This window comes from Nonlabens sp. YIK11 (assembly GCF_001413925.1).
Taxonomy (GTDB): domain Bacteria; phylum Bacteroidota; class Bacteroidia; order Flavobacteriales; family Flavobacteriaceae; genus Nonlabens.
Genome location: NZ_LBMJ01000001.1, coordinates 634,388 through 692,058, shown reverse-complemented (window position 1 = coordinate 692,058; position 57,671 = coordinate 634,388). Strand labels below are relative to the sequence as shown.

The window sequence follows — 57,671 nt, the reverse complement described above, 5'->3', positions numbered from 1 at the left end:
TCAAGAATTTGCGCGGTTCCTATGGTCTGGAATATTCACATCTAGATAGTTTTATACCAGCACCAGCGCAAGGTGCCATGATGGTAGCCGCGATGAAGGAAAACACAGATGTGGTAGATGCCGTGGCACAGCTCAACCATCTCGACACTCAAAAATGTGTGGATGTCGAGCGTTTCTTTTTGCGCCGTCTGGAAGGTGGTTGTACCGCGCCCATAGGTGCCTATGCGGTCATTAAACAAGGTAGATTGCATTTCACAGGCTGCTTGTTATCGCTGGATGGAAAACAACGCATTCAGACTACCGGTATCTCAGAAAGCCTGGACTGGCACGATCTGGAAGAGTTCGCTTTCGCGAAAGCGGAACACATCTTCAGCAATGGTGGTTTAAAATTGATGGCAGATATTAAGGAGAGTTTGAAGTAATATTCCTGTCACATTCTGCAACACTTGAAATAAGTAATTTTTGTTAAAGCTATTGTCACTTTTTAGCTTGTGAGAGCAAAATTCGCGGTAAAGTATTTTGAATATTAATCAATTATATACTTCACGATAAAACTAATCCGCTCATCTTCTATTCTTCTATTCTTCAGAACTACGATCAAGCTGGACAATAAATACGTTACCGCATGCCTAATACCTAATGCCTCATGCCTTTTATTATCTTAGCAATATGAATTGGTTAGACATTGCATTATTGATATTTCTATTGGTTGGATTCTGGAAAGGATACCTCAACGGCTTTTTTGTAGAATTGACTTCGCTTGTGGCTCTTGTAGCAGCCATTTACGGGTCCATTCACTTTTCTAATTATGCAGGCGACTGGCTCATGTCCCATACGGAATGGGATGATTCTACCATCACCATCGTGAGTTTTATCATCACGTTTGTGGTGATTATTCTGGTTGTGACCTATGTTGGTAAGCTTGTGACCAAGCTGGTCAAAACCGTCCAGCTCAGCTTTATAAATAAGATTGCTGGTGGCGCTTTTGGGTTGGTAAAACTAGCCTTTATCGCCAGTGTGATTTTGATGTTTGTCAACAGCGCTGCTGGTGAGATCCAAATCATCGACCGCGAGGTCAAGGAAGAAAGCTTGGTATATCCTTATGTTGAACCAGTGGCACCCTATTTACTTCCTAAAATTCTAGAACAAGCTGACGAACTGGATCGTAAGATAAGAGGAGAGACTGATGAAATCAAAGAGGATTCGTTAGTTATAGCCCAATTACTTTAAAATGAAAAAAGTGTATTTACTTACAGTTTTGGTTTATTCATTTGTCGTTACGTGTCAGGCTCAAGAAAGCAACCAAGGTAAGGTCGAAAAACTAAAGCCTCCTTTTGAAAATCAAGGTCAACAAGAAGATTATTGGGCACAAGAATTCTTCAACAAGCATTACATCAAAGTCGACTATAAGAAGTATCCCGATTCAATCAAAGTCTCAGATAATAATGTTTATGTATATGGTGAGAAGCAGTTTAAAGTGATAACATCAAATAATAACTTTAAATCTATTTTCATGCTTGGCTTGTTGTATCCACAATTAATTTATGGAAATATCAACAGCGCAATAAAGACAGCTTCTAAAATTGAAGCATTGACTGTCAACGAACAATTTTTTTACAAACTGAATAAGGGCGAAAACCTGACTATTTCGGAAATTGAAGAGCTTTCGTTTTTAAATCCAAATAATAACGTAAAGAGATTTCGATTTTGGCTATCTACTCAACACATGGCCAATCCTACAGTATACTTATTTGAATTAACTAATGAAAACGTAAAGGAACCGTCGAGTTTACAAGATTTTATTAGCGGTTCGAAACTGACATTTTTCAAAAGTGGCTGGTTGATCCTCTAGAAGTTACTGCAAATAAGGTAGTAAGAATATCAAACCTCATCAGGTCCAACCGTATCTGCAACGTTTTGCGACACCCAACCTACACATTCTTCATAGGTGTCAAATACATGATCATTGCTAATCAAATCTGGTATGATGTCAATGGCCTCCAGTCGGTAGCGTGGTTGTTCCTTCAAACCAGCAAGTAAAGGCGTAACACCTTGCTTGATCAATGCCTGTGAGACATCTTCAAACGCAAACAATCCTGATTGATCCATGAAAGGTACTTTTTCCATCCTTATGATCACGTGCGTGGCTTTGGGCGGAATGATTTGTGACATGGCCTGAAAGTCTTTGGTAGATCCAAAAAACAGTGGTCCATCCAGCTCTTTGATAAATACCTCTTCGCGTAGGTCCAATGGTACTAAGGAGTAATCCTCGTTGGTGTATTCATCCTTTCGCGAAAGCGTTTTTATTTTACTTTTTGCAGCATTTGCGTCTCCCATTTTTTTCATGAAAATCAAACTGGCAATGACCAGTCCTATTCCAACGGCATAAACCAGATCCCAAGTAACGGTCAAAATAAGCACGATAAACATGATGATGACATCGCTTTTAGGAATGGATCTCAGAGCTTTCAACCCTTTGTAATCCATAACGCCTATACCAACGGTAATCAATATTCCTGCTAGAACTGCATTGGGAATCTCGCTGGCAAAACTGCCTAAAGCGACCACAATAATGAGCAACAAAACTGCGGCAATCATTCCCGAGAGTTTTGTCCTACCACCAGAATTGATGTTCACAACGGTCCTGATCGTAGCACCAGCGCCTGGAATACCACCAAAAAGCGATGCGATACTGTTCCCTATTCCTTGACCTATCAATTCCTGGTTGGGGTTGTGTTGGGTTTTGGTCATATTGTCTGCAACAACGCTGGTAAGCAAAGAATCTATGGCGCCCAACAGGGAAAGCGTTAGTGCGGTGAAAATATAGGGTGAAACCTCTGCAAAACTGAAACCCGTGATGATCTCAAAATTGGGCATGGGAAAACCTGACGGAATCTCACCCAACTTCATCGCGTCCACATTCAAAAAGTACACGGCTCCAGAAACACCCAACAAGGCTATTAAAGTGGACGGAATGGCGGTAGTGATTTTCTTGAATCCAAAAATGATCACGATGGTAACGAGCGCAATGATTAACTCGGTCCAGTTGATATTTTGTATGGCTCGTGGTAAGGTTTTAATAGTACCTATGACGCCTTTACTGGAGCTTTGAGCTATGGATTTGGCTTCGGCAGCTATTTCCTCTTCGGTAATATTTTGGGCGCGTGCGATGGCCGATTGAAAGTCATCGATGACGAGTACGTCCTCATCGACCTCATCTGCTAGAATACCATTGAGAATGGATTCTTGAGCGACAGGCTCAAAGGTTCTCACGTATGCTTCATCTGCTCCTGCATTGTAACCTATAGCTGGCAGAATTTGGGTAATCAAAATGATCACACCTATTCCCGTCATAAATCCAGAAACTACTGGATATGGAATGTATTTGATGTATTTACCCAGCTTGAGCGCTCCCAAACTTACCTGGAAAATTCCTGCCATAAGAAAGACGGCAAGTATTGCTGGTAAGGCATTCTCAATACTGCCTTCGTTCACTTGCAGTATTCCCGCAATAACCACCATGCTTACGGCAGTCATGGGCGCTGTAGGCCCAGAAATCTGCGTGTTGGTGCCTCCAAAAAGTGATGCAAAAAAACCGATGAATATAGCACCATACAAACCGGCTACCGCACCCAATCCAGACTGAACACCAAAGGCAAGCGCCAGCGGCAAGGCAACGATTCCAGCGGTTAGACCTCCAAAAAGATCTCCTTTAATATGACTAAATAGCTTCATGAATTAAGAAGATTTAAAACAGGTTTGTGTGAATAGAATTAAGATATGTTCCTTTGATTATCAGTAAGATGCAGTTTCTCCTGCTCAAAGAACTGAAAGTAATTTTCAGGATCTTTTAAAGTACCGCGTTCAGAGACAAGAGTAATATTAATATTACGATTTATGGCTTTTTGCTTAAAGTCCTGTAATATTTCAATGATATCGTAGTCCATGTACGTGGTCTTTGTGATATTAAGCTCTAGCTGAGTTCCTTCTGGAAGTTCTTCGAGCTCTCTTTTAATAGCAGCTTTATTGAAGAATGTGACCTCTTCTGCTAGCGTCATTTTTAATCTGGGACCGCCTTGATCAGGATCTTCTTTGTGCAGGAAGTGGCTGTTCTTATAACTTTGATATAAGGTCATGACAATTCCCAGAGCTAACCCAACGCCTATTCCCCAAAGCAAATCCTTAAATACAATAATTATAACTGTAACTATAAAGGGTACGAATTGTTTTAAACCAGCATCCCACATAGCCTTGAATGTGGATGGCTTTGCAAGTTTATAACCCACAATAAATAAGATCGCAGCAAGAACTGATAGTGGTATCATATTCAACACCACAGGAATGAGTACTACACATATCAATAAAAGAAAACCGTGAATAATCGCACTCATTTTGGTCTTCCCTCCAGATTGTATATTGGCACTACTTCTCACAATTACCTGAGTAATGGGAATACCACCTATCAATCCAGATAGAATGTTTCCGGTGCCCTGCGCATACAATTCGCGGTTTGTAGGTGTGATTCTTTTTTCTGGATCTAATTTATCAGTTGCTTCTACACATAACAAGGTTTCTAGACTTGCTACGAGCGCAATGGTAAAACCAGTGATCCAGACTTCTGGCATGCCTATCACACTAAAGTCTGGAAAGGTAAATTGACCTATAAAAGAGTTAATACCATCAGGAATAGGAACATTTACTAAGTGTAAACTAGATATCTCTAACGATGTTCCGGTAGTCAACACGTAGAAGATGATTCCCAAAACTACCGCTACTAATGGTCCTTGAATCAACGTAAAAAATTTACCTTTTTTGGACAACACATTAGACCATAGGATCAAAGTCAACAATGCAATCACCGCTATCAAGGTGCTTCCCCAACCTATGCTGTCGGTTATATTGAAAATTTCAGTAATCGTGTTCTCACCATCAGGCTGATTGAATCTAAAATCGCCTTCTGGATCCTTGTCAACTCCAAAAAAGTGCGGAATTTGCTTCAGTATAATGATGATACCGATTCCCGTAAGCATTCCCTTGATTACTGAAGACGGAAAATAATACCCAATGACACCAGCGCGCGCGATACCAAAAACAATCTGAATCACACCACCCAATACCACGGCAACAAGAAACTTCTCATAGCCCAATGAGGCAATGGCAGCCAAAACAATGGCAGCAAGACCAGCAGCTGGTCCACTGACACCTACTTGCGAGCCGCTAATAGCTCCAACTACAATACCACCTATGATACCAGCAATCAATCCAGCAAATGGAGGCGCGTCACTCGCAACTGCAATACCTAAACAAAGCGGCAATGCCACAAAGAAAACGACGATACTGGCAGGAATATCCTTGGCAAGATGTTTAAACATAGAGGAAGCTTTAAGAAATAATAGTAATACTATTAGGCAATATCCTAAAATTTTTTAGGAATTCTTAAAGATCGGTTAAGAAAAGAAGAAAAACTTAAGAAGTGACTACAACTTTTTCAAGTCTGTAGACGGTAGCCAGGCTCGAGATCCATTGGCCACCTCGATGTGAGTCCAACCTTCATATTCCTCCAGCACTGTTACCTTAGTGCCTTCATGAATGGTAAAACTCGCCGTCGCGCTGTCTTTGGGCTCTGTTCTGGTGATGGTTTCTTGAGAATAGATAATGGCTTGCTCATTATCTTCCATCAAATTCTGTGAATAATTAGCCGCTACAATCGACAGCGTCATGAGGATTAATCCAATCAAGGCCAAGGTAAAAAACAAACGTTTCTTGCCTGTGGTCATCGCATAATGATAAAGTAGGAACATCAAAATCGTTACTAATGCGAGCATGATGCTTACATAAGCCCAATTGTCGACAGATAATGATCCCGCAAGATTATTGAGAAATTCCTGTACTGGATTCTTTGCTGCATCTTCCACTGCATCCACTCGCAATTGCTCTGCAAACTTCAAGTTATTCTTGAAATCCTTATTGGAGGGCTCCATCTGCAACGCCTTTTCATAATTGTAGATCGCAGGACCTACCTGATTGAGCTTATAATAGGAATTACCAAGGTTGAAATACACCTCTGCGCTGTGCTGGCCCGATTGCAATATGGATTCATAGGCATCGATGGCTTCTTGATAATTTTCTGCAGTGTAGGATGAGTTCGCTTTCGCGAAAGCGGAATCACCATCAACACCATTACTATTCTGTGCCATGGTCACCTGCATCAAACCCACAAAAAATATGTACATCCAGAATCTCATCGCCCTAATTTATTTGTTTGTCCAATTGATTGATCACCTTGCTCGCCTTGTCATAATCCTGCTGCATTCCTGTTGCGGTTGATGGCGCGTATCGTGCCATTTCTGCCGCAGAAAGCAACGAGATAAACTCTACCCGAACGTCGTCCTGTACGCGTCGCTGTTGTAGCAATTCGTCCACGCGCTGCTTGGTCATTTCGGCGGTGGTGATCTTGAGTTTTGACTTCAAGAAGTTGTGCAGCGCGCGTTCCAGACTTTCATAGAACAACTCTGCATTTCCTATATTTCTACGAGCCTCAGACAGGTATTTCTTGCTCAGCTTATTGGCCGTTTTAACTTTTCTTCCCTGTACGTCAGATTCCAATACCTCACGTCTTTTCTTAAACAACAGCACCACCGGAATAAGCAAAAACAGACCGCCCAACACCGCCCAATATACCGTTGTGCCGAAAAAGCGTTCCTGCTCGATCGATTCCAGCACCGTATTTGTTTTGATAAAAGCAAAGGTGTCGCCAGCACTTAAAACGTTAGTCCCACCAGTGCTATTTGCAGTCACCGCTGGACCGCTTACTTCAATACGGTTCTCGCCACTATTGATGGTTTTGTATCTACCAACCGCTGGATCAAAATAGCTGAACTCAACATCTGGCAAGGTGAACGTACCTCCAGATTGTGGCACGATCGTATAATTATCAGCGATGCTACCGCGTACGCCGCTGTATGTGGTTTGGGTTTTATCGACACGTTCTGGTTCATATACTTCCAGTTGTGCGGGAACGTCCAGTTTAGGCAACTGCATGAGTTGCAAATTACCAGTTCCTTTGACCTCAACACTAGCCACTAGGCTTTCACCAGACTCCAGCTGTGCGCGAGTCAAATTCACTCCAAAATCAAATTGCCCAACTGAACCTGTAAAACTCGCTGGTCGTCCTTCTTGCGGTAAGTCTTTGACATTGATGGCGCGTGCTCCAGCAGTCACACGCAACTTCTCGGTCGTCATAAAGGACCTTCCAAAGAAATCTCGCCTACCGGATGGCACCTGGACATTCACATCCAACACCAGCGGCTCGATGGTCAATCGTCCCGTTTTCTGCGGATATAAAATGGCTTCTCTCAAGACCAAATACCTATATTCCTGGCCCTGATACGTGCCGGTACGCACCTGCTGGTCACGATTATCAATATTCTGTGACCAAAAATCGGCATACTTGGGACTATCGGTTTCTGTCCAGCCGTTGATTCCAGAATTGTTGGACACGTATAGTTTATAGACCACTCTAATGGCTTCATTCAAGTAAGGTGATGCGTTGGAAACCTCAGCCACCAAATGGATGTTTTGTTCTGCTATTTCACGAACAGGCTCATTTCCTGTAGTTTCTCTGGGTTCTTCAATAGCCTTGGTAACGCTTACGGAAAACGGTGCGGTAGAAAATTCCTCACCTTTATAATTCATGGTAGCTGCACCTATGGTTTTGGTGCCTGTACTTTCTGGTGCGAGAATGTAGGTATAGGATTTTGTAAAGGTTCCTTTCCCATTGACGTAGCTTTGGGAAATTCCCTGGATAGGACCACTGGCCACTCTAAATCCAGCAAAGTTGGGTGGCGAGAAACTGTCGCCGTCCACGTTCATTTTAAATTCAACTCGCAACCTTTCATTTAACGCAATAGCATCTCGAGTCGCCGTTCCCGTAAAGGAAACCTGCGCTTGCACCGTAGCTGCTATCAACCATAATAATAGAAATGCTAGTCTTTTCATTTACCAGTCCTTCTCTGTTTTTTTCTTGGTTCCTTTTACTTTTTGAGCATTGATCTTGTCTTGGATCTTTTGCTCTTCATTATTCATGGCTTCAAGAATTTGGCGTATTTGCTGTGGCGTCATTTGACCTTCCACACGTTGCTGCGGCTGTTTGCCTTCTTGCTCCTTAGGCTTGCCGTCGCCGTCTTTTCCTTCTTGGTTCTCACCTTTGGGGTCGTCCTTGCCTTCTCCTTGATCGCCTTTATCCTTGTCGCCTTCTTTTTCTTTATCTCCTTCATTATCGCCACCAGACTTATCGTCTTGATCGCCGTCCTTGTTGTCGTTCTGGTCCTCGTTATCGCCTTTGTCCTTCTTGTCCTGATCATCGCCACCGCCGCCGCCACCTTGCTTTTCTTCTTCCTGTTTGGCAAGTGCTAGATTGTAGCGGGTCTCATCGTCTGTTGGGTCGTTTCTTAAGGCATTTTTATAGGCTTCTACCGCTTCTGAGAAGCGCTTGTTCTCCATAAAAGTGTTGCCCAGGTTGTGAAACGCCTTGTGTTTTTCGGCTTTGGTTTTGGCCGTTGTAGCCGCTGTGGTATAATTCTCTGCTGCGTTGTAACCTTTTTTGTTTTTGTAGTAAAGGTTGCCCAGATTATAGGAAGCCTCAGTACTTTCAGGTTGCAATGCTTTGGCCTTACGGTAGGATGCTTCTGCTTTTGAGAAATTATTGTCTGCGGCATAGTCAACACCTTGTGCCATCGCAGATTCATAAGCTGTGTTATCAGGTTGTTGTGATTGCGCTTTCGCGAAAGCGAAACACATCAAAAACATCCCTAATAAGCCAATATATTGTTTCACATTATTCATTGAATAAATTTAGTTTTTTGATCCAGCCCGTTTTGCGGTTGGTGTAGATCATCTCCAGCACCAAAAAGAACAAACCGATGCCTAAAAACCACTGGAATTGCGAGGCAAAATCTGCATATTGTTGGGACTCAAAAGCCACTTTATCAATACCCGAGAGCTCGTCCTGCAATGCCTCAATAGCATCTGCAGTAATCGTACCATCGATGTAAACGCCATTGCCGGCGTCTGCGATTTCTGACAAAGTTTCAGTATTGAGTTTTGTGATGACGGTGTTGCCATCGTTGTCCTTTTTGAAAGACTGCGTGACGCCGTTGCGCTTGATGGGAATGGTGCCTCCTTTTTCTGTACCAACACCTATGGTGATGATGCGCACGCCGTTGTCTGCAGCGTCCTCGGCCATACTAATCGCCTCGCCTTCATGGTCCTCACCATCGCTGATGATAACGAGCACTTTAGCGGCTTCACTGTTGTCGCCATAGTAGCTTTCTGCCAGCTGTATCGCCTCTGCAATGGCGGTTCCTTGACTGGAAATAAGGTCTGTGTTGAGTGCTTGCAGGAACATTTTGGCACTTCCATAATCGGTCGTGATGGGTAGTTGCGGTACGGCACTACCGGCATAAGCGATCAAACCAATTCTATCACTCGCCAGGCTATTTAAAATCTGGGTGACGAGTTGCTGGGATTTTTGCAAGCGGTTGGGTGCGATATCTTCGGCCAACATAGACTTAGAAACGTCCACGGCAAAAACGATGTCCACACCTTCACGATCGACGGTTTCTAGTTTGGTTCCAGCCTTAGGATTGACCAGTGCGATTGTGATGAACAAAATCGCCACACAAACAGTTACCAATTTCAAAATAGGCTTGAACCAAGATCGATCTGGAATCAAATGATCCAGCATCGCTTTCTCAGCAAACTTGCGCTGCGCTCGAACTTTCCAAAACGAAAGTCCCAAGAATAGCAGCACAATCACTGGGATTGCGAGGAGTAACCAGAGGTATATTTTTTGTTCTAGGATCATTTAGTCTATTCAATAACAAATTTCACATTCACATCAGATGAAAATTTGATTTTTTCAAAATCAATCATAATAGGCTCACTTGCACGACTACCGTAAATACTAGATGCGCCTCTTATTTGTATGCCTGATACTTTACCCTGTAATGCACTTGAAACAGAACTTGCATCTGAAATAAAAATTGCTTTTCCAACCTTTTGATTCAGAGGTTTGACCATACTTTCTGCATTCTGTTTTGCCTTCAAAATCGCTTTTGATTTTAAATCAAATAGTAACTCGTTTTCTTTAGAGTATGAAGTTTTAAAAATCGAAACATTGGAAATACCTTCTTGTTCCAGTCCTACGAGAACCTTTCCCGCAGTAACAGCGTCGGCGACTATCAAAGAATACATTTTAGTTTTTAGAACCTTCCTATCGCTCAAAAAATACTTTTTGAAATCGCTACTATAATCCAATAGTGATAAATTTTTCTCTGTATCAATATTTAAAGATTTCAAGACTCTTTGCAGTGTGTTTTCCAGTTCTTCTGTTGATTTTCGATTTCGATTATCATCCTCATCCAAAACTATGGATATATAAATCTCATCTGGAACAATCAAAGTATCGACTGTTGCTTGAGTTTCAATGTAAGGTTGATCGATAAAGTTTTTTGATTGCGCACTAAGCGAAATTGTCGTCGATAATAAAAGTAATGAGAGTAAGTATTTCATCCTATGCTTTTGTTTTAATTGAACTGTTCTCGACTATCGCTCGAACTGACATTTTCTTTTTTCTTGCTTCTCGTTTCTTGCCTACTTTTAAGCCGCTGTCCTAAACAACGTATACCTCAACAACAATTCCAGTCCCAATAATCCCAAGGCGATCAACACCAATGGCCTGAACATCTCCTGCACATTATAAAACTTGAATTCTTCAATCTCTGTTTTTTCCAGCTGGTCGATCTCTTCATAGATTTCTTCCAGTTTGCTGTTATTGGTCGCTCGATAGTATTTCCCGCCGGTATCTGCTGCGATTTGTTTCATAAGCGCCTCATCAATTTCTACAGGTGCCATGGCAAACCTAAAAGCACCTGTACGCTGGTCTTGACCTACTGGCGACATAGCGTTGCCGTTGGTTCCTATTCCTATGGTGTAGACTTTAATGCCAAATTCAATCGCGAGTTCTGTAGCGATTTTGGGGTCTATGAATCCGCTATTGTTGACACCATCGGTCATTAAAATGATCACTTTACTGTCACTGGTGCTTTCTTTCAATCGGTTGACCGATGTGGCGAGTCCCATTCCAATAGCAGTACCGTTTTCCAAAACATTACTGTACTCGATGCTTTCCACGGCGCGCAGCGTGATACTTTGGTCTGTGGTGATGGGTGTTTTGGTATAGCTTTCTGCAGCATACACTACAACGCCTATTCTATCGCTGGGTCGTCCTTCTATAAAATCCAGTGCTACTCGTTTTGTGGCTTCCAGTCGGTCGGGTTTGAAATCGCGAGCCAACATACTCGCACTTACATCGACCGCGAGGACGATATCGATACCTTCAGTAGAGCTTGTTTTTGTATTGACATCTGTGGTTTGTGGTCGTGCCAAGCCTACAATGATAAATGCCAAGGCCAACAGTCGCAACACCAGCAATAACGGTCGCAATCGCGCCAAAAACGAATCAGATCCTTCAAAACCTTTAAGTGATGAGATGCGCACATCTGCATTTTGCTTTTTGCCTTGCCAGATGTAATAGGCGATGATCAACGGCAACAGCAGCAACAGCCAGAAAAATTCTGGGTCCACAAACTCCATCTTATTCCACCATTGTATCATTCTTGATCTTTTTTAGCGGGTTGTGGTTTGTTCAATTGTATCGAGCTAATGATTTGCTCGCGCAGCAATCTGCCATATTCCTGTTCTGGAGATTTGGCTTCAAGATCTGCCGTGCTTATGATGATGGCTTGTACCGCATTGCCATTCAAGTAAATAAAGGCTTCATACTTGAATTCATCACCATCGCGATCATAGCTTCCTTCTACTTTAGTTCCCTTCACGCCATTGCGTTCGATCTCTTCATCCAGCGTGGTGATATTGGTGGCACCAACTTGCTCCAGTTCCTTCAATAATGGTGAAATCATGACGGATGCACCAACCTCAGCTCCTTTTTTAGCCGACTCTTCATCCAGCTGCAAGGTCGCGACCATGACATAAAAATCATCTTCCAAATCACCGGCAGTAAAGGCATTCAAGGCATTCGCAGATTCTGCCGGAATTAATTCACTGGCAAAATCAATGTCACGTTCCAAAATAACAGGCGTGGTAATCGTCACTTCTGGAATACCGTATTGGCTAGTGTAGCGTTCGCCTTCATAATATTCACGCAACTCATTCCCAAAAATCTGATCCTTGACGTTGTCGTACCCAACAATCACGATCCAGGCTGCGATCGCGATCGCCAGTCCTAGAACCACACCAGCCACATACATCAGTATTTTGCGTATTCTCGCCTTGCGTGCCTGTTCCTTGCGGTACTTGACATCCAGCAACAATTCTTCCTCGCTAGGTGGCGGCAACACTTGATGGATGTTATAGATAATATCGTTGATCGCCTCACGATCTTCTTTAGCACTGATGCCATCGCCAGACATTCCCGCAAACTTGATCAAATCTGCTTTTTGGAGGACCGCTTCCAGTCGTTGCTTGGTTTTATCGGTAATGGACACGCCTTTGGCAGCGGTTTCTCTTTCAATGTTTTGGATCAGCTCTGCCGTGGTGCTCTCCATGGCATGACCATAGACTTTGTTGTCAATATAGCGGCGTACGATGTAGGATAGCTCTGTGTAGTATGCTTTCCATGCACGATCTTCGACCAGATTGCTTTCGGCCAGCTTGTTCAAACGGTATTTTGACCACTCATAAGGTGGTAGCGTTTGCTCGTAAGTTTTTTGAGTTCGCTTTCGCGAAAGCCACCAAAACAAAATCCCCAATGGTATCCACAATAGCAATAATAGCAAGCCTTTCCAGTTGAATGGTCGCTCGTATTCATTCTCAATATCGGGTTTGATGTCATACATGCCTTGCACGGTCGTATCGGTTTGCACCTCGCGCACTTTGACCAAAAGGCTGTCTGTAAAACGCTCCTTGTTGTTGATGAACAACTTGAGACGCGGCACGTAGTAATCACCGCTGTCAAACTGCGTGATGCCGTACTGTTTGAACAATCTGTATGTATCATTCTCGCGAATCGTATCCACCGGATAATCCTCAATCACTTCCAGCGCGCCCATAGCTTTCTGGATAGGGAAAATGATCAGGTCCTGTGGCGTGGCGTCCACCGTGATCTGTAGCTTGATTTCTTCACCCATCATGATGGAATCACGATCCACTTTTGTGGTAACGCTATTGAAAGTTTGCGCTATTACTGGAATAGCGGCTAGAAAACATAAAATGTAGGATATCTGTCTGATCATCTTCTTTTAAAGTATCCCAATAATTTTGTGGTGTAATTATCTCTGGTTTCTAAATCGATGGCGCCGGCATCTGCCTTAGTAAAAGCGGTTTTGAAATAGGCGGCGTTTTCTTTGTGATAGGCCGCATATTTGGTACGTACCGCTCGCGAACTGGTGTTGATAATGCGTTGCTTGCCCGTTTCCTGATCCACAAAAGGCACCAACCCCATCGATGGAATTTCTTCTTCACGCTTGTCAAAAACGCGAATTCCCGTCACGTCGTGTTTGCGCCCAACAATCTGCAACGCCTTTTGATAGCCGGTGCTCATAAAATCTGACATCACAAACACAATGGCTTTTTTCTTTAAGACACCACCTAGATACTCCATGGCGGCACCTATGTCTGTGGTATTGTTTTGTGGTTTGTATTCCAGCAGCTCGCGTATGATTCTCAAGATGTGAAACTTCCCTTTTTTAGGCGGAATGAACAGTTCCACCTGATCAGAAAACAGAAGCAAACCTACTTTATCGTTGTTCTGCAAGGCGCTAAAGGCCAGTGTTGCGCTGATCTCGGTAATGATTTCACGCTTTAACTGTTCCTGCGTACCGAATAAGGTTGAGCCACTCACATCTGCCACCAGCATCAACGTGAGCTCACGCTCTTCTTCAAAAACCTTTACAAAAGGCTCTGAATATCTCGCCGTCACGTTCCAGTCGATGTTACGTACATCATCACCATACTGATATTGACGCACTTCACTAAAGGTCATCCCACGACCCTTGAAGGCGCTGTGGTATTCACCTCCAAAAACGGCATCGCTCAACCGCCGAGTCTTGATCTCGATCTTGCGTACTTTTTTAAGAAGTTCTTTAGTGTCCATTGCTCGCTGCGCTCGCAGTATTTAGTAATTTGTACTTAGTATTTAGACTCTTTTACTGCTCGCTTTGCTTCGCAGATTTTTTTGAATTGTCATTCCGTATTTATTGCGGAATCGCTTAATTCATTAAATAATGTTCGTTGAGAATTTCAGTTTGACGTTAAGCTTTTTTGTAAACCGCTTCTCGACTGTCGCTCGAAGTGTTTCAAAGCATTTTTGGAATTTGGGATATGACATTTGGAGCTTGGAATTTGAAAACTCTGAACCCATAACTCCGCACTCATAACTAGATTAAGGTACCTCAATCGTATTCACGATCTTGTTCACGATATCTTCTGTGGTGTAGTTCTCTGCTTCGGCCTCGTAGGTGATGCCTATACGGTGACGTAATACATCTAGAACAACAGCGCGTACGTCTTCTGGGATGACATAACCACGTCTTTTGATAAAGGCATAACATTTTGCCGACTTTGCCAAACTAATAGATCCACGTGGTGATGCACCAAAGCTGATCAACGGCTTCAAATCGGGTAGGTTGTATTTTTCAGGATAACGGGTTGCGAAGACAATATCAAGAATGTATTTCTCGATCTTCTCATCCATGTAAACCATTTCCACCGCTTCCTGAGCGCGTAAAATTTGCTCTGGCGTCACTACTGGATTAGGTTTTGGGAATTCTTTCTTGAGATTGGCCCGCATGATGAACTGCTCGTCTGCAATGGTTGGATAATCAATCACGGTCTTGAGCATGAAACGGTCCATTTGCGCTTCAGGTAATGGATAGGTTCCTTCTTGATCCACTGGGTTTTGCGTTGCCATTACCAGGAATGGTTTCTCTAACGGGAACGTCGTGTCGCCTATGGTGACCTGCTTTTCCTGCATCGCCTCTAGGAGTGCAGACTGTACTTTGGCCGGTGCACGGTTGATCTCATCTGCGAGAACAAAGTTGGCAAAAATGGGTCCTTTACGTATAGAGAAATCGGCGTCCTTCATGTTGTAGATCAAGGTTCCCACAACGTCTGCCGGCAACAGGTCTGGTGTGAACTGTATTCTTGAAAAACTGGCGCTCACGGCTTGAGATAGCGTGGTGATGGCCAGTGTTTTGGCAAGTCCTGGAACACCTTCCAGCAATATGTGACCACGTCCCAGCAACCCTATCAACAAACGGTCGATCATGTACTGCTGTCCCACGATTACCTTATTCATCTCTGCCACAAGCGGCGCTATAAATGCACTTTCTGCCTGGACTTTGTCATTGATACTGGCAATATCTACTGCCGTATTCTCTTGATTCATATGTTCCACTTTTATAATCGTTTCAACTCCTAAAAATACTTTTTCTTGTACGGTTGCTCCCTAAAATGGGCATAAAATTAAAAATCACTTACAGATCTAACAACCTATAAATGAAGTCCCTTTAAAGCAGCGACCAGCGGTGCGCGATATGTCCCATGCCATGTGGTTCATGGCATAGATGGCGCTGTTATGGATGTTCTCTTTTGCACTTCGACACTTTGACCAGCGCAGCGCAGGCGGCGCTCAGTGTGAACTGACTTTTGCTTATTCCGCTTTCGCGAAAGCGAACCCATTCACCATCTTCAAACCTTCACTCGTACGGCAGTTGGACAAAAAATCATGCCAAAAGTTTAAGCCGTCACCACTGCAATCGCATTCTTTTTACCTTTACAAAAAACGAGTCATGAAAACTGTATTGATTACTGGCGCCACGAGCGGTATAGGGCTGGCCACTGCCCAACTACTGGCCCAAAACAATTACCGACTGATCCTATGTGGTCGCAACGCTGAAAAATTGGCAGAGCTTGAAAAGGAACTGGGTGCTCAAACCAATGTCACCACGCTGGAATTTGACGTACGTGATAAAGAAGTTGTGGCAGAGAAGATCAAAAACCTGCCAGCAGATTTTGCCACGATCGATGTATTGATCAACAATGCGGGAAATGCCCATGGATTAGACCCTATTCATGAAGGCAGCATTGAAGATTGGGATGCGATGATGGATATTAATGTGAAGGGTTTGCTATACGTGAGCCATGCTGTGATTCCACAAATGAAGGAGCGCAAATCTGGCCAAGTGATCAATATTGGGTCCACGGCTGGTAAAGAAGTATATCCCAATGGTACGGTCTATTGCGGTAGTAAACACGCAGTAGATGCTATTACTACTGGAATGCGCATGGACCTAAATCCCTATTCCATACGCGTAGGCGCTGTGAATCCAGGATTGGTGCATACCAATTTTAGCGAAGTGCGATTCAAAGGAGATTCTGAGCGCGCCGAGAAGGTGTACCAAGGTTTCCAACCCTTGTTGCCTGAAGACATTGCAGATGTACTCCATTTTGCGATAAGCAGACCACCACACGTCAATATTGCCGATTTGACCGTGATGTGTACTGCACAGGCGAGCAGTAAGGTCTTGAACAAGGATTGATGTTTTGATGGGTTGATTTGATAACGTATTGATTAAGGTATGTGGCAACTCCAGCTAGAGTGGAATGAGAACAAAAAGCACGGCCAAGCATTGAAGTTTAACGTATGAAAAAGCTAGTCCTTTTCTTAAGCGTCATCCTGACGGTATCCTGCCAGCAGGAATTGGAACCCAATGTTGAGAACATCAATTCGATTTTTGACACTCAGGATTTTCAAATCAGGTTCACGTTAGCTAACGGCGATGAATACCGCATGGGGTTTTTGAATAATGAGATGGCGTTTTTTAGTCCTAAGGAAACCATAAGACGTGAGCTTTCTTATGAAGATGCGCGGTTGATCAATACCTTTGTGGCTTCGGCTACGCTCAGCTACCTTGAAACCGTAAAAAAAAGTAATGATAAAAACGCGACGGCTGAGCGGAGTCGAAGCCAAAGCAACCGGATCGAAATCTATAACGACAGTAAAAAAGTAGTTTTTGAAACACCCGACTATGACGCTGATTTTGAAGAACTACTCACACAATTAAAACTACCCTATGTATCCACTGAGAAGAAATAGAAGATTACGTACAAGTGAAGCCATCAGGTCGTTAGTGCGTGAGACCACCATCAAACCTAGTGACTTTATCGTGCCGTTGTTTGTCGTGGAAGGAAAAGGAATACAGGAAGAGATTGCGAGCATGCCTAACTATTATAGGTTCAGTCTGGATTTGCTGGCAGATGAAGTTCGCCTGCTGTGGAAGATGGGATTGAAAAGCGTCTTACTTTTTGTCAAAGTGCCAGATAACCTGAAAGACAACAAAGGCACCGAAGCCTTGAACAAAGATGGATTGATGCAACGCGCCATCAAAACCGTCAAAGATGCCGCTCCAGATATGTACGTGATGACTGATGTTGCACTGGATCCTTATTCCAGCTACGGTCATGACGGTATCGTGGAAAATGGCAAGATCATCAACGATGCCACGAGTGAAGTTCTAGCACAAATGAGCGTTTCCCACGCACAAGCTGGCGCAGACATGGTCGCACCCAGCGATATGATGGACGGCCGCATTCTTTATATTAGAGAAGCCCTAGAAGAAAACGGTTTTGTCGATACCGGCATCATGAGCTACAGTGCCAAATATGCCAGTGCATTTTATGGCCCATTTAGAGATGCGCTGGACAGCGCGCCAGGTTTTGGCGACAAGAAAACCTATCAAATGGATCCTGCCAATAGATCTGAAGCCATCAAAGAATCCCTAATGGACATCGATGAAGGTGCTGACATTCTTATGGTAAAACCTGGATTGTGTTACTTGGACATCGTTCGCGATCTTCGCAATGAGATTGAATTGCCTATCGCCGTGTATCAAGTAAGTGGCGAGTACGCCATGCTTAAAGCCGCTGCAGAAAAAGGCTGGCTGGACCACGATGCCGTCATGATGGAACAGGTCACCGCCATCAAACGCGCTGGCGCTGATTTGATCGCTAGTTATTTTGCTAAGGATGTGGTGGGGTTGATTTCCTAACAGAAAAAACAATCGATCTTCAATCATTATATTTCATCAATCCATCCAACTTCATACTTCATCACTCCGCTATCAGAAGCTTTCTCATAGAAGTACATCTTAAGGCTTGATATTTTTAAGCCTAGATGAATGATTCGTAGAATTCTAAAATGGAGATGCAGTTGTTATATTGTTTGGATTACCTCCATATACACTTTTAAATTTCAATTCATTTTCACTAACATTAACTAGCTCTATACAGGATTTTTCAGATATGAGATATTTCCCTCCTATTGAGCTACCTACATTATTTTCATTAAACCCATTTGGAGAGCAATCGTTTAAAGTAGTGGAGAAATAGTATTTTCGTTCACCTATGAGCTCACCATTAAGATGAACAATTATGGCGGTGTCCGTAAACTTAATTTTATAAACAGTTTCCGCTCCAAAACCATCAATCTTCCAATCGTTAGAAGTTAAAATCTCTTTAGCATTAAGTGGTACTGATTGTGCTGCACAACTAAAGCTGACCATTAAGACAAAGAATATATTTAATATTTGTTTTTTTTTCATAACCTATAATTGTTTTAATATTTTATTTTACTCCGGTAATCGTACCTCCATAACTATAATCATTAGGAAAGCTTGATGGTGGTGCTTCTCTAAGAGTTCCTGCTAAGGGATCCATAAATATATAATCTCCATTTGGATGATAACCCACGATAGTAACCATATGACCATCAATAGCAATACTACCATCAGCTCCTACAGTTCTAGATAATTCGATATTAGTTATATAAGGGTTTCCAGCATCAATAGCTTCTTTTACGCCAATAAACGGGCCAGTTGTTAAAAATTGAGAGACAAGTATAGATACTTTATCATAAGGCACTCCTTCTAAAGCTATGATTATTTTAAATGTATTTAAAAACCAATTATCAATCTCGTTTTGATTAGTATCTCCTCCTAATGCATTTGCAACATACTCTATTGTGGAACTCACACAGGTAGCACCAACTTGTTTAGACATAGTTATTGGTATATCAGGTAATACAAATACGTCATCATCATTCGGAACATAAGGATCACCTCCTGGGGTATTGTTTGCACTGCCGATAAAAATATCATTTCCATGATACTCAATTGGGTCTGGCAAATCGTCCCCAGCATTATAACAACTACCACTGCCGTCAGAAAAACTATGTGGATCACTCTCACAGGTTGGATTAGGCATAGGCCCAGTATTATTACCTGATACTGGGATTCCAGTTCCTAGTCCAACATCTGGCTCATTTGTTGGATTATCTTCACCGGAATTTGAAGAACTATCAGAGCCGTCTTGATTTGCACCGCCTCCAGGTTTAGGTAAGCCATCATCAAGAGTCAATGGATCATTAGTACAAACTGTCGCAAGAACGGTAGTCATAAGTCCTAAATTTTTACAGTTTGGGCCAGCTTCATGATAAACGTCATTCTTGCCATCTTCTGTCCATCTGCAGTAGGTAACATATGTTTCAACACATACCAAAGTCTTAGCAAACAGATCGGGACCGCTATTAACTGATTGTAAAGTCACGTCTCCTGAAAACGGAACGTCTTGCTGAATTTTAAGTTGATCGAAATATTCTTCTGTTCCTTCATATCTTAATATAAAGGAATCTGTCAGTAAGTCATCTGTATAGGTCAATACCAGGTTTGAGAATTGACGATTATTTTCTCGCTCTTGAACAATTGGCAACGTATATGTGGTAGTACTGCCTACCGTTGCAACCTTAACATCATAATCTCCAAAAAATTGAAAACCTAGTACACCAGATGATGACGACCCACTTTTTGCAGAAATTCTTTCTGTCAAATGATTCAATTCTTGCTTTAAATGAGGAAGTTCATTAACCTGCACGGTTTTGAACATGCCGTTTCCATCGTCAATATGATTATAGCTAGATTCTTCAACTATTTGGTCTTTCTCACAAGATATAGCAATAACCATTATGGCAAGTACAATAAAAAGTAACTTGATTTTTAATTTTCGAATCATTTGGTTGGATTTGATTCTAGAAAATTAGGGAATTAGGGAATTAGGGAATTAAATCTTAAAAATTCAATGTTATGAAAAGGTTAACAATAAAAATCCTACGCTAATCTCAACCGTTGGGTGTTACGGATTTTGCCCAATTGGTATTTCCCAAAAACTTAACGAGTACCACCACAAGGTTTTCCTATTTTTACCTCAAAACCAACTTCTATGGGATTATTAATCCTTTACGCAGTAGTATCGATATTTTTCTCATTTATGTGTTCCATACTTGAGGCCGTACTGCTTTCCATCACGCCTACATTTATCAAAATGAAAACGACTGAAGGAGCCAGCTACACCACAGCATTGACAAATCTTAAGAACGATGTGGACAAACCGCTTATCGCGATTTTGACACTCAACACACTGGCACATACAGTTGGTGCCATTCTCGTGGGTGTGCAGGCAGAAAGTATGGTGTCTGACGGTTTTCAAGCGGCTGTTTTTGGGATTCCTCTAGTAGGTGTTGTATCTGGTATCATGACGATTTTGATTTTAGTGGTATCTGAAATCATTCCTAAAACCATAGGTGCTACTTACTGGCAAAATCTTGCAGGCATTTCTACTCGCATTTTGGTAGGAATGGTAGCCTTTTTGAAATACACAGGTATTCTTTGGGTACTTCAATTAACGACCAGAGCCATTGGTAAAAGCGCGCATATGAACACCATGACGCGTGAAGAATTTCTTTCCATTACAGAAACTGCCGAGGAAGAAGGCGTTTTTCATCCTTCTGAAGGTCAGTATATCAAAAGCTTGATGAACTTCAACAAGATTGAGGTGAAGGACATCATGACGCCACGATCTGTGATGTTCATGGCGTCGCAAAAGATGTTGATCAAAGACTTTTTTGCAGCAAATCAGGAATTGCGATTTTCGCGCATACCGGTTTACGGAGCTAATCGCGACGACATCACCGGTTATGTCTTAAAAGATGCCATTCTCGCAGATATCATTCACGATAAACCCGCCGAAACCCTAGAAGATCTGCGCCGTGAAATCGCGCTCGTTCGCTACGACATGCCCATCACACAACTCTTTGACCAGATGATAGCCAGCAAGGAACATATTGCGCTGGTCCTGGACGATTATGGTAGCGTGCAGGGTCTTGCCACGATGGAAGACGTGATTGAGACCATGCTGGGTCTTGAGATTATGGATGAAAGCGATAATGTCGAGGACATGCAGTTACTCGCTCGCAAGAACTGGGAAAAGCGCAGCAAACAACTGGGCATGGAAACCCAATCTGAAGAAGATCTTCCCGCAGATTCCTAACCTCAAATAGCGATTAGATTTTTTTTCTCAAGTGATTATTTGGAAAAAATAGGCGTGAGGTTATTTCGCTTTCGCGAAAGCGAACTCCTTCAAAATCTGGTTACCTATAAACCATCAATCGATCACGCCAGTGTCCATCATGTAGTTGACGATCGCCTCTTTCATGAGTAGGGATTGCTCACCAGCCTTGAGCGCAGGCAGTTTTTGGACTACCGCATAATGCGGCCATTTTTCTTCATCAAAATGGGAAAACTCATAATACCCATAGGGTTCCAGCACCCGACAAATGGCGATGTGCATCAACTGGTATTTTTCATCTTTCTGGAATTTGCGGTGCAGCTGTCCCAATTCCTGTACGCCTATCAAAAACAGGATGGCATCCAGATCCATTGCCTCGCCATCGCTAAAACGCTCCTGAAAAAAAGCCGTTGTACGTTCCCATCGATCCCTAAGTTGCTCGTCTCTCGCCATGGACGCAAAGGTACACCAACCTGAAAATGCCAGACAAGAATATAGAAGGCTCTTTTTGAGAGGCCTGGTCAAAAAGAGTATTCTTATTTTTTACATTTGGTGAAAATTCAAACATGAAAACATTACGCTTTTTGCCTATCGTGCTTTTACTCATCTTGAGCAGCTGTAAAAAGGATAAATCCCGAACTGATATTGAAAACACCACCACAGAAAATGGCACAGCGAGTACGGCTAGCCAGGAAAAGGCTAATGTGGATCCCAATAAAACGGTCAATAACAAAAGTCTAAATAGCGGCACCACCTTAAGTTATCAATCTGCAGTGTTGACGCCTACTTCCATCAACTTTGTAAAAAGTGACGGCAGCCAGGACATCATTATGTTTGGAAGAAATGAAAACATGGTACTGGAAAAAATGAACGCCTTGATAGGTAGTCCCAGCATCACAAAAATTATAGATGACTGTAATGGGAACCCAGTAAAAACCTTTTACTGGAATGAAAACTTGACCCTTAACTTTAATAACCGTGACAACGAGTGGCGCCTAGGTGGCTGGAACCTACAATCTCGAGACAGTAAAGCTTCAAATTATCAACTGGCCAGTGGACTTACCGTCAATCGCAAACGTAAGGATTTGAGCAAGCCATTAACGGTCAAAGCCAAGAAAACCAATCTAGGTTATTCTCTCAATCTTGATGGTGTGACGGCTGTTCTGGACAGCGATGCAGATGATGCTACGGTAACCTATGTGTATTCTGGAGTAAACTGTAACAACCTCAAAAGCGGCGTGACTCCAGAAGGAGAAATCGATTACTAATCTTTTTCAAGACAACACATAAAAAAGCCAGTGCTTTGATGAGCACTGGCTTTTTTTATATAGAAAGAATATTATTGATTCATTAAATCTTCAATTTCATCAGCTTCAATAGGAATATTGCCCATCAGGTTTTTAGGACTGCCCTTTTCTTGAATCACTACGTCATCTTCCAGTCGTATTCCAAAGCCTTCTTCTGGAATGTAGATTCCGGGTTCAACGGTAAATACGTTGTTCGCCTGCATGGGTTCCCATAGTAAGCCATAATCATGCGTATCCAGACCTATGTGGTGTGAAGTCCCGTGCATAAAGTACTTTTTGTAAGCTGGCCAGTCTTTGTTCTCGTTTTGAACATCAGCCTTATCCAGTAATCCCAATTGGAGCAGCTCTCGAGTCATGATGTTTCCAACCTCTACATGGTATTCCTTCCACAAGGTTCCTGGAACGAGCATTTCGGTAGCTTCGTTTTTGACCTTGTTGACGGCGTTGTAAACCTCCTTTTGGCGTTTGGTAAACTTTCCACTTACCGGAATCGTACGTGTCATGTCTGCCGAATAATTTGCATAGGTTGCCCCAACATCCATGAGGATCAAATCGCCTGCCTTGCACTCTTGATTGTTCTCTATATAATGCAAAACATTAGCATTGTTGCCGCTAGCTATGATAGGCGTATACGCAAAACCATCGCTGCGGCTTTTGATAAATTCATGCAGGTATTCTGCTTCTATTTCATATTCCATGACGCCTGGCTTGACAAAATCCATCACCCTACGGAAACCGGCATTTGTAATATCACAGGCTCGCTGCATCAATTCCAATTCAATAGGATGTTTAACGGCACGCAATCGCTGCATGATAGGTGCGCTTTTGGCATAATTGTGAGCTGGATATTGCGCTTTGGTCTTTAAAATAAATCGATCTTCACGAGTCTGCATCTCTACCGCCTGACGGTAATGCTCGTTAGTGTTGAAGTAAATCGTCGACGCCTGCGTCATCATTTCAAAGAATTTCTTGTCAAACTCCTTGAGCCAGTAAACGGTCTCGATTCCAGAGATTTCAGTTGCCTTTTCCTTAGTCAACTTCTCGCCTTCCCATACGGCGATGTGGTCATTGGTTTCCGTCACGAACAGAACCTCACGGTGCGCTGGGTCTGGACAATCAGGAAATAGCACTAATATGGTATCTTCTTGATCTGCACCGCTTAGATAAAAAATATCTCTGTGCTGTTTGAAAGGCATGGTGCTGTCTGCACCTGTTTTGAACACATCATTGGAATTGAATACCGCCAGACTTTCTGGCTTCATCTGTGCCATGAAATTTTTACGGTTGGTCTTGAAAAGTGTGTTGTCGATGGGATCGTATTTCATAAAAATGGATTGTTTTGAAGCAATTGAAGAGGTTGTGTAGGATTCGCTTTCGCGAAAGCGAAAACATTATATGACTTTCTTGTCTAAAACAAGATGGACTCTAATCCTACATGCCATTTCCCAAAATTAAGAATCTGTGCCGCTTATCTTGTTATAATATTTGTAAATGACCAGGTTTCCATAAGTATGATGGCTTGCGTATCTTCACGGCACTAAAGATTTTCACATGAAGCATACCTTACTACTCGCGACCCTATTTGTATCTATAGGCGTGATGGCACAGCAGCCCACCAGCGCTGAAACTTACATCAATGACCTGAAGATGCAGCAAGAGTCTGCCTCATTTTCTCTGTACAAGAACCTAAAATTTGAGAATATAGGACCCACCATCATGTCGGGCCGTGTGGTAGATGTGGACGTCAACCCTACAGACCCTACTGAGATGCTCGTGGCTTATGCCAGCGGTGGTCTATGGCATACGACCAACAATGGCACCAGCTTTACTCCTATTATGGACAACGCGATGACCATCAACCTGGGCGATATCGCCGTTGACTGGAATTCCCGTACCATCTGGGCAGGAACTGGTGAGAACAATTCAAGCCGCAGCAGTTATGCAGGAATAGGACTTTTAAAATCTACTGATTGGGGAAAGACCTGGAGTGAGCCCATGCTACCAGCATCACATCACATAGGTCGCATCTTGATCGATCCAGCAAATACTGATCAGGTCGTGGTTGCAGTAACTGGTCCTTTGTATAGTTTGAGCGAAGATCGTGGGATCTATACTACCATGGATGGTGGCGATAGCTGGAAAAAGACGCTTTTTGCTACTAATATGGCTGGATTTATCGACCTGGCAGCAGCTCCTGAAAATTTCAACGTGATGTATGCCGCAAGTTGGGAAAAGGATCGCAAGGCCTGGAACTTTGATGGTGATGGTGAAGCCAGCGCAATCTATAAGAGCACGGACGCTGGTCAGACCTGGAATAAGATCTCTACTGCTGCCAGTGGCTTCCCAACTGGTTCAGGCGTTGGTAGAATAGGTCTTGCGGTGTATAACGAGAATACAGTGTATGCCATTCACGATTCTCAATTTAGAAGAGAGAAGAGTGATGATGATTCCGCTTCCGCGAAAGCGAACTCCAAAGATATCCTTACCAAAGACGATTTTCAAGGAATGACCATGGACGCCTTTTTGCAACTGGAAGACAAGACACTGGACAAGTATCTCAAAGAGAATGGCTTCCAAGAAAAATATCGCGCCCAAAATGTCAAAAACATGGTGCGCAGCGGTACCGCAAAACCTGCAGATCTTGCATTGTACCTAGAGGACGCTAACACTCAATTGTTTGATACACCTGTCAAAGGAGCAGAATTGTACCGCTCTAACGATGGAGGCGCTACCTGGTCTAAAACCCATGAAGGACAGATTGACGATGTGTTCTACAGTTACGGATATTACTTTGCTCAGGTACGCGTAGACCCTAAAGACGTCAATAAGGTGTATGTCATGGGTGTGCCCATTATCAAATCTGCTGATGGTGGAAAAACATGGATTAATATTTCTAGAGAAAATGTGCATGCAGACCATCATGCCTTATGGGTAGATCCTAACGACAGCGGTCACCTTGTAAATGGAAATGATGGCGGTTTGAATATTTCTTATGATGATGGAGAAACATGGATCAAAAACAACACGCCTAGTGTAGGCCAATTCTATGCGATCAATTATGACCTAGAAAAGCCCTATAATGTATATGGTGGTTTACAGGATAATGGTGTATGGGTTGGTGCAAACAACGCTCGCGAGAACCGCGCATGGCAACAGCAAGGTCAATATCCATGGGAATCCATAATGGGTGGTGATGGTATGCAGATCCAGATCGATTCCAGAAATAGCGATATTGTATACACTGGATATCAATTTGGAAATTACTACAGAATCAATAGGGAAACAGGCGATAGAACCTACATCCAACCCAAGCATGAGTTAGGTGAATCTCCTTACCGATTTAACTGGCAAACACCGATACTGCTAAGCCCACACAACCAAGACATTCTTTACCTAGGCGGTAATAAACTACACCGCAGTTTTAATCAGGGAACTGATTTTACTGCGATCTCTCCAGATTTGACTCAAGGTATCAAAGAAGGAAACGTTGCCTATGGCACTTTGACCACCATAAGCGAATCTCCGTTTCAATTTGGGATGATCTACACAGGATCTGATGATGGATTGGTACAATTGACAAAGGATGGTGGTGTTGAATGGGAGAATTTAAAAGGTCCATGGCCAGCAAATTTATGGGTGAGCCGTGTCGTTGCCTCGCAACATAAAAAAGATCGTGTGTATGTGACTTTAAATGGCTACCGCAACGACGACTTTACTCCTTACGTCTTCATGAGCGAGGACGCTGGTGCAACCTGGAGAAGCATTGCAGTGCAGTTGCCAGCGTCATCTGTGAATGTCATCATAGAACACCCAGAAGATGAGAACATGGTGTTTTTAGGGACCGACAATGCCGTGTGGGTTGCAGAAAATGGCGGCGCATGGTCACTGTTGAATCCAGACATGCCACCAGTAGCCGTTCACGATCTAAAGATCCAACCAAAAGCCAATGACCTGCTGGTTGGAACGCATGGTCGTTCTATTTATAAAGTAAATCTAGATGCGCTTACTCTTGTAAAAGCAGGACCAGCAGAAAACGCGATGGGCTACTACAGTAAAAAGATCCGTCTAGCTCCTATCGATGGTTTTAGAGCAAGCAATCGCTATGGTGCCGTTAGATTCTTAAGTGATGAAAGTCCAGAGCCATCTGTAGAAATCGCCTTTTATAGCCCTGAAGCTGGAAAAGTCAAAATGGAAGTCCTCAATGCTGACGGTAAAACCATACAGGAGAAAACCATTGATGCCATTGACGGCCTTAATTTCTATGAATACAATGGATCTGTTTCTGAAGCTGGTGTAAAGCGTTTTGACAAAAAAGACGCTCCTAAAATTGCAGACAACGGGAACTATTATCTACCCGCTGGGACCTACTCTATCAAACTTTCTGGAAAAGGTGGTAGCGCCAGTGAGAAATTTGAAGTGAAGTAAAATACCGTACCATATTTATAAAGGGAAAGAAGTTGATCTTTCCCTTTTTTTATGCCGTAGATTCAGGCTTCCGTTGGGATTTAGAAAGCTTCGAACCCACAAAATCTTCTCAAACCACACCTCTTTTTATCTCAAAATAGATCGATGGATATAAATGATTATGAATAGTTCGCTTTCGCGAAAGCGAAAAAAACCCACGCAAATTCACTATAAATTTTCAAACTGCCGATGTCGCAATGTTATCGTGTAATATTTACCAAATACGTTTAAATACAGCTGATGAAATAGCATATTCTTGACTTCCAGCGATCAAACACGTTTAAATCGCGCCTATCGTAAGTTATGCTGATTTTCTTGACGAACTATACATTACCTCATCATGCAGCCAGATTATGTTAACAACACAAAGTTAGCTTTGGTTATATTTAATTGTCGTTCAGTTGTTTAACTATATTTTTTAGACTTTACATTTTGTAGCACTTTTTTATAGGTGGTTTTTCGTGAGGTCGGGTAGAATTCTTAATATTTTTATAAAACTTTACTACAACGTTGTAGCTAACCAAACGTTCACTAATATCAATTTCATGAACAAATTAACTTTTTTACTCATTTATCTTATTGCGTTAGTAGGCATTGCTCAGGAAAATATTATTACAGGAAAAGTTCTAGAGGAATCAACTGGAGAGGTTTTGTTAGGTGCTACCGTTCAAAACCTTACCAACAACAACGCGACGACCACTGATTTTGATGGTAATTTCTCCATTCCTGCATCCAGCGGTGATGTCCTTAAAATATCCTATATAGGTAAGGTTGCACAGCAAATAACGGTCTCTGACAATTCTGTTCTTACCATTAGATTGATGGACGATGTAGCTTCACTAGGTGAAATCGTGGTAGTAGGTTATGGAACCCAAGCGGTGAGAGAGATTACTGGTGCGGTGAGTATCGTAGATAGCGAGGTGATTGAAAACCTCAAACCTACTCGAGTGGAAGAAGCGCTGCAGGGTCAAGTTCCTGGTGTCAATGTTACTTCTTCATCTGGCTCGCCTGGAGCTGGTTTAAATATTAGAATACGTGGTATCTCCACAAATGGTGATAACCGCCCATTGATTTTAGTTGATGGAAATATTATAGAGGATTTGAGTGTTATTAATCCTGGAGATATTGAAAGTATCTCTGTATTAAAAGATGCCACTGCTGGTATTTATGGAGTACGAGCGGCTAATGGGGTAATTATCATTACTACAAAAGGTGGTCGCAAAAATCAAGACTTGACAGTAGAGTTCAATTCTTGGGGTGGTTTTCAAGAAACCTCTAGAAGGTTACCAACCTTGAATGCGCAACAATATGCTCTTTTAAAGAATGAAGCTTTTGCCAACAATGGTGAAGCGTTACCATTTACAGACATTTCCAACCTTAACAATACAAACTATCAGGATGAGGTTTTTGACAATGCGTTCATCTTAAACAATGATGTATCTGTGAGAGGTGGAACTGAGAAATCTGTCTATGCTTTTGGTATGGCTGCTTTACTTCAGGATGGTATTGTGGGAAGCGATAAGTCAGATTTTGATCGATTCACTTTACGTGGAAATTTTGACCATGACTGGACAAAGAATTTAAAAATGAAAACCGGTTTTTTATATTCTCACACCAGTAATAAAGGCATTAATGAAGGTGGATTAGGTTCTGTTCTCTTTAATGCATTGAACATGGCGCCTACCATTCCGGTTCGTGATGAAAATGGAGACTTTTCTATTGCAGAAGGTTTAGGGAATGAAGTCATCAATCCAGAGGCACAGCTGGCGAATACCTTCAATAGAAACTATGTTGGGAAAATCAGTGGTAACTTTGGTCTTACCTATTCCTTTTTGGATAATTTTGAGGCTACCGCGAGAATTCAAGCCAATTACTCAGAAGCTACTGGAAACAATTTTAATCCACGAGCATTCTACGGATCTGGAAAAGTGTTCAACTTAACAGAAAACGTCTACAGCGAGTATGAAAACTTTTTCAGTGATTATACTTATGATGCCTTTGTAAAATACGATAACACCTTCAACGATCTACATAATGTAGAAGCTACCGTTGGTATGAGTGCGTTTAGAACTCGTGGAGATTTCAATGGTTTTACAGGATTTGGGAATGTGAGTAACGATTATAACGAGGTAAGTATTCAAGATGCTGAACGTGTTGTTGATGGAGATGAAAATGGGGCACGACGATTTGATCAAAGGTTATTGTCACACTTTGTACGAGTTCAATATGATTACGATGGGAAATATTTATTTTCTGGTGTTTTACGTCGTGATGGTAGTACCATTTTTGGTCCTGAAAACAGATTTGGTTACTTCCCATCTGCCAGTATAGGTTGGGTCGCTTCTGATGAAGAGTTCTTAGCAGACAGCGAAGTATTTGATTTTTTGAAATTTAGAGCATCTGCTGGTATTATAGGGAATGATAGAATTCCAGCTTTCGGTTATGTATCTCTTTTAAATGGTGAAGGTCAATATGTGTTCAATGGTCAAATTGTAAATGGAACGGCTAGTGGAGCATTAAGTAACCCTGAAATCAAATGGGAAGAGCAGTTCACTACTAACGTTGGTGTCGACATGCAGTTCTTATCCAACAAGATGAATGTGACGATTGATTATTTCAATAGAGAAACTAATGATTTATTAATTGCTCCAGCCGTTTCAGGAGTGTTGGGATCTGGTGCTCCTGGATCTAGTGCTCCGTTTATTAATGGTGGTGATATCAGAAACCGAGGCCTGGAGTTTTTGATTGGATATTCAGACAAGTTATCTGACGATTTTAGCTTTAATGTTAGTTATAATTTTGCCACATTGGATAACGAAGTCCTTTCGGTTAATAACGACAACGGCTTTATTGAGGCTGGTGGTTTTGGAGTGGGTCAACCTCCTATTACTAGATTTCAAGAAGGATTTCCAATAGGATATTTTTATGGATTCCAGACTGATGGCATTTTTCAAAATGCCGCCGAAGTAGCAGCTCATCCATCTCAAATTGCACTAGGAGCAAATGCACAACCTGGAGACATTAGGTATCTGGACCTGAACGACGATGGTGAAATCAATCTTGACGATAGAACTGAATTAGGCAACCCAATACCAGATGTTACAATGGGTATGAATTTGAGTTTCAACTATAAAAATTGGGATTTCCAGAGTTACTTTTTTGCGTCGATAGGTAATGATATGGTGCGCAATTATGAACGTAATCAGGCACTCACAAACTTAACAACCAATGCCTTGAACAGATGGACTGGTGAAGGCACGTCGAACTATTATCCTAGAGTTACCACAGGAGCCACGGCTAATCAGGTATTCTCTGATTTTTATGTAGAGGACGCATCCTTCGTTAGAGCCCAAAACATACAATTGGGATACACTCTTAATGAAAGTGTATTAGATAACATACAGCTTAGCAGCTTGAGAATCTATGCTTCAGTGAGAAATGCTTTCACATTGACAGAATATAGAGGTTATGATCCTAGTGCAAGTTCAGGAGATCCATTAGCAAGTGGTATCGACAACGGCTTCTACCCAGTAGCCAGAACATTTTTAGTAGGATTAAATGCAAAATTTTAAAAATATCAAGATGAAAATTTACAAGGTTTACATTCTATTATTTCTTGCGGCGTTAGTCTTTAACGCATGTAGCGAAGACTACCTAGAAATCGAAAGTGAAGACGCAAACTCTGAAAACTTCTTCAATTCCCAAGCAGATTATGAAAGTGCTCTCGTAGCCGCTTATGATTTGTTACAATCCACTTACTTGAACGTAATGTTGGGAGAAATTGCTTCAGACAACACCTTAGCTGGTGGAGAAAGTGCTACTGACACTCCAGGAATACAGCAAATTGATGATATGATCCATACGCCCGTGAACGATCAGTTATCTGATATCTGGAGATGGATGTTTGCTGGCGTCAATAGAGCAAATTACATTCTCGAGTTTCAAGACAAAACTGATTTTCCAGATAAGCCAAGAGTTCTAGGCGAGGCAAGATTTCTAAGAGCCTATTATTATTTTGAATTGGTAAAGTTCTTTGGAGATGTTCCATTAGTAGTGGATCAGCGTTTCTTGTTTGGTGATCAATTTGCAGTCGATCGCACTCCTAAAGAAGAAGTTTATGCTCAGATAGAGCTTGATTTACAATATGCGATCGATAATTTAGAATATTCGACTCCTGATGTAGGTAGGGCCACCAAAGGTAGTGCTCAGGCATTACTAGGTAAAGTGTACCTATTCCAACAAAAATATGGCGATGCAAAGGACGTTTTGGACGATTTGATATTATCCAACCAATATTCACTAGTAGAAGACTATTCCACCATCTTTGAAAATGATAATGAAAACAATTCAGAGTCTGTCTTTGAGATTCAATATTCTGATTTGGAAGGAGCAAGCTTTGATTGTCTTCAATGTAGTGAAGGTAATGTTGCAGTAGGGTTTAATGGAATAAGAAGTTATGATGGTCCTCTTTTTGAGTCTGGATTTAGCTTTAACGTTCCGACGCAAGAGGTCGTAGATTTATTTGAGGCAGACGATATCAGAAAGGAAACAGCTATACTAGATATTGATGCATTTGCTGCAGCCAATGGAGCAACCTTTAGCATAGGCTACGAACACACTGGATACTACAATAGAAAGTATATCGCAAGAAAAGGAGACCTTAATACAGGTGACGCTAACTTAACGAATCCAAACAATTATAGAGCAATTCGATTAGCTGACGTCTATCTAATGGCTGCCGAAGCATATAATAGCGGTAACCTAGGAGATGGGCAAGCCAGAACATATCTCAACATTGTGAGAAGACGAGCAGAACTTGGCAACTTAGACCTATCGGGAACTGCTTTAGGAGATGCAATTTTCAAAGAAAGAAGAGTGGAATTAGTTGGAGAAGGTCATCATTTCTTTGATCTCGTCAGAACCGGTAGAGCGGCAAATGAAATTGACGGATTTGTACCTGGAAAACATGAAGTGTTTCCTATACCGTTGGAAGAAATACTGCTAGCGGGTAATCGCTGGGAACAAAATCCTAATTATTAAAAAATTTGAAATGAAAAATATTAAATTTTTTCTAGTTGCTTTTATAGCAGCAAGCAGTTTGTTTTTTTACAGCTGTGAGAGCGATGATAACAATCAAGACCTCACTGCAGAAATAGATGCGCCCACAGATGTTGACATAATTTTTAGCATTACTCAGGATAACTCTGGTCTAGTGACTATATCACCGTCAGGTAAAAGTGTCAGCAGGTTTGAGGTTTTCTATGGCGATGGTAGCAGTGAATCTGCTATTCTCGCTCTAGGCGAAAACGCACAGAGAAATTATTCAGAAGGAACTTTCCCAGTACGTGTGGTAGCAACTAGCCTTAACGGTCAAACAGCTGAAGTGGTTAAAAACCTCACGGTGTCATTTAGGGAACCTGAAAACTTGGAAGTGACAATCAATAGAAGTGCTTCCTCAAACTTTGGAGTTTCAGTGACTGCAACTGCAGATTTTGAAACCTCCTTTGAGGTAACCTTTGGAGAAGATCCAGATGCTGACCCTATCACATTCCTAGAAGGAGAAGTGGTGAATTATGATTATTCATCAACCGGTAGTTACGACATTACCGTTACCGCATTGAGTGGTGGTGCAGCTACCACAGAGGTTACTGAAGTGGTCATCATTGAAGATCCAGTCGTGCTACCATTAGACTTTGAATCATCAACGCTTGATTATGGTTTGATCCCATTTGAGGCTAATGGTTCTATCGTTGATAACCCAGACATCAGTGCTGGAAATAGGAGTAACAAGGTTGTAAGTTTAGAAAAAGTAGGCGGCCAAACCTTTGGAGGTATCGTTGTGCCCCTAAGTGGTCCAATTGATTTTTCAGGAGCGCAGAGTTTTAGAATGAAAACATGGTCGCCCATGCCTATAGGTACTGTGGTTACATTTAAGCTAGAAAATGCAGACGGTACCATTTCCTCGCCAGATTATACCGCAACAACCACGGTACAGAATGAATGGGAATCCCTCTTTTTTGATACCACTGGTCTTGATACGACGCAGCCATTCAGTCGCTTCGTGGTTTTCTTTGACTTAGGAAATGCTCCAACGGGAGATGTTAACTACTTTGATGATATTGAGTTAGCTGCTAGTCCAGCAGTTGTACTTCCGTTGAATTTTGAAGATGATAGAAGGCAATTTGATATAGGAACCAACAATGGAGCGTTTTCTATAGTTTCAAACCCTTTCCCTACCACCGCAAACAATTCGAGCCGTGTGGGTCAATTTGACAGACCGTCTACGGGACCTAATAATTTTGCTCTAGTGGCGATCGTGGTTGATCAAGCACCCACATTTGACGCTAACACAACATTTACGTTAAAGGTGTACTCGCCTAGAGCTGGCTTGCCGGTTTGGCTTAAGGTTGAAAGAGTTGGCAACAATAGTTTGTTCCAAGAGGTGACAAATGTTACGACTACCGTGGCAAACGCTTGGGAAACACTAACGTTTGAAAACTTTAGCGGTAATACTACCGAAGATCTTAGGAACGTAGTCATTTTCTTTGATCCACTGGGAGCAACCTCAGCGGCAGAGACGATCTACATTGATGAATTGACACAAACAAACTAAAAGACATTGCAATGAAAAATTATTATAAGCTATTGTTGATCTTGGTACTAGGAATTTCCATCCAGTCCTGTCAAGATGATGACACTGAGTTTGGAGAGATCATCACTCCTAGCAATCTTAATATAAATGTTGCCATACAAGGTCAAAGCGTCGCAGATCCTAATGGAGACGGTACCGGTATTGTTGTTTTTAGTGCCGCAGCAGACAATACTTTGAATTACACCTACGACTTTGGTGATGGGCGTACAGGTTCTACCTTCAATGGTGTTATTGAACATCGGTTTGTACAGTTGGGTGTTATAAGTTACAATGTCACGGTGACGGCAACTGGAACTGGTGGTGCTGCGACCACAGAAACCATCGTTATCGATGTATTGAGCACATTTGACGATGCCGAAGCCAAACAGTTCCTAACTGGCGGTACGAGCAAAACCTGGTACTGGTCAGTGGCAGAAAGTGGCCATTGGGGCGTTGGACCTAGTAGTCCTGAACAAATTCCAGGACAGGCACCAGCTGCTTACTACACACCAGCCTTTTTCCCGGTTCCAGCTTTTGGAAGGTATTGTAATGAGTTGACGGAGTGCTTCTATGAAGATGAGATGACCTTTACACAAGATGGTAATGATGTTGTTTTTGAGTTGAACAATTTTGGCAGTACATACTTCCATAATTCATACCTAAGTCAATTTGGCGGGCCATCTGCAGATAACCCTAATAATGCAGATGAGTGTTTACCGTTTGATGCGCCAGCGCCAGGAGTGATCACATTCGTTCCTACAACAGACACCGTTGTTCCAGTGGAAGAGTCCAGAAAAACCACCATGATTTTACCTAATGACAATTTCATTAGCTGGTATGTGGGCAGCAGTGAGTATGAAATTTTAGAGATTACCGAGAATCGCATGGTATTGAGATGTATCCAAGGAAATGATCCAGCACTGGCTTGGTATCATACACTTACCACAGATGTTCCTGTGAACCCCAATCCCACTTGTTCTTAACAAGAAATTTAGTCCCATTCAAAAGCCGTTCTTGATAGAGCGGCTTTTTTTATGTTCGCTTTCGCGAAAGCGAACTACCTCCAACCACCTTACCTATCGATAAACTGTAATTGTATGAGGAGATTGCCGACTTAAAAGAGGCAAAGCAGGCCAAGTTTTTAGTTAGATTATTAAGATTGAATCAAAATAAAGCCGGTAGTTATGATATTACAAAAGCCTTAATTGAATATAGCGGCTTTCCCAACTATCTTTGCGACAATTTAAAAATCGATACATGAGCGCATTAGTTAAATCTTCTCTTGCACGTAAATGGGTAATGGCACTTTCAGGTTTATTTCTGGTAGTATTTCTTACCCAGCACTTTACCATCAATATCACATCGGTCATCGCTCCTGATACCTTTAACGAGTGGTCCCATTTTATGGGATATAACCCATTGGTACAGTTTGTACTGCAACCTATCTTGATCGCAGGCGTCATCGTACACTTTGTGATGGGAATCATTCTGGAAATTAGAAACAGTAAGGCTAGACCTATCAAATACAAGAAATTTGATGGTAATGCCAACTCTTCATGGGTCTCTAGAAACATGATTTTGACAGGTGCGGTTGTACTTGCGTTTTTGGGATTGCATTTCTACGATTTCTGGATTCATGAAATCAACTATAAATACATTGCGGTAGGCGTTGAGGATTCCACACGCTATTTACCTGAATTGAAGGAAAAGTTTGTGGATCCAGTGAGAACCTGGATTTATGTGGGTTCATTTGTTCTACTAGCACTACACTTATGGCATGGGTTCAATAGCTCATTCCAGTCCATGGGTGTGAAAAGCGTCAAGAAAGGTGATGGCTTGAGAAAATTCACTTATGCATGGTCAATTTTGATCCCAGCTGGATTTATCTTCATCGCTCTTTATCACCATTTTAATCATATAACAGCATAATTATGGCAGTTTTAGATTCTAAAGTACCTGAAGGACCATTAGAGGAAAAATGGGTCAATCATAAAAACAATATTAACCTGGTCAATCCAGCGAACAAACGTAACATTGACGTGATCGTTGTGGGAACTGGACTTGCAGGAAGCTCTGCTGCTGCGACTCTAGGTGAGTTAGGTTACAACGTTAAGACATTTTGCTACAATGACTCGCCACGTCGTGCACACTCCATTGCGGCACAAGGCGGTATCAATGCTGCCAAAAACTATCAAGGTGATGGTGACTCTAATTATCGCTTGTTTTACGACACGATCAAAGGTGGTGATTACCGCTCAAGAGAGGCTAACACATATCGCCTAGCGGAAGTTTCTTCCAATATCATTGACCAGTGCGTGGCACAAGGTGTTCCCTTTGCACGTGAGTATGGTGGACTGTTGGACAACCGCTCCTTTGGTGGAGTTCTTGTTTCAAGAACTTTCTATGCAGCAGGACAAACTGGACAGCAATTATTGTTGGGAGCATATTCTGCATTGAACAGACAAATTAATCGCGGTAAAGTACAGCCATTCAACCGTCATGAGATGTTAGATCTTGTGGTTGTGGATGGAAAAGCTCGTGGTATCATCGCTCGTAACCTTGTCACTGGAGAAATAGAGCGTCATGGTGCACATGCCGTAGTGATCGCCTCTGGTGGTTATGGAAACGTATTTTTCCTATCTACTAATGCAATGGGAAGTAACGTGATGGCGGCATGGAGAACACACCGCCGTGGTGCTTTCTTTGCAAACCCATGTTATACTCAAATTCACCCAACTTGTATTCCAGTAAGTGGTGAACACCAATCCAAATTGACCTTGATGTCAGAATCATTGAGAAATGATGGACGTATCTGGGTTCCTAAGAAAAAAGAAGATGCTGAGGCTATCCGTGCAGGAAAGCTTAAAGGTGTCAACATACCTGAAGAAGATAGAGATTACTACCTAGAACGTCGTTATCCAGCCTTTGGTAACCTAGTGCCACGTGATGTGGCCTCTAGAGCGGCCAAAGAGCGTTGTGATGCCGGTTACGGAGTGAACAAAACGGGTCAAGCCGTTTACCTCGACTTTGAAGCAGCCTTCAAGCGTTATGGTAAGGTAGAAGCCTTGACACACGGTCACAAAAATGCCAGTGAAGAGGAAATGATCAAACTAGGTAAGGAAGTCATCAAGAAGAAGTATGGTAACTTATTTGATATGTATCAGAACATCTCTGATGACAATCCATATGAGGTGCCTATGAAGATTTTCCCTGCAGTTCACTACACCATGGGCGGCCTTTGGGTAGATTATAACCTACAAACCACCATTCCTGGCTGTTTTGCAGCTGGTGAGGCTAACTTCTCTGACCACGGTGCCAACCGTCTAGGAGCAAGTGCATTGATGCAAGGTCTAGCAGATGGTTATTTTGTACTTCCATACACCATAGGTGATTATCTGGCTAATGAAATACGTACGGGAGAAATCTCTACAGATACTCCAGAATTTGAACAAGCAGAAAAAGATACTAAGGAGCGTATCGAGAAACTGATGAACGCCTCTGGAAAGCACTCTGTGGATTATTATCACAAGAAACTGGGTCTTATCATGTGGAACAAATGTGGAATGTCTCGCAACGCGACAGATCTACAAAAAGCCATGGATGAAATCAGTGAGCTTAGAGCAGACTTCTGGGCAAACGTGAGAGTGACTGGTAGTGCAGATACTAAGAACCAAGAGCTTGAGAAAGCTGGCCGTGTGGCAGACTTCTTGGAGCTGGGTGAATTGTTTGCAAAGGATGCTTTGGACCGCAACGAGAGCTGTGGTGGACACTTCCGTGAGGAGTATCAAACGCCAGAAGGTGAAGCCTTGCGTGATGACGAGAACTATGCTTATGTAGCCGCATGGGAATACAATGAAAATCCACGTGATGCCAAGCTCCACAAGGAAGAACTCGTCTTTGAAAACGTAGAATTAAAAACCAGATCTTATAAATAAGATTGTAATTAGTTCGCTTTCGCGAAAGCGAATTATTCAAAATAACACTGTGGTATCAACACCAGTTGCACACCACGATTAACAGACAGCAGATATGAAATTAAACCTAAAAATCTGGAGACAAGAAGGACCTAACGTAAAAGGAAAGTTGGTAGATTACCCGCTGGACGGCGTTGATGGTGACATGTCTTTTCTTGAAATGATGGACATCCTTAATGAGGAGTTGATCAACAAAGGTGATGTCCCAGTAGAGTTTGACCACGATTGTCGCGAGGGAATCTGTGGATCTTGTAACATGATGATCAACGGTGAGCCGCATGGGCCGCAAAAATTGACCACGACGTGTCAATTGCACATGCGTAAATTCAATGACGGTGATACCATTACCATCGAACCATGGAGAGCCAAGGCTTTCCCTGTAGTGAAGGATTTAATCGTGGACCGTTCTGCTTTTGATAGAATACAGCAGGCTGGTGGTTACATTTCTGTCAACACCTCTGGTAACACTCAGGATGCTAACGCTACTCCTATTGAAAAGAGCAAGGCAGACGAGGCGTTCTGGTCTGCAACCTGTATAGGTTGTGGTGCTTGTGTAGCGGCGTGTAAAAACGCGAGTGCGATGCTATTTACCAGTGCTAAGATTTCCCAGTACGCATTGTTGCCACAAGGTGAACTGGAAGCTACAGAGCGTGTAGAAGCGATGGTGCGCCAGATGGATGAAGAAGGTTTTGGTAACTGTTCCAACACTGGAGCCTGTATGGTAGAATGTCCTAAAGGCATCAAACTAGAAAATATTGCAAGAATGAACCGTGAATACCTTAAGGCTGAAGTTTTAGGTTAAACCATCATTCAAATCATTTAAAAAACCCGATTCTTAAAGAATCGGGTTTTTTGATTTTAGGATTTTTCTACTCTTTAATTATTCATTGTAAATTTCTCCTCTTTTAAATAACAATTGATGCAAAGAGCTTATTACAGCGATTCTATAGAAAAGTTTCTACAAACCGATTCGGTCAAAATTTATGGTGAATTGAGTTCAAATCATGAAAATAAAACTCTAGATGAATTACAAAAGAATGCTTGGAAAGCTCAGATTGAGATATTGAAGGAGCAATTAAAAACTATAGAAGGTAAAATATATTTTGAGTTTGCTATTCCCAGAATGGGGAAACGAGTTGACAATATTCTTATAATTAAAAATATCGCGTTTGTTGTTGAATTTAAAATCGGTTCCAACAAATACGATAAAAATGCACTGGAACAAGTTATAGATTATTCGATCGATTTAAAAAACTTTCATGAAGGCAGCCATAACCTCACCCTAATTCCTTTATTAATTTCGACTGAGGCGGAAATAGTTGAAGAAGATTTGCATTCTGTTAAAAAATTACAGATGGCGGCAAAAGCAAATAAACACAATATTAGTTCAATTATTAAATCATTTTTGACGCTTGGTAGCGCTACAATTGATCACGTTTATTGGGAGAATTCAATCTATAAGCCTACCCCAACTATCGTAGAAGCAGCACAAGCTCTTTATAAAGGTCATAATGTCAAAGAGATAACAAGGTCTGATTCTGGGGCCATCAACTTATCACGAACTTCCAGTTATATTAACTCAATAATTGAATTTTCAAAACAAAACTCAAAAAAATCGATTTGCTTTATCACTGGAGTTCCTGGCGCTGGAAAAACGTTAGCAGGTTTGAATATAGCTGTGGATAGAATGAAAACTGATGAAGATGAACACGCGGTTTTTTTGTCTGGTAATGGTCCTTTAGTGGAGGTTTTGAGAGAAGCATTAACAAGAGATGAAGTCAAAACTGCTAAAGCTAAAAATTTAAAAATAACGAAAAAGCAAGCCGCTATTAAGGCAAATGCTTTTATCCAAAATATTCATCATTTCAGAGATGATAATCTGAAATCATCTAGAGCACCGATTGAAAAAGTGGTCGTTTTTGATGAAGCTCAGAGAGCCTGGACCTTGGATCAAACCAGTTCATTCATGAAAAGAAAAAAAGGAAAAGATGACTTTAATATGTCCGAGCCAGAATTCCTGATAGACGTTATGGATCGACATATTGATTGGTGCGTTATCATTTGTCTTATTGGTGGCGGTCAAGAAATCAATACTGGTGAGGCAGGTCTTGAAGAATGGGTTGTATCTCTATCACGTAGCTTTCCTGACTGGAGTGTTCATTATTCCACTTCTATCATTTCAGATAAAAATTATTTACGATCAGTTAAGAGTAAATTATTTCTTGAAAACAATGGAACTAGTAATAAGGATTTACACCTAGCTGTTTCCGTACGCTCATTTCGCTCAGAATTACTCTCAAAATTCATCCAAGAGTTATTGGATCTTAATTTAAAAAATGCAAAGCTTCTTTATGAAAAAATACATGAGCTATATCCAATCGTACTGACTAGGAATCTTGAAATTGCAAAATCTTGGCTTAAAGATCAATCTAAAGGTACCGAAAGAATTGGTGTAATTGCGTCCTCTGGAGCTCGTAGATTAAGGCCACTAGGGATCGATGTGAAAAATGAGATTTCAGCCTCGAATTGGTTTCTAAATCATAAAGAAGACATTAGGTCTTCCTATTTTTTGGAGGATGTCGCAACTGAATTTGATATTCAAGGTTTGGAAATAGACTGGAGCTGCGTGGCTTGGGGTGCAAACTTTTATGTTGAAAACATGCAATGGCGTCATCAAAAACTTAAAGGAACTAAATGGCAGAATATCAATGTAGAAATCCATCAAGAATACTTGAAAAACACTTACCGAGTTCTTTTAACTCGAGCTCGACAAGGTATGGTGATTTACCTTCCTAAGGGTGATGCAGAGGACCACACTAGACTACATTCTTATTATGATGAAACTTATCAATATTTAAAAAACGTTGGATTGGTAGAAATATAAAATTCCAGCCCTTCTGAAATCAAAAGTCGACTGGAATCTCAATTGTTAAATCTAATCCCTCAAAAACTCCTGCGCATCTACCACGTTATATCTAGGGCTATTCTTCATAAAGTCATGGAAGAATGCCACGTGTGCGCCGCCATTTAATACTAGAACACGAGCTTCTGGCGTGATCTCAAGTCGGTTAATGTTTGCAAAAATCCTTAAGTTTCTTTTATAGAAATCTGCTGCAGTATCTGCGCCTTCAAAGTTGTCGTCTGTATTGATATAGGTCATGAGATCTGCATTCACATTTTTAAGAAAGCTTAAATATTCTGGTGTGTTGCTAAAACGATACAACTGTTTAGTACTGGCTGTTTTTTCTAATTGCTGTGCTTGTCCTAGTACCGGCATGAGCTGCCCATAATAATCCTGCATGATGCTATTGCCAGTTGTTGCTGCTAGTTGAGCAATACTATTATAGTCATATCCCATTTTGTGATCTATCGCATGCAGCTTTGCACCGCTAGCTCTGGCGATTTGAAATGCTAGAAGGCCAACCTCGCCATGATAGGTACTTATTTCCTTGGGATTTTTAAGGTACGCTGCGTATAAAGAATCCATGGTGTGCTGCTCTTCAGGAGTTACCTCAACCAATATTTTTGTGGGTTTGAATTGGTTTGCAAGTTGAACCGCCAGTTCGGCTATTTCATCTCTTCTTTGTGGTAGGCTGGCGTCATAACTTGATTTATTGGCATCACTGGTATAACCCATGTGCCAGGTACCCAATAATAAAACGTCTGCGCCGTCAAACTGAAAAGCTTCCTTGCTTTGTTGTAATAATTGCTCCTCATTAAAGTCTTGGGCATAAATTGTGAATGCTGCGGTTGCGATAAATGCGATGGATAGAATAAGTGTTCTCATGATATGTTGTTGTTGTTTATTGAGCCAAATCTATCACCACATCCAAGCGTCCAAAGAGCCTAATCTACCAAGTCTGAAATTCACTCGACCAAACCCGTAAAAAAAGAGCTACCCATTTCATAGACAGAATCCTCGAGTTCATAGATACTTGCACTGCGTTTCCCTTACACTTTGCTAACTTCACTTCATGAAATTAAGATTGGGACGTTTTATCGTATCCTTTTTTGGGTTCTTTCTCATTATGGAAGTGCTGCGTGATTTGATGCGCTCGCCAGAATACTGGCAAAGATTTTTGGAAAACCCCATAGAATTCACACTATCTATACTGCAGTCTGCACTACTATTCATTTGCTACGCGCTTTTTTCTTACCTATTTCTCTATTACCGTTACAAAAAACAACCTAAGTGGATTACCGTTGCCGGTATTATTACGATCGCTTTGGGCGTCATTGGGCTGCGTTACCTGGTAGAAGAAGTCGTCCTCAAGGCCATCACTGGTTATGGCAATTATTACGAGGGCACGACCGCGCTTTACTACATCAGCGACAATCTGTATTATGCGATTTTGTACACCGCTTTTGGAGTTTGCTGGTTTTTTGTCAACTATGCCGTGATACGCGACCAGCAGCAGCAGGAATTAGTGCTTGAGAACAAAAAGTCAGAGCTGGCCTTTCTCAAGTCGCAGATCAATCCGCATTTTTTGTTTAACATGCTCAACAACATCTACGCCTTGATCAATATGGGATCTGATAAGGCATTGGCAGCAACGGAAAAGTTGGGCCAATTACTTCGGTACAGCCTTTATGAGACCGACAAACTGGTGACGGTTAGTGAAGAAATCGATGCTGTCCTGGGTTATGTAGAATTGGAGAAGTTACGCTTTCGCGAAAGCGTACAAACCACCATACACTGCGATCCACAAGCACTGCATCTTCAAGTAACGCCATTTCTGCTCATGCCACTCGTGGAAAATGCCTTTAAACATGGCGTGGTAACCGATCCTAATCTGCCGATTACCATCCATATAGGTTTGGAACAAAAAACGCTGCATTTAAAAGTGTCCAATGCGATCGCACAACGCCAAAAAGATAGTGTAGGCGGAATAGGTATAGAAAACCTGCAAAAGCGCTTACAACTCACCTATGGCAGCGACTATAGCTTTGATAAAACGATTGCGGACGAAGTGTTTACCGTTGTCATTAAAATCCATTTTCCATCATGATCAAATGCATCCTTATAGACGATGAGCCACTTGCGCTAGAATTGCTGGAATCGCACATCAAACACACGGATGGTGTGGAGTTGCTACAATCGTTTACCAATCCTATTAAAGCGCTGCAAGAGCTGGAACAGCTACAACCAGACCTTATTTTTTCTGACATTCAAATGCCAGAGCTTTCTGGCATGCAGTTCTCTAAAATCGTCGGGAACAAATTTCCCATCATTTTTACAACGGCTTATGATCAATATGCCGTGCAGGGATACGAACTGGACGTGGTGGATTACCTGCTAAAACCCATTTCTCTGGAGCGCTTCCAGAAATCTGTTGCTAAGTTTCAAAGCCGAAGCTCAACCTCTTCTACCGTTTCAACTACCAGCGTACCAGACTATATTTTTGTAAAAAGTGAATATAAAACGCTCAAGATCAATCTTGCAGACATACACTACATCAAGGGAATGGCAGATTATGTGACCATTGTGACGGCAGATAAAAAAATCCATACGCTTGAAAACCTGAAGCATTATGAGAAGACCTTGCCTGGAACAAATTTTATGCGTGTGCACAAAAGCTACCTCATCGCCATGGATAAGATCGAGTTCATTGAGCGCAATCGAGCTGTGATTTTAGGAGATTACATTCCCGTGAGTGAGACCTATAAGAAAGCCTTTTTTGATAGGGTAAATGGGTGATAATCTCTTATTTTTATGGGATGACTCGCTCTAAACTCCCAGAAAACCCTAAATCCATCTTTGCCGAAATGACGCAGCTGGCGATCCAGCACGGTGCGCTCAATATGTCACAGGGATTTCCCAGTTTTCCAGCAAGTCAGGAACTTAAAGAGCTCGCTTCACAGGCCATTCTGGAGGATCATAATCAGTACGCGCCCATGACGGGTTTGCCGGCCTTGCGTGTGGCCATAAGCCAGATGTTTGAATCACAACATCAAGCATTTTACGATCCAAATCAGGAAATCTGTATCACGGCAGGTGCCACTCAAGGAATTTTCACAGCTATTCAGGCAACCGTTTTCAAGGGCGATGAGGTCATATTGTTCACGCCAGCTTACGATTGTTATGAACCTGCCATAAAAGTGGCTGGCGGTATTCCCATAAAGATTCCCATGAGGATGCCTGATTTTACCATCGACTGGGATCATGTGCGAGATGCTATTAGTTCCAAGACCAAGATGATCATCATCAACTCGCCACACAATCCCAGCGGGAAGTTAATGACCCACGAGGACATGCTCCAGCTGGAAAAAATTGCCGTTGAAAACGATCTAATTGTTTTGAGCGATGAGGTTTATGAGTTCATGGTTTTTGATGATCACGAGCATCGCAGCGCGAGCCGCTATCCAGGCTTGAAAGAACGCAGTTTTGTGATGGGCAGTTTTGGCAAGACGTTTCACGTCACCGGTTGGAAAACCGGGTTTTGCCTAGCGCCGCCAGCGCTTATGAAAGAGTTTTTGAAGGTGCACCAACAAGTTGTTTTTTGTGTTAATCAACCCATACAACATGCCATTGCCCATTATTTAAAACAACCACAGCATTATCTGGATTTGGGTCAGTTTTACCAGCGCAAGCGCGACCTGTTTCTCAACCTGATCAAGGATAGCAGGTTCCAATTCAAACCTTCAGAAAGTACCTATTTCCAACTGCTGGACTATTCTGAAATTACAGATGAAAGTGATCTCGCTTTCGCGAAAGCGATAACCATCAACCACAAGATTGCTAGTATTCCTATATCGGTTTTTATGCAAGGTCGTGATCCTGAAATGCTGCGATTTTGCTTTGCCAAAGAAGATGAAGAGCTGGTTGCAGCCGCTAAAATTTTAAATGAATTGTGAAAGCTATGTCTGAAAAACTAAAAGTATCTCTGATCCAAACTTCATTGATCTGGGAAAATCCAGAAGCTAACCTCAACGCTTTTGATCAGAAACTAAAGGCGCTTTATGGAAAAACAGATCTTTTGATTTTACCTGAGATGTTTACGACAGGTTTTTCCATGAAACCAAAAGATCTAGCGCACTCCTATTCCATCTATGACTGGTTTAAAGACCACGCCATGGCTGGCGACTTTGCTATTTATGGTAGTGTCATGTTCGTAAAAGACAATGGTGGTTATTGTAACCGAGGTGTTTTTATGAAACCCGATGGTGATTTCACGCTGTACGACAAGAGGCATACGTTCACTCTAGCTGGTGAACATGAAGTCTTTGACGCTGGTCAAAAACCGGTCATCGCAACCTATAAAGAATGGAAATTTAACCTGCAGATTTGTTATGATTTGAGGTTTCCGGTTTTTGCTCGTAATGTACAGGATTATGATGTTCTGCTTTATGTGGCTAACTGGCCCGTACCAAGAGTGAACGCTTGGGATGCTTTATTGAAAGCACGTGCGATAGAAAACATGGCCTATTGCATAGGTGTCAATCGAGTAGGAACCGACGGTACCGGTATGGACTACAGCGGTCATTCTCAGGTTTATGATGTATTGGGTCATGAATTATTGGAACATCCTTGGGAAACCGAAGACGTTAAAACCGTCGAATTGGACAAGGAAAACATTCATTACAATCGTAATAAACTAAGATTCTTAGAAGATCGTGATGGCTTTACTCTAGCTTGACCGTAGTGATATAATCCCAATTCGCCTGTAATGGTATCAACTCTGGATAGTACACGACTTTCTCAGGTTGCCGATTTAACAGCCAGTTACCTGGATCGTAGCGTCCATTATTGTTACTATCATAGATGACTCTTATGTAATAATTGTTGGGGTCTAGGTATTCAAAGTTATAGGTGTCGTTCTTTGATGCCGTTATGGAGGCTACGACATCCAGCTTTTCTGTGACGATTTGTATGATTACGGGAAATTGCGAGCCACCTTCTAATGTGACAGGAATATTCCCAAGATCTGATGCCGCCTTAGTCGTGTACACGCTCGTTATGGTATCGTTGGTATAGCCATAAAAATCAGTGACCGCGCCTGGAAGCAATCTCAAATTATAACGTTGCTCTGGCTGGACATTAAAGGAATACGTCATTACGTTTTTAAGGGAATCCAATCGTATCCCAAAATCCTGCGGAACCGAATCCTTATCGATCAAGTCCATCAACAATGGGTTGATATCTACAATAGGCGTGTTGGCATTTAATTGTAATGGCGAGCTCAATTTAAACTGACCATACTTTTGAACGGAAAGGCTGTCCACGTCCAGATTTTCTTTCAATCTAGCCGTTAACGTGTCCTGAAAACTACCATAGGATGCCAGTAATACCAGACTGTCCTGCTCAATTATTGGTTTATACCAGTATTCTAAAGTGTCTGTTTTTTCAAGTTTTGTGATTCTGCTTTCACTAATTAACGACTTATCCAGTGGTTCAACATTCAGGCTGTCCAGCTCTCCATAATAACCTATTTGTATACGGCTCTGTCCCACGTGAGTGGCACGTCTCAATGCTTTATCCTGAATGGGCTCATACATCTGGATATTATAGGTCTCATCAGTTGGTACGGTGATAGGTTCGCTAATGAACCCTATCTTATCTCCTTGCGGATCAAATTTTAAATTACTGGATTTTTCCTTAAGCGCTACCAGCCTATAGGTACCTGCTTTTAAATTTTCCATGGTAAAAGTGGTGAGACTGTCCAGCGTATTCACGACATACCTAGGCGTTTCTTTATAAATAACAGAATCTGTATAGGCACTATCCACTTCGTACAACATGACGTTGACAAAATCATCTGCCTTGTTATTAAGCGCATCACTAATGCTTCCACTCAATTTTAAGGAGTCAATGTAGCTTCCCGTACTAAAAACATATTTGAAAAATGGATACGGATTACCTTCTGTATTATCAACGATACTCTGGCCGAAATTGAGAACATAAGTCGTATTCTCCAGCAAAGTATCTGTAATCTCGATCGTTAATTTTTTGGACACACCACCTTGAGGTCGTATCAAAGGACGATTCTTGAGCGGTGGCGAAATGACCAGTTGCTTTTGTAAATCCTTCAGTTTGATATATTCATCAAACGTGATTTCAATCTTCTGGTTCGTAAAATTGACCGTGTAATTATCTGGAAAAGCACGCAGGATCTCTGGCGGCGTCTCGTCAATAGGACCACCGCTGGGCGATCCGCGTTTGGCACACTGAACCAGTAAAATGGCGATGGCAATGGTCCACAAGTAATGGCTGTATTTCTTTCTCACAATTTTCAAAACGCTCGCAAGTTAACAGATATTTTATACTGATATTCCCATAGTCGCCATAGAAATGCGCGTGCCCTTAATTTTAAGCAATTCACGTGCACACAAGGTCAAGGTCGTTCCCGTGGTGACCACGTCGTCGACTAGTAAAACGTGCTGGTTTTCTGGGATTTCTTCAGCGATGGCATAGGGTGATTGGGTCTCGTCACTGCGATGTCTCTGGTCCAATTGTGCTTGTTTGATGGTGTTGCGGTTTTTGGTAAGCACGCTTTCGCGAAAGCGAACTCCCAACTCATCTGCAATACATTGACCAAACTTTGTCACCTGATTATAACCTCTTTCACGCAACCTTTTGGGATGCACCGGTACGGCAACTACCAGGTCCACGTCTGCAAATCGCGGATCAGTCGCCAGTAGGCTGCCCAGCCATTTACCCATAAACGTGCCTATGTGTTCCTGTTTTTGGTACTTCAAGGCATGGATCAACCGTTGAACCGTGCCTATCTTTTCATAGTATAGAAGGCTCGTAAGGTGTAATAAAGGGATGCGTGCATAAAACAATTCCCGCATTTTGTCGTTTTGAATCAAGTCGTGGTAAGCGACCGGCAAAAGCATGCGGCAACGCGTGCACAAGGTTTCTTCACCGGCAGATAGTGATATATCGCAGCCCGTACAGGTTTCTGGGTACAATAGATTAACAAAATCCCGAACTAACGACTGCATAAAAATTAATAGCTTAGCACACTAAAGATAAACAAGCTCATGGCATCTACCCAAGACAATCGTTTTCTCAAGATATTTTTTGCAGTCATTGTACTGCTACTCGTCCTTCTCGCCTACTGGTCCTACACCACATACCAAGAGAATGAAGAAATCAAAGGCAGCCTTACCCAGGAAAAGGAGCGCATTGAAGAAGAACTCAAGAACATCTCTCTGGAATACACTGCCGAAATTGAAAAAGGCAACATGCTAAGCAACGACCTGATCGATGCCAGACAACGCATCACAAGGTTGCGAGACAGCGTGATCAATCTTGAAGGCAGCGTGGCAGTTATGTCCCGTTTGCGCCAGGAATTGAGTCGCATCAAAGAAGAGCGTGTCAAACTCAACAACCGCATTGCAGATCTTGAAAAAAGCAACAACTATCTCGTGCGTATCAATGACAGCACACTGGCAGCGCTCAATCAAGAGATCATTAAAGCAGAGCTGCAAACTGAAACGGTCAATTCCCTGAGCAAAGAAGTAGAGAAAGCAGCCACACTCATTCCTACCAATTTCACCATGGAAGGCGTCATCATAAGAAGATCTGGACGACAAATCGTGAACGATAAGGCCAGCCGCGTGGACGATTTAAAAGTGTGTTTCACCTTACCAGAAAACGGCCTTGCGCCAAAAGGTGTCAACAAATTCTACCTGCAGGTCATCAACCCAGAAAACAACGTGATGGGCGTGACTAAAACCGTAAGCTTTGAAACGCAAACACTTACCTATTCCAAAATTGTAGAGTTCAATTATCAAGGTAAAGAACTGGACATTTGTGAGCTGGTAGAGGCAGATGTCGATAAAATTACCAAAGGTTCCTATCGCGTCAACCTCTTCAATGGACCTGTGCGCGTATCGAGCAGTGAGGTTGTTTTTAGATAGATTTTCTAAGTAAAAAAGAGTGCGGTTGATGTTTTCGCTTTCGCGAAAGCGAAATAATTCTCATCCAACTACTTCAATCCAAGCCTTTTTTTAACTTTGCCAGCTATGGCAAACAACGATCAAGATCAGTTCAAAAAGGTACTCTCACACGCAAAGGAGTACGGTTATGTATTCCAATCCAGTGAGATCTATGACGGCTTGCAGGCTGTCTACGACTACGGCCAGAATGGAGCCGAGTTAAAGAAAAATATACGTGAGTACTGGTGGCAGGCCATGACGCAGCTCAACCAGGATATCGTTGGGATCGATGCAGCCATCTTTATGCATCCCACAACCTGGAAAGCTTCTGGTCACGTGGATGCCTTTAACGATCCATTGATCGACAATAAAGATTCCAAAAAACGCTATCGCGCCGATGTACTTATCGAGGATTATTGCGAGAAGCACTTGCAAAAAGCGAATAAGGAGATCGAGAAAGCAGCCAATAGATTTGGTGAAGACTTTGACGCAAAGCTCTACAGCGAGACCAATCCTCGTGTGGTAGGTTACCTGAAAAAATCCAAAGAACCGGTAGAGCGCCTCGCAAAATTGCTACAGGCCGAAGATCTTGCCGGTGTAAAGGCATTGATTGAAGAATTGGAAATCGCAGATCCAGATACGGGTTCTAAGAACTGGACTGATGTACGTCAGTTCAATTTGATGTTCGGGACTAAGATAGGTGCCAGTGCAGACACAGCGACTGATTTGTATTTACGTCCAGAAACAGCTCAAGGTATTTTTGTGAACTTCCTAAACGTTCAAAAATCGGGACGTATGAAGATTCCGTTTGGGATTGCGCAGACCGGTAAAGCATTTAGAAATGAGATAGTTGCGAGACAGTTTATATTCCGTCAGCGAGAATTTGAGCAGATGGAAATGCAATACTTTGTCAAACCAGGCACGGAACTGGAATGGTTTGAAGTATGGAAAGAGAAGCGTATGGCGTGGCACAGCTCACTAGGTTTGGGAGCAGATAATTATCGTTTTCACGACCATGAAAAGCTAGCGCATTATGCTAATGCGGCGACAGATATTGAGTTCAATTTCCCATTTGGCTTCAAGGAACTGGAAGGAATCCACTCCAGAACAGACTTTGACCTCAAGGCTCATGAAGAGTACAGTGGTAAAAAATTACAGTTCTTTGATCATGAAGAGAACAAGAACTACGTTCCTTATGTGATCGAGACATCCATTGGATTGGATAGAATGTTCTTGGCGGTGTTCTCTACTGCATTAGTTGAGGAAACCCTAGAAGATGGATCTGAACGTACCGTTCTGAAAATTCCAGCGGTATTAGCACCGGTAAAAGCTGCGATTCTACCATTACTCAAAAAAGACGGATTACCAGAAATCGCTGAAGAAATCATCAACGATCTCAAATGGTCCATGAAAGTCCAGTATGATGAAAAAGACGCCATAGGACGCCGCTACAGACGCCAGGATGCTAACGGGACACCATTTTGTGTAACCATTGACCACGATACTAAAGAAGATCAAGCCGTAACCGTGCGCGATCGCGATACCATGACCCAAGAACGCATTGCCATTAAAGATTTGAAAACTTATCTAGAAAAGCGTGTGGCCATGAGTGAGTGGTTGAGAAAGATATAATCGTTATCACATATTAAACGATTCAAAAAAGGGTAAACTTGAAGTTTACCCTTTTTGTTTTATAAATGTTTGCACTTGGATCTGTCCAGATCTATGAGCAAATAATTAAAAATAAGCTTTCAACTGCACGCTGCCGGTATGTACTGTCCGTGCCGTTTCAGAATTACGGCCTTGATAGCTTAGGTTGAGATCTATAAAATTAGTGACCTTTTTCTGGACAAGCAGGTTCCAAGTAAGATTTTGACCAGCCTGCAGTCCTTCCAACATCTGGAAACCTACCGGAGAAAAGGCTTGTCCAGTAAAGTCGTTGTTCACGTAACGCAACTCGCCATTGATAGCATACTTCTGTCCATTGTTTAAGCTCCAGCCCAAGCCCAGGTTTTGTTGGTCCAGCGTCGCGGTATCGTTGATCTGGTTGTCCTTCTTTTGGTATTCATAGAACACATCAATCCTATTGCTTTCTCCAAATAGATACGAAATCTGTGGCTTCAATAAATTCTCATCGATCTCAAAATTTCTATTGGCAAAATTCTCACTGCAGCTGGCGTTAAAACCCGTTTGACCGTTAAAAGTAAACAGCCAGCTATCGGCTATTTTATGGAGGAAAGTGATCTGGTGGCTTTCCAGTTCTGACTCGATGCTGCCTATACTTTGCAGGTTTTCTGTCGTAGTACTTAAATAAGTATAGTTGGTCGTGTAGCGCTGCTTGCCACGGTTGAAAAACAGACTGTTTCTAAAGCTAAGATTCAAGCCCAACTGGTCGCCACGGTCATCAAACGGATTCAAATCAAAGCGCTCGCCTTCTCTCACAACCTTCCTATCGATCAAATAACTGGTCTGATTGTAAAACTGCGAAAGCACTTTTTTCAACCCTTCTTCACCAGACCAGGAAATAGGATTGAGCGTGATGGTTTGGCTAAATTTATTTTGGTGAATGGGTATAAAAATCTGATTGGGCAGCAAGATCCTTACATATCGCGCCTGGTCCTGGAATTGTGCCACTTCAAATTCATTCAAATCCTGGATGCCGTCGCCATTATAATCAATCCACGTAAAAGTTCCCTGTCCAGGGTTGACTTCCAGATAGGTGAAATCCTGTTGTGGGATCGTACCGCTGTTAGTCTCATAAGTCGTGTTCCATAAGATTTTATTCTTGAACAGCTTGCGATTGTACAGCACGCGACTGTTCAACGACACTTCATTATCAATCGCGGGATCTTCACTTTTGAGAACCCTGTAATTGGCATAAATCAGCAGGTTTTGAACCTCATCTTTGATGGGCTGTGATCTGACATAGTAATTATTACTGCGGTTCACACGCTGCAAATCGCCAGCCCGCAAGCTGTCATTGACTCGATAGCGGTACCCTATTTCCACAAAAGTGGCTGTGGAATCACCACGACCGGCATACACCTCATATTCCGTGAAGCGTTGCGATAATGCAGTGAGCTGCCCAGTAACTTTATCCATCTGCTCGTTATCTTCAAGATTGAGTCGCGCGCCGGCCCAATTCTTTTGGAATCGTTTGATAACCGAGGCATCTGCCCTATTAAATGTAGATTGTTGTGTGGTAGAGTTGGTGGAGAGTACGCTTCCGCGAAAGCGAGATAACCATCCATCACCCTGCAAACGACCAGCCACATTGTGTCGATTACCATTGTAGCGGTCAGAAAACTCCAGATGCTGAAAGGTGTAATTTGCCGTGATGGTCGTGTCGCGCACATAGTTGATCCCAGCATTCGTAAATAATTGGTCGCCAACGGTGCTGTCCAGGTTCCAGTCGCGATTGAACTCGATGTTGTAAACGCGCTCGACGTTGCGGAAGTCGGACTGGATAAAATCAGTATTTGCCAGAATCTTTAACGTCTGTGTAGAATCCTGCTGGAACAGCACTTGCTCCACTCCAAGTTTTGCGGCAACACCAGTGTTATTGTTATCATCAATGGCAGAAAATCGGTTCAAGTCATTATTGCTTGCGGCCACCTCTGTATTGATCTTTGTCGTGTTTGCGAGTTGGTATTGCGCTTTGAGGCCTGCAATGGTCAAAGTCTCTGGAGCAAACAGCTGTATAACGGGTTCAAAACTACCTTGCGGGACACCATTGGCGGGCTCTCGATATTCATAGATGTTAGAGATCGCCTGACTGTCGATAAGCACATAATTTCCCTGATTATCACCCACAAAACTAAACCGCACATTAAACAATTCTGCCTGCGGATCCTGTGAAAAGACAAATCTAGGCACGCCATTAATCACTTGACGTGCGTATTGGATTCGGTTTTCAGAAAAGTCTGCCCTTACAGCGCTGGGCGCGATCGCTTGATTGGGATCATCGCCGGCAGCGGCAAGAATATTCACTTGATCCTCATTCAAATCTTGCTGTAAGGGTTGGTTTTTGGCATCACTTTCTGTGTAGGCATAGGTGTCGATTTTGAGCCTTTCGCTTTGAAAACCGCCGGTAGCATAGCCTATAAATCTGGTGAAATTGCGTTCGCTGTATTGATATTCAATAGAAATACGCATCTCGCTCGTGATGGGAAAGGTCGGGTTAAAGCGCACCTCGCCGGCATTGTAATCGATGATGTAATCTGCATTTTCACCACGAGTAAGCAATACACCATTCACAAAAACCCGTTCACTACCCGAAATCACCAGAATAAACAACTCGCCTTGTTGACCTACCAATTTGTAGGGACCTTGATTACCTTCTTGACCCGTAAACCGACTGGTATTAAAGGTACCGCGAACCAAAGCTCCAGCCGCACCGGCATAACCGCTGGACTCATCACCATCAAATTTGATTTGTCCCGCAATTCCCTGAACCCGTTTTGTGAAGTTATTGAACTGATAGTCGGTTTGTTGAAGGTCCACATCGCCAGCTCGTATGTTCCAATTGTCGCTAAATAGTTCTATGAAAATTTGGTCAAATTCATCGAGGCGTTGGGCATAACCGTTTTGGGTTTGAGGCACATTAGCGTCCTGGATGGAAGCGCGCAGAGACACTTTTTCAGATAACTGTCCTGTGATGCGCAAATCGAGCTCAGAATCTACCACGCTGTTTTGGTTGTTTCCTACTCTTATACCACGAGTTATACTACCTGAAACCTGTAAACCATCAAACGGAATAAACGTGGGTTTATAAGTTGGCTTTTTCAATGCCACGAGTTGCTCCTGTCGGCTGTTTTCTCCTAAAATGATGGATGTGTCGTATAGTTTATAAGATCTGGTAAGCAAATTGTCCAGTGGCAAATACTGGACATCAATACTGTCTGTGGCTATTGCGGTCGCATTCTTTACAATGATCAAGGCGTTGGAATAATCAACGCGATAAGATGTCGTGTCAATAGGCCTTCCTGTCTTGTCCTTGATTCTGATAAAGTTAGGGTTGACACTTATCTCATGAAAGGCAATCGTATCGCTAACCACCAACCTCTTTTTTATCACGCCAGAATATTCCTGGGTATGCGCCAGCCAGCTACCTGCAAAGAATAAAAAAAGTAGCTTCCACTTCATGTTTTGATAGAACAGTTTATACTCAAAAATATTTTAAAATAGTAAGTTGAGCCTATCATAGTTAACCCGAACACAAAAATCAATATTTATTTTTGATAGGGTATGCCAACTCCTTTACCCATGAAAAATATCATTTACCGGTTTCTAGCACTCATTCTTATTTGTTCTTCTTATTCCTGCTTGCAGAATACACCAGAGGAAACGGTGCTGCCCGATGGCATGTCTTTAGATCAATTTAGAAATTTAGACGTCACGGCATTCCAACACTCTGTCAATGGTCGCGACGATATTGAAAACGGACTTGATGCACTTTGGGTTCACCACTCAAATCAACAAGAAAACAATCCAGGGAATACATTCACGATGAAGAGTTTCAAAAACAGCTTCGGGAATAACTATTTGTACTACCAACAAGAAGTTTTAAATGATGATTCTCTACAAGCTATTGCATTCTTTATGGAATACTCCAAATCATTTACTGGAAAAATAAAAATTATACAGCTCAAAGAATCATTCAAGTGTTCTAAAGGTCGAGGACAGCAAGAATGGTCTCCAGATCTATGTTTGTAATTTACCCTAATATTTCCCGCAACCGTTCTACAACCGCTGTACAACCTATAGATTCCATCACGTTCTCGTATCCACTAGGCACTTTGTTTCCATAAATGGAAGTGGGAACTAAAGGAAATTGCTCTCTATCTACCGTGATTTGATTCTCATTAGGTTGTGCAAAGGGAACAAATCCAGCATAGGGATGAGTGTTGCCCCATAATGTGATTACTGGAACACCATACATGGCTGCTAGATGGCCGTTACCCGTATCTACGGCAATCATAGCATCTAGGTTGGAAATCATCGCAAGTTCTTTTTCAAAACTCATGAAACCAGCCAGATTGAACACATTAGACTGAGTTCCAGCAACGATTTCCAGCTGCTTGCATTCCGTAGTTCCACCACCGAAGAGTACCAATTTTACATTTCCCAAAGCCAATAAAGATGAAGTAAGTTCCTGAGCCTTATGGAGTGAAAGTGCCTTTGATGCATGTGCCGCAAATGGAGCGATTCCTATCCATCGATAGTCGTGGTCGCCTACCAGACTGTTCACCTTCATCGGGATGGATTGCCGCGGCAGCACATCAGTCGCCAAAAGCTCAACTGGTAGTTGAAGTTTTGACAGGACGTCTTGATAACGTTCGATGGTTGATTTGAGCGGTTGGAAAAATTGAGGGTCGTTGACCAACTTTTTCTTTTCAGCTCTGCCTTTATCGATGGTTGATTTGATGGGTTTGCGCATGAAGGAGCGCAATATTTTGGTGCGTAGAACATTGTGAAAATCGGCTATCGCATCTGGCTCTTGTTCCTTCAATTGCTTGGAAAGTCGGCGCAATCCTAAAATTCCTTTGTGATCACCCTTCACATCTGCCTCGATCAACGTGATGCCTGGTATTTGACTGAGGAAGGAATGGAATCGCTTTCGCGAAAGCGAAATAACTTTGACCTCTGGGTACGTTCTACGCAGCGCCAATAGGACAGGAACAGTCATGGCCACATCGCCCATCGCACTAAGGCGTATTGTCAAGAGTCGTTGTGGCCGTTTCATTATTTTCTGGAGCGCAATATTGGGTTGAGCTCGTCATCATTGTACATCTTCATCTGCTTGTAGACCTTCATGTACTTATTGCCGTGTTCAATGTCACTAAGCAATTGGTCCAAAGCTGTGGACAAATCGACTCGTTGCTCCAGTAGGATATCGAGTTTTGCCTGGCACGCAGCCTTGTGAGCGGCACTGGCATCAACTCTATTAGCTTCTTCTTCCATATGGTAGATCTTGAGTGCGAGAATAGACAGTCGATCTACGGCCCATGCTGGACTTTCAGTATTAATGGTGGCGTCGCTTTTAGGGTTCACATCAGCATATTTGTCTAGAAAATAACTGTCGATATATTCTACCATATCTGTGCGGTCTTGATTGCTGGCATCAATTTGACGCTTTAGGCTAAGTGCCGCCACAGGATCAATATTAGGATCGCGTATGATGTCCTCATAATGCCATTGAACCGTATCGATCCAACATTTGCGGTACAGCAAATGTTCAATTAATTGGGAAGAACGATCATACGGATTCTCAAAAGGCTGATCAACAGTATTGACCTCATGATACGTATCGATGGCTTCCTGGAAAATAGAATTGGCTTTTTTAGAGAACATGTTTACAATTTAGATTGCAAATATAGAATTTCTCTACCTACTGTCTATCGCAGCAGCAACGCTAGAACCATCAACAACACTGGTAAAATAAACAGTAATTCACGTCCTATTTTATGGCGTATGACCTCTATGGATCGCACAAGAAAAATGGAAAGCGCTGGTACCAGGAGCACAATAAAATAGGATTGTAATAAAACGGTCACGGCAAGCGCACAGATCCCTGAAAACACCAAAACTGAAAACCTAGGCCGCACCCGTTGCTGAATATCGACCAGCTTGATGATATAGATCAACAAACCTATGACGCCCGCAAGAGCTAGTAGCCAATACACTGTTTTTATAGGTGCCCAGACATTCCATAAGAATGACAAGTCGTAAAGCGTAGGATCCCAAAGGGATGACAATAATTCGTAATCCATATAAACCTCTGCCGTGTAGGTAAGCAAGCCTACACATGCCATGGCTAGAAATGGTATGACCCAATGGTTCCACTTGTTCCTAGCAAAAAGAAAAACGGCAACGAACACCACGATGATAAAAACCACCATCAAAGGGTTGACTAGAATGGCGATACTGATCCAGAAACTTCCATCAAATATCTTGCGAATGCTCTCAGTTCCTTTTTTTAAACTCAAAAGACGCCTTAATGACAAGAGTAGTAGAAAAAGGCACAGAATCATTTGCCACGACACACCAGCAATGACCATGGTTAACAGTAGCATGGTAGTCGCAAACAATCCAAAGGAATTTTGTCCCGTGAGTTCGTTTTTAACAATGATGAATTGTACCAGCAGCAGTGATGACGGTAGGAAAACCGCATAGATCAGAAATTCCCATTTCCACTGTGATTCCATAAAGACCAGCAACAACAAGCTGCCTAAACTTAACAGCAACATTCCCATCAAGTAATGAAAAGGCTGTGATGTGCTAAAAAATCTGGAAAGCATATTGTTTTTTCACTATTTTTGTGGCCTTAAAGCAAGTTACTGCAATGAAAGATTTATTTGAGGCCATCGCCTATTTATTCGAGAACATTTTAATGGTGCCATTTAACCTATTGCGCGAGCTAGAACTAGAGAACTGGTGGCTGGCAAATACACTTACATGGGTAGCCATTGTTGTATTGATCCTTGCATTGGGTTACTGGATTAAGCAATTGCGCATCTTTGACCAGAATGATGAAGAAGATCGTTCACAAACAGCACACTCCTTTTTAAAATAAGCCTATAGGTCAAAGCCTATATCGGTTCTATAATACATCCTATCAAAACCTAGTTCATCTATGTTTTCATAGGATTTTTTTGTGGCCTCGTGGAAGTCATTGCCAAAGCTGGTCACAGCGATCACGCGACCACCAGCGGTAACGATTTTGCCATCCTTTTCTGTAGTACCGGCGTGAAAAACGATACTACCTTTTACGTTTTCAAGTCCGGTGATTTCCTTTCCTTTTTCATAGGCTTCCGGATAGCCTCCAGATACGAGCATGATTGTAGCAGCACTACGCTGATCGATGGAGAGTTCTTCTTTGTGTAGTTCCGCTTTCGCGAAAGCCTGCAAATGAGAAAGCAAGTCACTAGACAC

48 protein-coding genes (2 of these 48 running past the window's edge) are annotated in these 57,671 nt (G+C 42.2%); 25 read left to right on the top strand and 23 right to left on the bottom strand.

Going from position 1 to position 57,671, the window contains the following annotated elements; genetic code table 11:
• The 3 genes from hemC to AAU57_RS03145 form a co-directional block, all read left to right on the top strand.
• On the top strand, positions 1–422 hold the final stretch of the coding sequence (gene hemC, locus AAU57_RS03155; protein ID WP_055411544.1) for a hydroxymethylbilane synthase. Its footprint begins 523 nt before the window's first position; the window shows 422 of its 945 coding nt (coding positions 524–945); its start codon lies beyond the left edge, outside the window; the stop codon is at positions 420–422.
• A 247-nt stretch (positions 423–669) separates the two neighbouring features.
• A complete protein-coding gene (locus AAU57_RS03150) occupies positions 670–1,230 on the top strand; it encodes a CvpA family protein (RefSeq protein WP_055411543.1) in 561 nt (186 codons plus the stop codon).
• Between the two features lies 1 nt (position 1,231).
• Positions 1,232–1,852, top strand: coding sequence for a hypothetical protein (locus AAU57_RS03145; RefSeq protein ID WP_055411542.1), 621 nt, complete (start codon positions 1,232–1,234; stop codon positions 1,850–1,852).
• A gap of 29 nt (positions 1,853–1,881) precedes the next feature.
• Here AAU57_RS03145 and AAU57_RS03140 read toward each other — a convergent pair whose 3' ends face one another.
• From AAU57_RS03140 to AAU57_RS03090, 11 genes are all read right to left on the bottom strand, one after another.
• Positions 1,882–3,735 (bottom strand): SulP family inorganic anion transporter, encoded by a 1,854-nt coding sequence (locus tag AAU57_RS03140; protein WP_055411541.1) that lies wholly within the window; start codon positions 3,733–3,735, stop codon positions 1,882–1,884.
• A gap of 38 nt (positions 3,736–3,773) precedes the next feature.
• Positions 3,774–5,372 (bottom strand): SulP family inorganic anion transporter, encoded by a 1,599-nt coding sequence (locus AAU57_RS03135; RefSeq protein WP_055411540.1) that lies wholly within the window; start codon positions 5,370–5,372, stop codon positions 3,774–3,776.
• A 105-nt stretch (positions 5,373–5,477) separates the two neighbouring features.
• Positions 5,478–6,245, bottom strand: coding sequence for a tetratricopeptide repeat protein (locus tag AAU57_RS03130; protein WP_055411539.1), 768 nt, complete (start codon positions 6,243–6,245; stop codon positions 5,478–5,480).
• Between the two features lie 4 nt (positions 6,246–6,249).
• Positions 6,250–7,998, bottom strand: coding sequence for a BatD family protein (locus AAU57_RS03125; RefSeq protein WP_055411538.1), 1,749 nt, complete (start codon positions 7,996–7,998; stop codon positions 6,250–6,252).
• The gene (locus tag AAU57_RS03120; protein ID WP_055411537.1) at positions 7,999–8,844 is read right to left on the bottom strand and encodes a tetratricopeptide repeat protein; all 846 of its coding nucleotides are present in this window, start codon (positions 8,842–8,844) and stop codon (positions 7,999–8,001) included.
• Positions 8,837–9,865 (bottom strand): vWA domain-containing protein, encoded by a 1,029-nt coding sequence (locus AAU57_RS03115; RefSeq protein WP_055411536.1) that lies wholly within the window; start codon positions 9,863–9,865, stop codon positions 8,837–8,839. Before AAU57_RS03115 ends, AAU57_RS03120 begins: the two co-directional genes overlap by 8 nt.
• Before the next feature lie 5 nt (positions 9,866–9,870).
• On the bottom strand, positions 9,871–10,572 hold the full coding sequence (locus AAU57_RS03110; RefSeq protein WP_055411535.1) for an SIMPL domain-containing protein: 702 nt from the start codon (positions 10,570–10,572) through the stop codon (positions 9,871–9,873).
• Positions 10,573–10,659: 87 nt separating this feature from the next.
• Entirely contained in the window at positions 10,660–11,676 is a 1,017-nt protein-coding gene (locus AAU57_RS03105; protein ID WP_055411534.1) for a VWA domain-containing protein, read from the bottom strand.
• Positions 11,673–13,313, bottom strand: a complete 1,641-nt coding sequence (locus tag AAU57_RS03100) for a hypothetical protein (protein WP_055411533.1) — start codon at positions 13,311–13,313, stop codon at positions 11,673–11,675. The genes AAU57_RS03105 and AAU57_RS03100 overlap by 4 nt, the downstream gene beginning before the upstream one ends.
• Positions 13,310–14,173 carry a DUF58 domain-containing protein gene (locus AAU57_RS03095; protein WP_055411532.1) on the bottom strand — a complete coding sequence of 288 codons (864 nt, stop codon included), beginning with the start codon at positions 14,171–14,173 and terminating at the stop codon, positions 13,310–13,312. Before AAU57_RS03095 ends, AAU57_RS03100 begins: the two co-directional genes overlap by 4 nt.
• A 288-nt stretch (positions 14,174–14,461) precedes the next feature.
• Complete coding sequence (locus tag AAU57_RS03090; protein ID WP_055411531.1) at positions 14,462–15,466, bottom strand: AAA family ATPase; 1,005 nt, start codon at positions 15,464–15,466, stop codon at positions 14,462–14,464.
• Positions 15,467–15,869: 403 nt separating this feature from the next.
• Here AAU57_RS03090 and AAU57_RS03085 point away from each other — a divergent pair, with 403 nt between their 5' ends.
• From AAU57_RS03085 to hemB, 3 genes are all read left to right on the top strand, one after another.
• The gene (locus AAU57_RS03085) at positions 15,870–16,619 is read left to right on the top strand and encodes an SDR family NAD(P)-dependent oxidoreductase (RefSeq protein WP_055411530.1); all 750 of its coding nucleotides are present in this window, start codon (positions 15,870–15,872) and stop codon (positions 16,617–16,619) included.
• Between the two features lie 104 nt (positions 16,620–16,723).
• On the top strand, positions 16,724–17,176 hold the full coding sequence (locus AAU57_RS03080; RefSeq protein WP_055411529.1) for a hypothetical protein: 453 nt from the start codon (positions 16,724–16,726) through the stop codon (positions 17,174–17,176).
• Positions 17,154–18,128 carry a porphobilinogen synthase gene (gene hemB / locus AAU57_RS03075; protein WP_055411528.1) on the top strand — a complete coding sequence of 325 codons (975 nt, stop codon included), beginning with the start codon at positions 17,154–17,156 and terminating at the stop codon, positions 18,126–18,128. Before AAU57_RS03080 ends, hemB begins: the two co-directional genes overlap by 23 nt.
• Before the next feature lie 144 nt (positions 18,129–18,272).
• On the opposite strand, the gene AAU57_RS03070 is transcribed toward hemB, so the two are convergent.
• Together AAU57_RS03070 and AAU57_RS03065 are read right to left on the bottom strand one after the other, a co-directional pair.
• Complete coding sequence (locus tag AAU57_RS03070) at positions 18,273–18,680, bottom strand: hypothetical protein (RefSeq protein WP_156339983.1); 408 nt, start codon at positions 18,678–18,680, stop codon at positions 18,273–18,275.
• A gap of 22 nt (positions 18,681–18,702) precedes the next feature.
• Positions 18,703–20,145, bottom strand: coding sequence for a C39 family peptidase (locus AAU57_RS03065; RefSeq protein WP_055411526.1), 1,443 nt, complete (start codon positions 20,143–20,145; stop codon positions 18,703–18,705).
• Between the two features lie 207 nt (positions 20,146–20,352).
• Between AAU57_RS03065 and AAU57_RS03060 the strand changes: the two genes are divergently transcribed.
• The gene (locus AAU57_RS03060; RefSeq protein WP_055411525.1) at positions 20,353–21,459 is read left to right on the top strand and encodes a CNNM domain-containing protein; all 1,107 of its coding nucleotides are present in this window, start codon (positions 20,353–20,355) and stop codon (positions 21,457–21,459) included.
• Between the two features lie 114 nt (positions 21,460–21,573).
• Here AAU57_RS03060 and AAU57_RS03055 read toward each other — a convergent pair whose 3' ends face one another.
• The gene (locus tag AAU57_RS03055; RefSeq protein ID WP_055411524.1) at positions 21,574–21,930 is read right to left on the bottom strand and encodes a hypothetical protein; all 357 of its coding nucleotides are present in this window, start codon (positions 21,928–21,930) and stop codon (positions 21,574–21,576) included.
• Positions 21,931–22,043: 113 nt separating this feature from the next.
• Here AAU57_RS03055 and AAU57_RS03050 point away from each other — a divergent pair, with 113 nt between their 5' ends.
• The gene (locus AAU57_RS03050) at positions 22,044–22,745 is read left to right on the top strand and encodes a hypothetical protein (protein WP_055411523.1); all 702 of its coding nucleotides are present in this window, start codon (positions 22,044–22,046) and stop codon (positions 22,743–22,745) included.
• 71 nt (positions 22,746–22,816) lie between these two features.
• Here AAU57_RS03050 and AAU57_RS03045 read toward each other — a convergent pair whose 3' ends face one another.
• Positions 22,817–24,109, bottom strand: coding sequence for an aminopeptidase P family protein (locus tag AAU57_RS03045; RefSeq protein WP_055411522.1), 1,293 nt, complete (start codon positions 24,107–24,109; stop codon positions 22,817–22,819).
• A gap of 226 nt (positions 24,110–24,335) precedes the next feature.
• Here AAU57_RS03045 and AAU57_RS03040 point away from each other — a divergent pair, with 226 nt between their 5' ends.
• The 9 genes from AAU57_RS03040 (at position 24,336) to AAU57_RS03000 (ending at position 40,737) form a co-directional block, all read left to right on the top strand.
• On the top strand, positions 24,336–27,209 hold the full coding sequence (locus AAU57_RS03040) for a VPS10 domain-containing protein (protein ID WP_055411521.1): 2,874 nt from the start codon (positions 24,336–24,338) through the stop codon (positions 27,207–27,209).
• A gap of 584 nt (positions 27,210–27,793) precedes the next feature.
• On the top strand, positions 27,794–30,820 hold the full coding sequence (locus tag AAU57_RS03035) for a SusC/RagA family TonB-linked outer membrane protein (RefSeq protein WP_055411520.1): 3,027 nt from the start codon (positions 27,794–27,796) through the stop codon (positions 30,818–30,820).
• The gene (locus tag AAU57_RS03030) at positions 30,807–32,288 is read left to right on the top strand and encodes a RagB/SusD family nutrient uptake outer membrane protein (protein WP_082438521.1); all 1,482 of its coding nucleotides are present in this window, start codon (positions 30,807–30,809) and stop codon (positions 32,286–32,288) included. Before AAU57_RS03035 ends, AAU57_RS03030 begins: the two co-directional genes overlap by 14 nt.
• A 10-nt stretch (positions 32,289–32,298) precedes the next feature.
• Positions 32,299–33,861 (top strand): hypothetical protein, encoded by a 1,563-nt coding sequence (locus AAU57_RS03025; protein WP_055411519.1) that lies wholly within the window; start codon positions 32,299–32,301, stop codon positions 33,859–33,861.
• 11 nt (positions 33,862–33,872) lie between these two features.
• Positions 33,873–34,862, top strand: coding sequence for a PKD domain-containing protein (locus AAU57_RS03020; protein ID WP_055411518.1), 990 nt, complete (start codon positions 33,873–33,875; stop codon positions 34,860–34,862).
• A 274-nt stretch (positions 34,863–35,136) separates the two neighbouring features.
• Complete coding sequence (locus AAU57_RS03015; protein ID WP_055411517.1) at positions 35,137–35,808, top strand: succinate dehydrogenase cytochrome b subunit; 672 nt, start codon at positions 35,137–35,139, stop codon at positions 35,806–35,808.
• Between the two features lie 2 nt (positions 35,809–35,810).
• On the top strand, positions 35,811–37,814 hold the full coding sequence (locus tag AAU57_RS03010) for a fumarate reductase/succinate dehydrogenase flavoprotein subunit (protein WP_055411516.1): 2,004 nt from the start codon (positions 35,811–35,813) through the stop codon (positions 37,812–37,814).
• A 94-nt stretch (positions 37,815–37,908) separates the two neighbouring features.
• A complete protein-coding gene (locus tag AAU57_RS03005; protein ID WP_055411515.1) occupies positions 37,909–38,655 on the top strand; it encodes a succinate dehydrogenase/fumarate reductase iron-sulfur subunit in 747 nt (248 codons plus the stop codon).
• A 117-nt stretch (positions 38,656–38,772) separates the two neighbouring features.
• The gene (locus tag AAU57_RS03000) at positions 38,773–40,737 is read left to right on the top strand and encodes a DUF2075 domain-containing protein (RefSeq protein ID WP_055411514.1); all 1,965 of its coding nucleotides are present in this window, start codon (positions 38,773–38,775) and stop codon (positions 40,735–40,737) included.
• A gap of 51 nt (positions 40,738–40,788) precedes the next feature.
• On the opposite strand, the gene AAU57_RS02995 is transcribed toward AAU57_RS03000, so the two are convergent.
• Positions 40,789–41,640 (bottom strand): DUF5694 domain-containing protein, encoded by an 852-nt coding sequence (locus AAU57_RS02995; protein ID WP_055411513.1) that lies wholly within the window; start codon positions 41,638–41,640, stop codon positions 40,789–40,791.
• Positions 41,641–41,827: 187 nt separating this feature from the next.
• On the opposite strand from AAU57_RS02995, the gene AAU57_RS02990 reads away from it, so the two are divergent.
• The 4 genes from AAU57_RS02990 to AAU57_RS02975 are packed head-to-tail and all read left to right on the top strand — an operon-like array spanning position 41,828 to position 45,490.
• Positions 41,828–42,862 carry a sensor histidine kinase gene (locus tag AAU57_RS02990; protein ID WP_055411512.1) on the top strand — a complete coding sequence of 345 codons (1,035 nt, stop codon included), beginning with the start codon at positions 41,828–41,830 and terminating at the stop codon, positions 42,860–42,862.
• Positions 42,859–43,551: a LytR/AlgR family response regulator transcription factor gene (locus AAU57_RS02985; RefSeq protein WP_082438520.1), complete on the top strand. Its 693-nt coding sequence runs from the start codon at positions 42,859–42,861 to the stop codon at positions 43,549–43,551. Before AAU57_RS02990 ends, AAU57_RS02985 begins: the two co-directional genes overlap by 4 nt.
• Positions 43,552–43,571: 20 nt before the next feature.
• Complete coding sequence (locus AAU57_RS02980) at positions 43,572–44,708, top strand: methionine aminotransferase (RefSeq protein WP_055411510.1); 1,137 nt, start codon at positions 43,572–43,574, stop codon at positions 44,706–44,708.
• 5 nt (positions 44,709–44,713) lie between these two features.
• Positions 44,714–45,490, top strand: a complete 777-nt coding sequence (locus AAU57_RS02975) for a nitrilase family protein (protein ID WP_055411509.1) — start codon at positions 44,714–44,716, stop codon at positions 45,488–45,490.
• On the opposite strand, the gene AAU57_RS02970 is transcribed toward AAU57_RS02975, so the two are convergent.
• Entirely contained in the window at positions 45,477–47,078 is a 1,602-nt protein-coding gene (locus AAU57_RS02970; protein WP_055411508.1) for an Ig-like domain-containing protein, read from the bottom strand. The genes AAU57_RS02975 and AAU57_RS02970 overlap by 14 nt on opposite strands.
• Positions 47,079–47,111: 33 nt before the next feature.
• Entirely contained in the window at positions 47,112–47,798 is a 687-nt protein-coding gene (locus AAU57_RS02965; protein ID WP_055411507.1) for a ComF family protein, read from the bottom strand.
• A 39-nt stretch (positions 47,799–47,837) separates the two neighbouring features.
• Here AAU57_RS02965 and AAU57_RS02960 point away from each other — a divergent pair, with 39 nt between their 5' ends.
• Together AAU57_RS02960 and AAU57_RS02955 are read left to right on the top strand one after the other, a co-directional pair.
• A complete protein-coding gene (locus tag AAU57_RS02960; protein ID WP_055411506.1) occupies positions 47,838–48,719 on the top strand; it encodes a hypothetical protein in 882 nt (293 codons plus the stop codon).
• Between the two features lie 105 nt (positions 48,720–48,824).
• Positions 48,825–50,369 (top strand): glycine--tRNA ligase, encoded by a 1,545-nt coding sequence (locus tag AAU57_RS02955; protein WP_055411505.1) that lies wholly within the window; start codon positions 48,825–48,827, stop codon positions 50,367–50,369.
• 105 nt (positions 50,370–50,474) lie between these two features.
• Here AAU57_RS02955 and AAU57_RS02950 read toward each other — a convergent pair whose 3' ends face one another.
• Positions 50,475–53,882, bottom strand: a complete 3,408-nt coding sequence (locus AAU57_RS02950) for a hypothetical protein (protein ID WP_055411504.1) — start codon at positions 53,880–53,882, stop codon at positions 50,475–50,477.
• Positions 53,883–54,002: 120 nt separating this feature from the next.
• Between AAU57_RS02950 and AAU57_RS02945 the strand changes: the two genes are divergently transcribed.
• Complete coding sequence (locus AAU57_RS02945; protein WP_055411503.1) at positions 54,003–54,452, top strand: hypothetical protein; 450 nt, start codon at positions 54,003–54,005, stop codon at positions 54,450–54,452.
• 1 nt (position 54,453) lies between these two features.
• Here AAU57_RS02945 and AAU57_RS02940 read toward each other — a convergent pair whose 3' ends face one another.
• The 3 genes from AAU57_RS02940 to AAU57_RS02930 are packed head-to-tail and all read right to left on the bottom strand — an operon-like array spanning position 54,454 to position 57,037.
• Positions 54,454–55,482 carry a glycosyltransferase family 9 protein gene (locus AAU57_RS02940; RefSeq protein WP_055411502.1) on the bottom strand — a complete coding sequence of 343 codons (1,029 nt, stop codon included), beginning with the start codon at positions 55,480–55,482 and terminating at the stop codon, positions 54,454–54,456.
• Positions 55,482–56,090 carry a DUF4254 domain-containing protein gene (locus AAU57_RS02935; RefSeq protein WP_055411501.1) on the bottom strand — a complete coding sequence of 203 codons (609 nt, stop codon included), beginning with the start codon at positions 56,088–56,090 and terminating at the stop codon, positions 55,482–55,484. The genes AAU57_RS02940 and AAU57_RS02935 overlap by 1 nt, the downstream gene beginning before the upstream one ends.
• 44 nt (positions 56,091–56,134) lie before the next feature.
• A complete protein-coding gene (locus tag AAU57_RS02930) occupies positions 56,135–57,037 on the bottom strand; it encodes a hypothetical protein (RefSeq protein WP_055411500.1) in 903 nt (300 codons plus the stop codon).
• Between the two features lie 44 nt (positions 57,038–57,081).
• Here AAU57_RS02930 and AAU57_RS02925 point away from each other — a divergent pair, with 44 nt between their 5' ends.
• A complete protein-coding gene (locus tag AAU57_RS02925) occupies positions 57,082–57,312 on the top strand; it encodes a DUF6341 family protein (protein WP_055411499.1) in 231 nt (76 codons plus the stop codon).
• Positions 57,313–57,314: 2 nt separating this feature from the next.
• Here AAU57_RS02925 and purD read toward each other — a convergent pair whose 3' ends face one another.
• On the bottom strand, positions 57,315–57,671 hold the end of the coding sequence (purD, locus tag AAU57_RS02920; protein ID WP_055411498.1) for a phosphoribosylamine--glycine ligase. Its footprint extends 915 nt past the window's final position; only the last 357 of its 1,272 coding nucleotides appear in the window; the start codon falls outside the window, past its right edge; its stop codon occupies positions 57,315–57,317.

Excerpts from the sequence above, each read along its gene's own strand:
- AAU57_RS03150 (WP_055411543.1), top strand. The coding sequence starts at position 670 with ATGAATTGGTTAGACATTGCATTATTGATATTTCTATTGGTTGGATTC.
- AAU57_RS03145 (WP_055411542.1), top strand. The coding sequence starts at position 1,232 with ATGAAAAAAGTGTATTTACTTACAGTTTTGGTTTATTCATTTGTCGTT.
- AAU57_RS03140 (WP_055411541.1), bottom strand. The coding sequence starts at position 3,735 with ATGAAGCTATTTAGTCATATTAAAGGAGATCTTTTTGGAGGTCTAACC.
- AAU57_RS03135 (WP_055411540.1), bottom strand. The coding sequence starts at position 5,372 with ATGTTTAAACATCTTGCCAAGGATATTCCTGCCAGTATCGTCGTTTTC.
- AAU57_RS03130 (WP_055411539.1), bottom strand. The coding sequence starts at position 6,245 with ATGAGATTCTGGATGTACATATTTTTTGTGGGTTTGATGCAGGTGACC.
- AAU57_RS03125 (WP_055411538.1), bottom strand. The coding sequence starts at position 7,998 with ATGAAAAGACTAGCATTTCTATTATTATGGTTGATAGCAGCTACGGTG.
- AAU57_RS03120 (WP_055411537.1), bottom strand. The coding sequence starts at position 8,844 with ATGAATAATGTGAAACAATATATTGGCTTATTAGGGATGTTTTTGATG.
- AAU57_RS03115 (WP_055411536.1), bottom strand. The coding sequence starts at position 9,865 with ATGATCCTAGAACAAAAAATATACCTCTGGTTACTCCTCGCAATCCCA.
- AAU57_RS03110 (WP_055411535.1), bottom strand. The coding sequence starts at position 10,572 with ATGAAATACTTACTCTCATTACTTTTATTATCGACGACAATTTCGCTT.
- AAU57_RS03105 (WP_055411534.1), bottom strand. The coding sequence starts at position 11,676 with ATGATACAATGGTGGAATAAGATGGAGTTTGTGGACCCAGAATTTTTC.
- AAU57_RS03100 (WP_055411533.1), bottom strand. The coding sequence starts at position 13,313 with ATGATCAGACAGATATCCTACATTTTATGTTTTCTAGCCGCTATTCCA.
- AAU57_RS03095 (WP_055411532.1), bottom strand. The coding sequence starts at position 14,173 with ATGGACACTAAAGAACTTCTTAAAAAAGTACGCAAGATCGAGATCAAG.
- AAU57_RS03090 (WP_055411531.1), bottom strand. The coding sequence starts at position 15,466 with ATGAATCAAGAGAATACGGCAGTAGATATTGCCAGTATCAATGACAAA.
- AAU57_RS03085 (WP_055411530.1), top strand. The coding sequence starts at position 15,870 with ATGAAAACTGTATTGATTACTGGCGCCACGAGCGGTATAGGGCTGGCC.
- AAU57_RS03080 (WP_055411529.1), top strand. The coding sequence starts at position 16,724 with ATGAAAAAGCTAGTCCTTTTCTTAAGCGTCATCCTGACGGTATCCTGC.
- hemB (WP_055411528.1), top strand. The coding sequence starts at position 17,154 with ATGTATCCACTGAGAAGAAATAGAAGATTACGTACAAGTGAAGCCATC.
- AAU57_RS03070 (WP_156339983.1), bottom strand. The coding sequence starts at position 18,680 with ATGAAAAAAAAACAAATATTAAATATATTCTTTGTCTTAATGGTCAGC.
- AAU57_RS03065 (WP_055411526.1), bottom strand. The coding sequence starts at position 20,145 with ATGATTCGAAAATTAAAAATCAAGTTACTTTTTATTGTACTTGCCATA.
- AAU57_RS03060 (WP_055411525.1), top strand. The coding sequence starts at position 20,353 with ATGGGATTATTAATCCTTTACGCAGTAGTATCGATATTTTTCTCATTT.
- AAU57_RS03055 (WP_055411524.1), bottom strand. The coding sequence starts at position 21,930 with ATGGCGAGAGACGAGCAACTTAGGGATCGATGGGAACGTACAACGGCT.
- AAU57_RS03050 (WP_055411523.1), top strand. The coding sequence starts at position 22,044 with ATGAAAACATTACGCTTTTTGCCTATCGTGCTTTTACTCATCTTGAGC.
- AAU57_RS03045 (WP_055411522.1), bottom strand. The coding sequence starts at position 24,109 with ATGAAATACGATCCCATCGACAACACACTTTTCAAGACCAACCGTAAA.
- AAU57_RS03040 (WP_055411521.1), top strand. The coding sequence starts at position 24,336 with ATGAAGCATACCTTACTACTCGCGACCCTATTTGTATCTATAGGCGTG.
- AAU57_RS03035 (WP_055411520.1), top strand. The coding sequence starts at position 27,794 with ATGAACAAATTAACTTTTTTACTCATTTATCTTATTGCGTTAGTAGGC.
- AAU57_RS03030 (WP_082438521.1), top strand. The coding sequence starts at position 30,807 with ATGCAAAATTTTAAAAATATCAAGATGAAAATTTACAAGGTTTACATT.
- AAU57_RS03025 (WP_055411519.1), top strand. The coding sequence starts at position 32,299 with ATGAAAAATATTAAATTTTTTCTAGTTGCTTTTATAGCAGCAAGCAGT.
- AAU57_RS03020 (WP_055411518.1), top strand. The coding sequence starts at position 33,873 with ATGAAAAATTATTATAAGCTATTGTTGATCTTGGTACTAGGAATTTCC.
- AAU57_RS03015 (WP_055411517.1), top strand. The coding sequence starts at position 35,137 with ATGAGCGCATTAGTTAAATCTTCTCTTGCACGTAAATGGGTAATGGCA.
- AAU57_RS03010 (WP_055411516.1), top strand. The coding sequence starts at position 35,811 with ATGGCAGTTTTAGATTCTAAAGTACCTGAAGGACCATTAGAGGAAAAA.
- AAU57_RS03005 (WP_055411515.1), top strand. The coding sequence starts at position 37,909 with ATGAAATTAAACCTAAAAATCTGGAGACAAGAAGGACCTAACGTAAAA.
- AAU57_RS03000 (WP_055411514.1), top strand. The coding sequence starts at position 38,773 with ATGCAAAGAGCTTATTACAGCGATTCTATAGAAAAGTTTCTACAAACC.
- AAU57_RS02995 (WP_055411513.1), bottom strand. The coding sequence starts at position 41,640 with ATGAGAACACTTATTCTATCCATCGCATTTATCGCAACCGCAGCATTC.
- AAU57_RS02990 (WP_055411512.1), top strand. The coding sequence starts at position 41,828 with ATGAAATTAAGATTGGGACGTTTTATCGTATCCTTTTTTGGGTTCTTT.
- AAU57_RS02985 (WP_082438520.1), top strand. The coding sequence starts at position 42,859 with ATGATCAAATGCATCCTTATAGACGATGAGCCACTTGCGCTAGAATTG.
- AAU57_RS02980 (WP_055411510.1), top strand. The coding sequence starts at position 43,572 with ATGACTCGCTCTAAACTCCCAGAAAACCCTAAATCCATCTTTGCCGAA.
- AAU57_RS02975 (WP_055411509.1), top strand. The coding sequence starts at position 44,714 with ATGTCTGAAAAACTAAAAGTATCTCTGATCCAAACTTCATTGATCTGG.
- AAU57_RS02965 (WP_055411507.1), bottom strand. The coding sequence starts at position 47,798 with ATGCAGTCGTTAGTTCGGGATTTTGTTAATCTATTGTACCCAGAAACC.
- AAU57_RS02960 (WP_055411506.1), top strand. The coding sequence starts at position 47,838 with ATGGCATCTACCCAAGACAATCGTTTTCTCAAGATATTTTTTGCAGTC.
- AAU57_RS02955 (WP_055411505.1), top strand. The coding sequence starts at position 48,825 with ATGGCAAACAACGATCAAGATCAGTTCAAAAAGGTACTCTCACACGCA.
- AAU57_RS02950 (WP_055411504.1), bottom strand. The coding sequence starts at position 53,882 with ATGAAGTGGAAGCTACTTTTTTTATTCTTTGCAGGTAGCTGGCTGGCG.
- AAU57_RS02945 (WP_055411503.1), top strand. The coding sequence starts at position 54,003 with ATGAAAAATATCATTTACCGGTTTCTAGCACTCATTCTTATTTGTTCT.
- AAU57_RS02940 (WP_055411502.1), bottom strand. The coding sequence starts at position 55,482 with ATGAAACGGCCACAACGACTCTTGACAATACGCCTTAGTGCGATGGGC.
- AAU57_RS02935 (WP_055411501.1), bottom strand. The coding sequence starts at position 56,090 with ATGTTCTCTAAAAAAGCCAATTCTATTTTCCAGGAAGCCATCGATACG.
- AAU57_RS02930 (WP_055411500.1), bottom strand. The coding sequence starts at position 57,037 with ATGCTTTCCAGATTTTTTAGCACATCACAGCCTTTTCATTACTTGATG.
- AAU57_RS02925 (WP_055411499.1), top strand. The coding sequence starts at position 57,082 with ATGAAAGATTTATTTGAGGCCATCGCCTATTTATTCGAGAACATTTTA.